50 protein-coding genes (1 of these 50 only partly in view) are annotated in these 57,671 nt (G+C 46.0%); 32 read left to right on the top strand and 18 right to left on the bottom strand.

Annotation, left to right across the window (positions count from 1 at the left end):
* Positions 1-965: 965 nt before the first annotated feature.
* From ACTJKC_RS02200 to ACTJKC_RS02210, 3 genes are read left to right on the top strand one after another with little or no spacing between them, the layout of a single operon-like run.
* Positions 966-2,348, top strand: coding sequence for a TlpA family protein disulfide reductase (locus ACTJKC_RS02200; protein ID WP_440789868.1), 1,383 nt, complete (start codon positions 966-968; stop codon positions 2,346-2,348).
* A gap of 29 nt (positions 2,349-2,377) precedes the next feature.
* Complete coding sequence (locus tag ACTJKC_RS02205; protein ID WP_440790292.1) at positions 2,378-5,566, top strand: SusC/RagA family TonB-linked outer membrane protein; 3,189 nt, start codon at positions 2,378-2,380, stop codon at positions 5,564-5,566.
* A gap of 2 nt (positions 5,567-5,568) precedes the next feature.
* On the top strand, positions 5,569-6,942 hold the full coding sequence (locus ACTJKC_RS02210) for a RagB/SusD family nutrient uptake outer membrane protein (RefSeq protein ID WP_440789870.1): 1,374 nt from the start codon (positions 5,569-5,571) through the stop codon (positions 6,940-6,942).
* Between the two features lie 55 nt (positions 6,943-6,997).
* Here ACTJKC_RS02210 and ACTJKC_RS02215 read toward each other — a convergent pair whose 3' ends face one another.
* From ACTJKC_RS02215 to ACTJKC_RS02225, 3 genes are all read right to left on the bottom strand, one after another.
* Positions 6,998-7,318 carry a hypothetical protein gene (locus ACTJKC_RS02215; protein ID WP_440789872.1) on the bottom strand — a complete coding sequence of 107 codons (321 nt, stop codon included), beginning with the start codon at positions 7,316-7,318 and terminating at the stop codon, positions 6,998-7,000.
* 121 nt (positions 7,319-7,439) lie between these two features.
* On the bottom strand, positions 7,440-7,883 hold the full coding sequence (locus ACTJKC_RS02220; RefSeq protein WP_440789874.1) for a MauE/DoxX family redox-associated membrane protein: 444 nt from the start codon (positions 7,881-7,883) through the stop codon (positions 7,440-7,442).
* A gap of 135 nt (positions 7,884-8,018) precedes the next feature.
* Complete coding sequence (locus tag ACTJKC_RS02225; RefSeq protein WP_440789876.1) at positions 8,019-8,594, bottom strand: Crp/Fnr family transcriptional regulator; 576 nt, start codon at positions 8,592-8,594, stop codon at positions 8,019-8,021.
* A 321-nt stretch (positions 8,595-8,915) separates the two neighbouring features.
* Between ACTJKC_RS02225 and ACTJKC_RS02230 the strand changes: the two genes are divergently transcribed.
* Positions 8,916-9,146, top strand: a complete 231-nt coding sequence (locus ACTJKC_RS02230; RefSeq protein ID WP_440789878.1) for a hypothetical protein — start codon at positions 8,916-8,918, stop codon at positions 9,144-9,146.
* Here ACTJKC_RS02230 and ACTJKC_RS02235 read toward each other — a convergent pair.
* A complete protein-coding gene (locus tag ACTJKC_RS02235; protein ID WP_440789880.1) occupies positions 9,143-10,177 on the bottom strand; it encodes a hypothetical protein in 1,035 nt (344 codons plus the stop codon). The genes ACTJKC_RS02230 and ACTJKC_RS02235 overlap by 4 nt on opposite strands.
* Positions 10,178-10,588: 411 nt before the next feature.
* Between ACTJKC_RS02235 and ACTJKC_RS02240 the strand changes: the two genes are divergently transcribed.
* The 7 genes from ACTJKC_RS02240 (at position 10,589) to ACTJKC_RS02270 (ending at position 19,466) form a co-directional block, all read left to right on the top strand.
* Complete coding sequence (locus tag ACTJKC_RS02240) at positions 10,589-10,867, top strand: helix-turn-helix transcriptional regulator (protein ID WP_440789882.1); 279 nt, start codon at positions 10,589-10,591, stop codon at positions 10,865-10,867.
* A 199-nt stretch (positions 10,868-11,066) separates the two neighbouring features.
* Positions 11,067-11,915 carry an RteC domain-containing protein gene (locus ACTJKC_RS02245; protein ID WP_440789884.1) on the top strand — a complete coding sequence of 283 codons (849 nt, stop codon included), beginning with the start codon at positions 11,067-11,069 and terminating at the stop codon, positions 11,913-11,915.
* Between the two features lie 92 nt (positions 11,916-12,007).
* The gene (locus ACTJKC_RS02250; protein WP_440789886.1) at positions 12,008-13,792 is read left to right on the top strand and encodes a DUF6119 family protein; all 1,785 of its coding nucleotides are present in this window, start codon (positions 12,008-12,010) and stop codon (positions 13,790-13,792) included.
* Between the two features lie 91 nt (positions 13,793-13,883).
* Positions 13,884-14,435: a TerD family protein gene (locus ACTJKC_RS02255; protein WP_440789888.1), complete on the top strand. Its 552-nt coding sequence runs from the start codon at positions 13,884-13,886 to the stop codon at positions 14,433-14,435.
* 179 nt (positions 14,436-14,614) lie between these two features.
* Positions 14,615-16,018: a tellurite resistance TerB C-terminal domain-containing protein gene (locus tag ACTJKC_RS02260; RefSeq protein WP_440789890.1), complete on the top strand. Its 1,404-nt coding sequence runs from the start codon at positions 14,615-14,617 to the stop codon at positions 16,016-16,018.
* Positions 16,015-17,328, top strand: coding sequence for an ATP-binding protein (locus tag ACTJKC_RS02265; RefSeq protein ID WP_440789892.1), 1,314 nt, complete (start codon positions 16,015-16,017; stop codon positions 17,326-17,328). Before ACTJKC_RS02260 ends, ACTJKC_RS02265 begins: the two co-directional genes overlap by 4 nt.
* Positions 17,325-19,466 carry a DEAD/DEAH box helicase gene (locus tag ACTJKC_RS02270; RefSeq protein WP_440789893.1) on the top strand — a complete coding sequence of 714 codons (2,142 nt, stop codon included), beginning with the start codon at positions 17,325-17,327 and terminating at the stop codon, positions 19,464-19,466. Before ACTJKC_RS02265 ends, ACTJKC_RS02270 begins: the two co-directional genes overlap by 4 nt.
* 109 nt (positions 19,467-19,575) lie before the next feature.
* On the opposite strand, the gene ACTJKC_RS02275 is transcribed toward ACTJKC_RS02270, so the two are convergent.
* From ACTJKC_RS02275 to ACTJKC_RS02290, 4 genes are all read right to left on the bottom strand, one after another.
* Positions 19,576-19,863: a DUF3892 domain-containing protein gene (locus tag ACTJKC_RS02275; RefSeq protein WP_440789895.1), complete on the bottom strand. Its 288-nt coding sequence runs from the start codon at positions 19,861-19,863 to the stop codon at positions 19,576-19,578.
* A 74-nt stretch (positions 19,864-19,937) separates the two neighbouring features.
* The gene (locus ACTJKC_RS02280) at positions 19,938-20,984 is read right to left on the bottom strand and encodes an IS110 family transposase (RefSeq protein WP_440789896.1); all 1,047 of its coding nucleotides are present in this window, start codon (positions 20,982-20,984) and stop codon (positions 19,938-19,940) included.
* 437 nt (positions 20,985-21,421) lie between these two features.
* On the bottom strand, positions 21,422-22,270 hold the full coding sequence (locus ACTJKC_RS02285; protein WP_440789898.1) for a hypothetical protein: 849 nt from the start codon (positions 22,268-22,270) through the stop codon (positions 21,422-21,424).
* A gap of 397 nt (positions 22,271-22,667) precedes the next feature.
* Positions 22,668-22,928 carry a hypothetical protein gene (locus ACTJKC_RS02290; protein ID WP_440789900.1) on the bottom strand — a complete coding sequence of 87 codons (261 nt, stop codon included), beginning with the start codon at positions 22,926-22,928 and terminating at the stop codon, positions 22,668-22,670.
* Positions 22,929-23,059: 131 nt separating this feature from the next.
* Here ACTJKC_RS02290 and ACTJKC_RS02295 point away from each other — a divergent pair, with 131 nt between their 5' ends.
* The 14 genes from ACTJKC_RS02295 (at position 23,060) to ACTJKC_RS02360 (ending at position 41,639) form a co-directional block, all read left to right on the top strand.
* Positions 23,060-24,652, top strand: coding sequence for a tetratricopeptide repeat-containing sensor histidine kinase (locus ACTJKC_RS02295; protein ID WP_440789902.1), 1,593 nt, complete (start codon positions 23,060-23,062; stop codon positions 24,650-24,652).
* 11 nt (positions 24,653-24,663) lie between these two features.
* A complete protein-coding gene (locus ACTJKC_RS02300) occupies positions 24,664-25,329 on the top strand; it encodes a response regulator (RefSeq protein ID WP_440789904.1) in 666 nt (221 codons plus the stop codon).
* A 482-nt stretch (positions 25,330-25,811) separates the two neighbouring features.
* Positions 25,812-27,239: a hypothetical protein gene (locus ACTJKC_RS02305; protein WP_440789906.1), complete on the top strand. Its 1,428-nt coding sequence runs from the start codon at positions 25,812-25,814 to the stop codon at positions 27,237-27,239.
* A 19-nt stretch (positions 27,240-27,258) separates the two neighbouring features.
* Positions 27,259-27,702 carry a hypothetical protein gene (locus tag ACTJKC_RS02310; RefSeq protein WP_440789907.1) on the top strand — a complete coding sequence of 148 codons (444 nt, stop codon included), beginning with the start codon at positions 27,259-27,261 and terminating at the stop codon, positions 27,700-27,702.
* A gap of 12 nt (positions 27,703-27,714) precedes the next feature.
* Positions 27,715-29,211, top strand: coding sequence for a hypothetical protein (locus ACTJKC_RS02315; RefSeq protein WP_440789909.1), 1,497 nt, complete (start codon positions 27,715-27,717; stop codon positions 29,209-29,211).
* Between the two features lie 3 nt (positions 29,212-29,214).
* On the top strand, positions 29,215-32,625 hold the full coding sequence (locus ACTJKC_RS02320; protein WP_440789911.1) for a hypothetical protein: 3,411 nt from the start codon (positions 29,215-29,217) through the stop codon (positions 32,623-32,625).
* Positions 32,622-33,833 carry a hypothetical protein gene (locus ACTJKC_RS02325; RefSeq protein ID WP_440789913.1) on the top strand — a complete coding sequence of 404 codons (1,212 nt, stop codon included), beginning with the start codon at positions 32,622-32,624 and terminating at the stop codon, positions 33,831-33,833. The genes ACTJKC_RS02320 and ACTJKC_RS02325 overlap by 4 nt, the downstream gene beginning before the upstream one ends.
* 2 nt (positions 33,834-33,835) lie before the next feature.
* Positions 33,836-35,476, top strand: a complete 1,641-nt coding sequence (locus tag ACTJKC_RS02330) for a hypothetical protein (protein ID WP_440789915.1) — start codon at positions 33,836-33,838, stop codon at positions 35,474-35,476.
* Positions 35,476-36,144 (top strand): hypothetical protein, encoded by a 669-nt coding sequence (locus tag ACTJKC_RS02335; protein ID WP_440789917.1) that lies wholly within the window; start codon positions 35,476-35,478, stop codon positions 36,142-36,144. The genes ACTJKC_RS02330 and ACTJKC_RS02335 overlap by 1 nt, the downstream gene beginning before the upstream one ends.
* A 1-nt stretch (position 36,145) precedes the next feature.
* The gene (locus tag ACTJKC_RS02340; RefSeq protein ID WP_440789919.1) at positions 36,146-36,844 is read left to right on the top strand and encodes a S1C family serine protease; all 699 of its coding nucleotides are present in this window, start codon (positions 36,146-36,148) and stop codon (positions 36,842-36,844) included.
* Between the two features lie 7 nt (positions 36,845-36,851).
* On the top strand, positions 36,852-37,670 hold the full coding sequence (locus ACTJKC_RS02345) for an endonuclease/exonuclease/phosphatase family protein (RefSeq protein ID WP_440789921.1): 819 nt from the start codon (positions 36,852-36,854) through the stop codon (positions 37,668-37,670).
* A 412-nt stretch (positions 37,671-38,082) separates the two neighbouring features.
* Positions 38,083-39,432, top strand: a complete 1,350-nt coding sequence (locus ACTJKC_RS02350) for a DUF4236 domain-containing protein (protein WP_440790293.1) — start codon at positions 38,083-38,085, stop codon at positions 39,430-39,432.
* A gap of 144 nt (positions 39,433-39,576) precedes the next feature.
* Positions 39,577-39,717, top strand: coding sequence for a hypothetical protein (locus tag ACTJKC_RS02355; RefSeq protein ID WP_440789923.1), 141 nt, complete (start codon positions 39,577-39,579; stop codon positions 39,715-39,717).
* Between the two features lie 257 nt (positions 39,718-39,974).
* Positions 39,975-41,639, top strand: coding sequence for an FAD-dependent oxidoreductase (locus ACTJKC_RS02360; protein ID WP_440789925.1), 1,665 nt, complete (start codon positions 39,975-39,977; stop codon positions 41,637-41,639).
* 114 nt (positions 41,640-41,753) lie between these two features.
* Here ACTJKC_RS02360 and ACTJKC_RS02365 read toward each other — a convergent pair whose 3' ends face one another.
* Entirely contained in the window at positions 41,754-41,987 is a 234-nt protein-coding gene (locus tag ACTJKC_RS02365) for a hypothetical protein (protein WP_440789927.1), read from the bottom strand.
* Positions 41,988-42,168: 181 nt separating this feature from the next.
* On the opposite strand from ACTJKC_RS02365, the gene ACTJKC_RS02370 reads away from it, so the two are divergent.
* The gene (locus tag ACTJKC_RS02370; RefSeq protein WP_440789929.1) at positions 42,169-42,486 is read left to right on the top strand and encodes a DUF6965 family protein; all 318 of its coding nucleotides are present in this window, start codon (positions 42,169-42,171) and stop codon (positions 42,484-42,486) included.
* Between the two features lie 204 nt (positions 42,487-42,690).
* Here the strand turns inward: ACTJKC_RS02370 and ACTJKC_RS02375 are convergent, their stop codons facing one another.
* The gene (locus ACTJKC_RS02375; protein ID WP_440789931.1) at positions 42,691-43,905 is read right to left on the bottom strand and encodes a GAF domain-containing sensor histidine kinase; all 1,215 of its coding nucleotides are present in this window, start codon (positions 43,903-43,905) and stop codon (positions 42,691-42,693) included.
* An 853-nt stretch (positions 43,906-44,758) separates the two neighbouring features.
* Here ACTJKC_RS02375 and ACTJKC_RS02380 point away from each other — a divergent pair.
* A complete protein-coding gene (locus ACTJKC_RS02380; RefSeq protein WP_440789933.1) occupies positions 44,759-46,423 on the top strand; it encodes an alpha-L-fucosidase in 1,665 nt (554 codons plus the stop codon).
* A gap of 81 nt (positions 46,424-46,504) precedes the next feature.
* On the opposite strand, the gene ACTJKC_RS02385 is transcribed toward ACTJKC_RS02380, so the two are convergent.
* From ACTJKC_RS02385 to nhaA, 4 genes are all read right to left on the bottom strand, one after another.
* The gene (locus ACTJKC_RS02385) at positions 46,505-46,660 is read right to left on the bottom strand and encodes a hypothetical protein (protein WP_440789934.1); all 156 of its coding nucleotides are present in this window, start codon (positions 46,658-46,660) and stop codon (positions 46,505-46,507) included.
* A gap of 33 nt (positions 46,661-46,693) precedes the next feature.
* A complete protein-coding gene (locus tag ACTJKC_RS02390) occupies positions 46,694-47,281 on the bottom strand; it encodes a helix-turn-helix transcriptional regulator (protein ID WP_440789936.1) in 588 nt (195 codons plus the stop codon).
* A 612-nt stretch (positions 47,282-47,893) separates the two neighbouring features.
* On the bottom strand, positions 47,894-48,475 hold the full coding sequence (locus ACTJKC_RS02395; protein WP_440789938.1) for a hypothetical protein: 582 nt from the start codon (positions 48,473-48,475) through the stop codon (positions 47,894-47,896).
* 481 nt (positions 48,476-48,956) lie between these two features.
* On the bottom strand, positions 48,957-50,291 hold the full coding sequence (gene nhaA / locus ACTJKC_RS02400) for a Na+/H+ antiporter NhaA (protein ID WP_440789940.1): 1,335 nt from the start codon (positions 50,289-50,291) through the stop codon (positions 48,957-48,959).
* Positions 50,292-50,405: 114 nt separating this feature from the next.
* Here nhaA and ACTJKC_RS02405 point away from each other — a divergent pair, with 114 nt between their 5' ends.
* On the top strand, positions 50,406-51,740 hold the full coding sequence (locus ACTJKC_RS02405) for a TIGR00341 family protein (protein WP_440789942.1): 1,335 nt from the start codon (positions 50,406-50,408) through the stop codon (positions 51,738-51,740).
* 47 nt (positions 51,741-51,787) lie between these two features.
* Here the strand turns inward: ACTJKC_RS02405 and ACTJKC_RS02410 are convergent, their stop codons facing one another.
* Both ACTJKC_RS02410 and ACTJKC_RS02415 read right to left on the bottom strand, forming a co-directional pair.
* Positions 51,788-52,492 carry an RNA polymerase sigma factor gene (locus ACTJKC_RS02410; protein WP_440789944.1) on the bottom strand — a complete coding sequence of 235 codons (705 nt, stop codon included), beginning with the start codon at positions 52,490-52,492 and terminating at the stop codon, positions 51,788-51,790.
* Positions 52,493-52,506: 14 nt separating this feature from the next.
* A complete protein-coding gene (locus ACTJKC_RS02415) occupies positions 52,507-53,073 on the bottom strand; it encodes a fasciclin domain-containing protein (protein ID WP_440790295.1) in 567 nt (188 codons plus the stop codon).
* Between the two features lie 233 nt (positions 53,074-53,306).
* Here ACTJKC_RS02415 and ACTJKC_RS02420 point away from each other — a divergent pair, with 233 nt between their 5' ends.
* Entirely contained in the window at positions 53,307-53,660 is a 354-nt protein-coding gene (locus ACTJKC_RS02420; protein WP_440790297.1) for an FAD-dependent oxidoreductase, read from the top strand.
* On the opposite strand, the gene ACTJKC_RS02425 is transcribed toward ACTJKC_RS02420, so the two are convergent.
* The gene (locus ACTJKC_RS02425; RefSeq protein WP_440789946.1) at positions 53,655-54,023 is read right to left on the bottom strand and encodes an immunity 22 family protein; all 369 of its coding nucleotides are present in this window, start codon (positions 54,021-54,023) and stop codon (positions 53,655-53,657) included. The two genes, ACTJKC_RS02420 and ACTJKC_RS02425, sit on opposite strands and share 6 nt — an antisense overlap.
* Before the next feature lie 250 nt (positions 54,024-54,273).
* Here ACTJKC_RS02425 and ACTJKC_RS02430 point away from each other — a divergent pair, with 250 nt between their 5' ends.
* Positions 54,274-55,056, top strand: a complete 783-nt coding sequence (locus ACTJKC_RS02430; protein ID WP_440789948.1) for a hypothetical protein — start codon at positions 54,274-54,276, stop codon at positions 55,054-55,056.
* 300 nt (positions 55,057-55,356) lie between these two features.
* Here ACTJKC_RS02430 and ACTJKC_RS02435 read toward each other — a convergent pair whose 3' ends face one another.
* Entirely contained in the window at positions 55,357-56,409 is a 1,053-nt protein-coding gene (locus ACTJKC_RS02435) for a DUF5694 domain-containing protein (RefSeq protein ID WP_440789950.1), read from the bottom strand.
* A gap of 422 nt (positions 56,410-56,831) precedes the next feature.
* Here ACTJKC_RS02435 and ACTJKC_RS02440 point away from each other — a divergent pair, with 422 nt between their 5' ends.
* Both ACTJKC_RS02440 and ACTJKC_RS02445 read left to right on the top strand, forming a co-directional pair.
* A complete protein-coding gene (locus ACTJKC_RS02440) occupies positions 56,832-57,080 on the top strand; it encodes a PaaI family thioesterase (protein WP_440790299.1) in 249 nt (82 codons plus the stop codon).
* 169 nt (positions 57,081-57,249) lie between these two features.
* Positions 57,250-57,671, top strand: partial view of a COG1470 family protein gene (locus tag ACTJKC_RS02445; protein ID WP_440789952.1) — the 5' end (the start) only. The gene runs 433 nt beyond the window's last position; only the first 422 of its 855 coding nucleotides appear in the window; it begins with the start codon at positions 57,250-57,252; its stop codon lies off the right edge, out of view.

Genomic DNA, 57,671 nt, shown 5'->3' on the forward strand with positions numbered 1-57,671 from the left:
ATCTTATTCAATAGGGCGAAGCTCATGTAAGTCTTTTGTGGAACACAAACCTTTGTTTGTGTGGCTCTTAGCGGTGCCTCATTCAAAAGCGTTGAGTTTCGCCCTATTGGTTTTTCCAATCTGGTTTCTTTTTGCTTTTGTTGAGTTTGCATCGTTTTACATAAAATCACCGTTTATGAAAACGAAAAAATTATGCGCCATCAATTTGTACCACTTCAGGGAAGGGGTACTTCGGTTTTCCCTTAAACTCTTGTTAAAGAACGTTATCTGTTCTCCATCGTAATGCGCGCTGGAATTTTCCGAGTATAAAATAGCCCAAAGAAAACAGGGGTTGGTGTGAGAGCGCGCACTGATTCCCGTGGGTTAATTTAGCTTGGTGCCAGCCCTTTATTGCTGTTAGGCAAGGGTGCATTACTATGGTTATTCGCATTCCCAAGGTAGGTATCTTTTTTCTAATAAGCAATACGGTTTACTGTATCCGCATATTTTTATGTGGAAGGGGCTGGTTTTTAACTGTTTTTTTCTAACACAAATATAAATCCGGAGCGTATGGGCCCAAATGAAAAGTATCGTTTTGACAGGCTTTATGCTTTAAAGCCAAAGAACCCTGTTTGATGGAGGCAGGGCAGGTAGGACCTAATGGTTAATGATTCTTACAGGTTCTTTGATAATGTAGCCTGCCCTGTTTATTTCTTCTTTTTTTCTTAGTTTTTCTTTTGGCTTTTGTGCTTTTGCGTTTGGGTTTTTGCCTTAGGCTATTAGATTTTTTTCCTGATTTCATCTTTAAAAAATAAACGGCTTTGCCGTAAGGGGAGTGTGATGTCCGGATTTTCCGGTCAGGGCTTCCTGCTGCCCGTGCCTTCCGCGAAGGGCAGGGCAGCAAATGGCGGGACCGCTGCGGAACGTTATTTTCGGGGCGGTCACTGCCTTATCAATCAATTTAACCAAACCAATATAACCATATTATGAAAGTCAATGATAGATATTTATCGCTCTTTTTTCTCTGTTGGGCGTTTCTTTACAGTCCTTTTGCCGTAATGCCTGTTTTTCCGCAGTCGAAAAAAGGGGAGGCTGTAGACCTTACGGCATCGGGGATCAGGGTGGGTCAGCAGGTGCCCGACCTAGAAGTGTTTAACCTGCATAATTATAAGGATGGGGATGGGAGGAAAGTTTCCTCGCTGCATCTTTCTTCACTCAAAGGCAAACTGGTGATCCTGGATTTCTGGGCAACATGGTGTGCGCCCTGCGTGGGCATGATGCCGGTAATGGACAGTTTGCAGCGGCGCTTTGCCGGAAAGGTGCAGTTTATCTCGGTGACCAGGGAGGGGGATAACGTGGTAGGGCCGTTTTTTGAGCGGTTGAAACGCAGGGGCAAGGGGCTGATCCCTTATGCCACTTCGGATGTGGTGCTTGCAAAAGCTTTTCCGCACCGGCTGCTGCCGCATTATGTGTGGATAGGGGCTGACGGGAAGGTGGCCGCGATCACCTCGCACGAAGAGGTGAATGCAGAAAGGATCGAGCAGATGGTCAGCGGGGTGATTGGGAGTGGGACAGTACAGAAGAATGATCTTGCCGTGCGTTATGACCGGAAGAAACCACTGTTTTTTGATGGGAACGGCGGTAATGCGCAGCGCCTTATATTCCACAGCATACTGAGTGGCTGGGGTGATGGTTTACCGATGAGCTACCAGATTGATCCCTTGCTGCGGAAAGCCTCGGTGATCAATTTAGGGGTGCAGGAAATGTATGCTGCGGTGTTCAGTGAGAAAATGCTGATTGCCAAACACCGGATGGTTTTTGATATGAAGGATCCGGGGAAGGTGAGGTTCAATAAGGGAAAGGATGCTGCAAAAGACTGGATGCGGGAGAACATGTACTGTTATGAACTCATCCTGCCCGAGGGAAGGGAGAGGGAACTGCGCAGTTATATGAGAAGAGACCTGGAAGAGCTGTTCCCTGATGTGGAGGCCGATACGGTGCGGATGGAAACGATGTGCACGGTACTGGTGAGTACGGGGGATAATTCGGTGCTGCGTTCAAAGGGAGGAATATCGGGGGTTGATATCAATGGACTGGGGGCTTCCTTTAAGAATATGTGGATCAGTTCATTTACGGGAAGGCTTGATGTGCTTTATATGCAGGGGAACCCTTATCCGGTGGTGGATGGTTCGGGGATTGGTTTTCCCATTGACCTGGAGCTGGAATGTAATATGGCAAGTGTAAAGGAGGTTAATGCCGCATTGGAAAAATATAACCTGAAACTGGTGGACAAACCTTTTAAAACGCTGATGCTGGTGTTCAGGGATGCAAAAAAAATAGCGGGTAGGTCTTCGGTTGGGGCTAGATAGGTGAAGTGATGAGGCGTTATGTTTTTTTTATGGTTGTTTTTTTTGTGCTGGGCACAGGAAAACTTTTTGCACAGTTCAGTGGTAAGGTGGTCTCTTCCGAGACAGGTCTTCCCATCAAGGATGCTACGGTTTCCATCGGGAATGTTAAGGTCAGGAGCGGGGAGGATGGTACATTTATGTTTACTGCAGGGGCCATTGGCTCTGGCGTAAGGGAGGTTTTGATTGAGGTCAGATTTTTGGGTTATGCCGTTTTTAGGGAAAGGGTCCGCCTTCCTTTTGGGAAGGGGATGTTCATCGTAAGACTGGTGCCAATGTCGAACAGGCTGGAGGAGGTGACGGTGAATACCGGATATGGAAAACTGCCAAGGGAGAGGGCTACAGGCTCTTTCGTGCAGGTAGATAACAGGTTACTGGAGCGTTCGGTGAGCACCAATATCACAGACAGGCTGCGGGATGTGGTTCCGGGTCTTGTGTTCAACCGGACAAGGGGAGTGGCAGCAGACCAGGTATCCATCGGTATCCGGGGACAGAGTACTCTGTATGCCAATACCCAGCCGCTGATCGTACTGGATAATTTTCCCTATGACGGGGATATTGCCAATATCAACCCCAGTGATATCGAGAGTGTGACGGTGCTGAAGGATGCCGCCGCCGCCTCGATCTGGGGCGCGAGTTCGGCAAACGGGGTAATCGTACTGACCTCGAAGCGGGCGAAAAAGGGGCAGCCCCTGCAGGTGGCAGGGACCGTGAATTTTATTTTTTCCGGCCAGCCCGACCTGATGAAAAACCGTTCGATGTCGCCGCAGGACTTTATTTCGGTGGAGAGGACACTTTTTGCCCGAGGGTTTTATTCGGGTACGGAAGCTTCGGTCGTGAAGGCGCCGCTAAGCCCGGTGGTGGAACTACTGATCTCGGCGCGTGATGGAAAGATCAGTTCCGGTGATGCTGATGCACGCATTACGGCCCTTGGGAATTATGATGTGAGAAAGGAGTATATGGAGCATATGGGTAACGGGGCTTTGTCGAGGCAGTATGCAGCGAACCTGTCCGGCTCTTCTGACCGGAGCAGTTATTATTTCTCGGCAGGTCTGGATGATAATAGGCTTTCCGATAAGCTTAACAGCTATCAGCGGATGACCCTAAATTTTTCGGACCGTTTCAGCTTTCTTTCCGACAGGCTAAGCCTGGCCGTTAACCTGATGCTGAGCCGATCGCTTTCCAAAAGGCCAAATGCGGGTTTCAATGCGCTACGGATGTCCGCAGGACAGCTTTTGTACCCTTACGCGCGTCTGGTGGATGATAACGGGAATCCCCTTGCCGTGGTCAAGGATTACAGGCAGGGTTATATCGATGGTCTGGCGGGGAGCGGTTACCTGGACTGGACCTATAAGCCGGTGGAAGATATCGGGCATCGGGACAATTCGCTTGAATCTTTGGATTACAGGTTGAATTCTACGCTGCGTTACAGGCTGGTAAAGGGATTGGAGGCGGAAGCAGGTTTTCAGTACGGCAAACTCGGCAGCCAGGGCACTGATCTTTATGACCAGGACAGTTATTTTGCAAGGAACCTGGTCAACCGCTTTTCGCAGGTCAGCGCGGGCAATGCTACCGTTTATCCTGTTCCATTGGGCGGGGTGATGGATAAATCATTAAGCAGTGTGCGTACCTTTAATTTTAGGGGTCAGCTCAATTATACGGCTTCATATGCTGATTTTGAGCTTAATGCGCTTGCAGGATATGAATGGCGTGACCTGGAGGGAAGCTCGTCGGCCAACCGTTTTTATGGATACAATCCGCTCAATGCGACAAGCGCCGTGGTGGATTATGCCGGATCCTACCCGCAGGCCTATTATCCGGCGGTGACGGCGGTAATCCCTTCATCCGATGCGCTGAGCGGTTCTGCCGACCGTTTTCTTTCCTATTATGGCAACGGATCGTTATCCTATAAGGGCAGGTATACCGTTTCGGGAAGTGTAAGGCTGGACAGGAGCAACCTGTTCGGGGTAAGTACCAATCTTAAAGGGGTGCCGCTATGGTCCGCGGGGCTGATGTGGAACCTGGCAAAGGAGGAATTTTACGGGCTTGATGTCCTGCCGGTAATGCGCCTGCGCCTGAGTTTCGGTTATAACGGGAACATTGACAAAAACCTTTCTGCACTCACCACCGCCCGTTATTTCAGCGGGCAGGGTACGCTGACCAGGCTGCCCTATGCCACCGTGCTGAACCCTCCGAACCCTGAGCTCCGCTGGGAGCGGGTAAAGATCATTAACCTGGGACTGGACTTTGGATCAAAGGGGAACAGGATTTCGGGAACATTCGAGCTTTACCAGAAAACGGGTCTTGACCTGATCACCGATATGCCCTTTGCCCCCTCGACAGGCATCATCACTTTCAGGGGCAATATGGCCAATACCAGGGTGAGGGGAATTGATTTTAACCTGAACAGTGTGAACCTGGAAGGCAGGCTGAAATGGAACAGCGCATTCTGGATCAGCTATACGCAAGAAAAGGTGACCAGATTCTTTCCGGGCAGCCAGTCGACGGCGGGCAATTATGCGCAGCTGGGTGATGCCGGTACGCTTCCAAGGGAAGGTTTCCCATTGTACGGTGTATATTCCTACCCTTACGCGGGGCTGGATGCAAATGGGGAACCGCAGGGTTACCTGAACGGGGTGCCCAGCAGGGATTACCCGGCCATATTTGCGGCGTCGAACCTGGGGAATATCATATACAGCGGTTCTGCAAAACCGGTTGTCTTCGGGTCACTGATGAATACCTTCAGGTTCGGGGACTTTGGCCTTTCGGCCAATATTTCCTATCGTTTGGGTTATTATTTCAAACGCAGTTCCATCAGTTATACCAGTGTGCTTTCGGGGCTGGGAGGGGACAGTGATTTTGCGCTGAGGTGGCAACGGCCCGGGGACGAAGCGTTTACGCAGGTGCCAAAGATGCCGGAGGCGGCAAATACCAACCGTGATAATATGTACCTGCTAAGTGATGCGCTGGTGGAAAGGGGTGATCATATCCGTTTGCAGGACATCAGGCTCTCCTATGACCTTAACGGAAAGCGGCTAAAGTTTATGCGTTCGGCGCAGGTTTACCTTTATGCTTCCAACCTTGGCATTATCTGGAGGGCAAATAAAATGGGGATCGATCCGGATTACCAGGGGATTCCCCAGCCGGTTTCGCTCGCTGCAGGTTTAAAAATCAATTTATAAGCATGTTAGTTATGAAAAAATATATTTTAAATATCCTTTGTTGTACCGCATTACTGGGCTGCATGGTTTCTGCCTGCAAAAAGGGGTACCTTGATGAAAAGCCCAGTAAATCGCTTACAGTCCCCACTACGGCTGCCGATATGCAGGCCCTGCTGGATAATTCGGATATCATGAACAGTTCTCCCGGTCTGCCCCAGCTGGCCAGTGATGATTTCCTGCTCAGTGATGCTGCGCTGGCCTCACTGGGTACGACCGATGAAAGAAATGCCTACCTGTGGAAAAAAGAGGTCTTTAGTTCACCTGCCAATGCAGAATGGAGGGGTGGATGGCAGCAGGTATTTTATGCCAATATCGTGCTTGATGCGATCCGTTCAAAACCGGATGACCAGGTGCAGGGATTGGGGAATATCAAGGGGGCTGCTCTTTTTTTTAGGGCAATTGCCTATTACTACCTCTGCCAGATGTTTACCCGTCCTTATGTTCCCGCTACTGCGGACAGTGACATGGGATTGCCGGTGAGGGAACAGGCCGATGTCAACCAGAATCCGGTGAGGGGCAGCCTTGCGGAGACCTACCGTTTTATGCTCTCTGACCTGGGGCAGGCGGTCACGCTGCTGCCCGAAAAAGCGGATTATAAAAGCAGGCCAAACAAAGCTGCTGCGCTGGCCCTTATGGCCAGGATCAGTCTGGTCATGCAGGATTACGGTGCGGCATTTGAATATGCAGACCGCTCGCTAAAACTTTATGGTAACCTGATCAATTACAACAGCCTGAACAGTGCGGCGGCAAGGCCCTTTCCGGCGGTGCTGCCAAGGGGGAATGAAGAGGTACTCTTCCATACTGCGCAGATATCCTATTCCTTCATGGGCTTTATGGCATCCTCGGTGAATGTGGAGCCTTTGCTGTATGCGCTTTATTCGGGCAATGACCTGCGCAAGGTGGTGTTCTTTAATGCCACGGGTAAAAACTTCAAGGGAAACTATAATAATGTGAGCAGGCTTTCTGGCTGTATTGCCAATGATGAAGTCTATCTCATCCGCTCAGAGGCGCAGATCAGGTTGGGAAGGATGGATGAAGGGCTTGCCGATCTGAATACACTGCTGGTAAACCGTTACCGGACCGGGAGCTTTGTGCCGTACACAATGGCAGGGACAGGCGATCCGTTAAAACTGGTACTGGAGGAGCGCAGAAAGGAACTGCCTTTCCGCGGGCAGCGGATGGCCGACCTACGCAGGCTGAACCAGGACGGGCGGTTCAGGGTTACCTTGAGCAGGAGCTCGGGCGGTACGGTTTATGAGTTGCCACCGGGTGATGAAAGGTACGTTTACCCGATTCCCCAGGAAGAGATCCTGCGTTCGGGGATGACGCAGAATTAGGATGTTTTGCAGGGATAAAATAAGGGACACAGCTTTTGCTGCGCCCCTTATCATTTTACTGGATAGGTGTGATGGTCAGTTCACCATACACGATCGGCTCTGTGCTCAACGGGGTGTCGCTGGGCGATGGGTTCGGGTTAGTTGCGGTATCGAAATAGGCCGTACAGTAAGGAGGATCCACCACCTGGTTGCATTCGATTTCATACTGTTCGGGATCGTAATCCGATAATTTCACCCAGGAATTTCCCAGTCTGCCGAACTGCTCATGCAGGCGGCCGGATTGTGCAGGTTTGAACGCGCTCTGCGTCATGACCAAAGTTGCTCCGATCAGCACTGCTACAGCGCCGAAATGGATACGGTTGAAGATTTTTTTCATGTTTTTTAAAGTTTAAGTAATTAAAGCCTTTTTTGGCTGTGTGCTCCGGTGCTTTCCTTTGGCCTGCATAAGGAGCATGGTTCATATTGCGGTGGGGCGGCCATTTTCCCCGGTCTGTTGTTTACTGTGCCTGTTCCCCCATTCCCTTGTTTCTGGTGATGTATATACCCCACAGGGATAGCAGAAGGAAAAATAGGTTGAATACCAGATGGGCATTCCATCCCAGGTTTTTAAGAACACCGCCGCATGAGCAGGGGATGCGGTCAAAAACATCCAGGACAACCAGTGCCACATAGGTGGTGAAAGCGGCCATCAGTGCGGCCGAGAGGATAAGTCCCGGTTTCTGTAGTTCCTTCAGAAGGAGCATACCCGCGGCAAGCAGTTCAATGCCCGGTAAAAACCAGATCAGGTATGGCGCCAGTTTTTTTCCGCTGATCTGGTTATTGAGCTGTGCACGGAATTCATGCAGCTCGGATAACTTGGAAAGCGAGGTATATACCCATAACAGTATGAGCAGGGCGCATATGGTCTTCAGCAATAACTGTTTAGCGGCGGGTAAGTTCATCGGTATCCGTTTTTTGGGTAAATCTCGGTAGCTGGCCCGGCGTGCGGGTAATATGGAGCTTAGAAAATCCTGCTGGTTGTTTTTTTGGAATCTAAGCGAAAAGGGGAATCGGATGGGTACGGGCAGAGTGCATGTTTATGTTTTTCCCCTGAAAGAACTCAGGGTATTGGGGTGCATGCCCAGATAGGAGGCCAGGTCTTTTACCGGAGCTAAGTTGAACAGTCCGGGGCGGTCGCGGGCAAGCCGCTCAAACCTCTGGCGCGAGGTTGTCTCCTGTATGGAGATGCCGCGCCTGATCTGGGCGAGCAGGTGGGTAATTGTGATCTTTTGGTAGAGCAGGGTACAGGAACTGAAAAGCCTGGGAAGGTAGGTGAAATGTTTTTCGGTAATACCCAGGATGAGGCTGTCCTCGAGGAATTCGATGAAGAGCTGCTCTTCAGCATGGAGCGGGGTTCCGGTCGGCAGGGGAAGAAAGTCGCCCGGCAGGAAAAATTCCAGGGTATGCTGGTTTTGGGTCTCCCTGTCGAGTGCATAAAGCCTGGCGCATCCGCTTTGCATATTGGCCAGGAAAAGTGCTTCCGGGGAGGAAGCGCTGATGGCCTGCCTTCTTTTAAAATGGTATTCCCTTAGGCTCCGCGAGAGGTAGGCTCCAAGGCCGGCCGGCAGTTTTTGGATACCTTCCAGTGCGGCCAGATAAGATTTAGTGTCCATGGTTTTGGTTTTTCCACAAAGAAACCGTGTTTTGGGCCCCTGTCAAGTTGCGCAAGCGGCAACCCGTGGCAACCTTATTATTTTTTTGATGGCGGAGGGATAAAAGCATGGAATCTGTTATCTTTGGGGCATGAAATAAAAGTAATTTAATATATGATATTGTAGCAATAGCTATTTTACTGTTTTAGAAAACCGCGAACTTTCGAAAGACACAGGAAAAAATAGATGGTTGCCTACGCTATGCGTGGGTGCCTGTTTATCTTGTGTCTGGGCTCTTCGCGGTGCCCCTAAAGCGGATATCGGGTCAGCCCGCGCTTTTTTATGGACCGTTCACCGCAATCAAACCTCTTCCTGCTCAACCTGCCCATAGCAGAACTTCCCCTCTCGGAGCAATTTAAGCTCAGGAGCAAGCTGATGGGGTTTTTTACCCTGCAGGACATACTGGCTGCAGACCAAAGGGGCCTTCATGAACTCGAAGATTATTCTGAACACTGGTATTATGAATTTGTGGGGTTTCTCGGGCGCAAGGGCTTGCTGCACCTGCTGGGTTAATATTTCTCCTGCGCGATGGCCAGCATGGCAGCGATCCTGTCGATGACCTTTTCCACGTCATTGCCCATTGCGGAATAATAGGCATTTTTGAAGCTTTTCTCGGATATGTTCTCTTTTTCCACCGTACTGTAATGTCTGGTGACATAGCGGTGCAATGCCTTGGGGCTCTGGGCGATGATAATCTCCGATTCCACCTGCAGGCGGACAAACAGCGCGAGCTGCCTCACGGTAAAGCCGACCCTGAAACTTCCTTGCTGAAAGCCTTCGCCCTGGAGGTCGGTGGCGGTTGATTCCAGTGTTTTAAGGTAACCGAGTTCAGCCTGTATATACCTGGAAAGTGATTCCCTGATCGGGGGAAGTTTTTGGTTAAAGCTTTTTTCTGACCGTTCCGGCAGCTGCAGGAGTGTTTTGTCCATGAAATTCAGCATGCTGTAACGGTCCGCTATATTTTCGCATTTTTCGAGTTCACCGTTAAAATAACCACAGCAGAAATGGTAAAAATAAGGGTGGTTGAATCCAAGGGATACCATGGTAAAGAGTATGTCCGAAGTTCCCGTGTGCTGCGTATCACCGTTGATGATGCCTTCGAGTGCGGTGAAAAAATCCGTGAGATATTTTGCCTGCCCATAGCTCACCCTGGGGCGCCCATCCAAAAGCTGGGTGGAAAGTGAGCTGAGCATTTCCGTTATTTCCGGTTCTGTACCGTTGGCGGTAAGCAGGTCTGTTGCTGCCGCGATCAATTGGCTTAAGACCGGGCGGTAAAATTCAAATGCCGGGCGGGTAATGCTGGCGCTGTAGTCGAACAGGGAAGGGAAATAAAGCTTTAGGTCATCGATCAGCCTGTTCAATGTATGCTGGATGCCGTCTGCTATTGCCCCCTTTTCAGCTTTGTCCAGCTGATCTGACATCAGGCCGAGGAAGTGCTGGTGCTGCCGGATACACATCCGGCCCTGCTTGACCGGTATTAAAGGGACCTGCTCAAGCAGGGCTGCAAGGATCTCCCCGCATTGCTGCTGCACTTCTGCTTCCATATCCGCTCTACCGTTTGCGGAGTGGGTACCGGATAAGAAGCTTTCGATCGTCTGCCTGAGCAAAGGTAGTTTGTGGGACATGATGTTTCCTTGTGGATCAGTGTAAAATAGGTAATTATGCGATATTTTGGACGGTTACCGTGGTAAGACAATGGATAGATATGGTGAAACTGCTTTCCACTGATGTGAAAACTGGTTGCCTGTCTGCCTGTTATGATCTCGGGGCGGCAAAAAGGGCCATGGTTGCCGCCCTGCGCCACCGGACAGCCACTTGACAGCGGGAAGGAATAATGTTTTCTTTGGCCTGATAATGGTCCGGTTTGTAAGGTATTGCAGGGGTTCTATGCTGATGGATGTTCTGCAGACGGTGACTTCCAGGACCGGAGTGTTCACATTCAAAACCTATGATACATGAACAAGATCGATGCACTTTTGGACGTTCTGTCCAAAATATATCAGCTATTGGTGCTGGTACACCATAACAGTCCCCATGGGAGTCCGCTTTATGATGAAGATCCGCCGATGAGCCGGCAGCAGGTCAAGGACTATCTTGGGATCAGTGAAAGCACTTACAAAAGGAAGGTCAGGGAAGGGGTGCTCAGGCCGAGGAAACTGCCCGGAGGCGACAGGTTCTTTAAAAGCCAGCTGTTGGGGGAATACCGGGAGAGCAGAAGAAGGGGAAGGCTTTGAAGCACTGTTATTATCCAAAGCTGAAAAAGGGTTTTAGCCTGCCCGGAAGCGGCAATATCAGAATCTTCCTGCGCTGATAAGGGTTCTTTTAAGCCCAATCTGGTCCGGTATGGTCCAATATGGGCCAAATTTTTTTCGGGTGATGTTTCGGGTATAGGTTTGCGGAAGTAAAAAAACGATCACCTAAATACTATCAGCCATGATAAGAGAATTTTCAAAACGCAGTTTGGCCACTCTGCTGGATGAGCTGCAGGGACTGGACCATTCAACCAATAACCCGCTTCAGAAGATGGGCAGTTCGTTAAAGGCGGTGAAGACAGCCATTAACAGGCTCCGGCAGATCGTGCTGGAGCAGGGCTTTCCATCAGTTGAAGAGGAGATCAATTTTTTTAAACACATCAAAACGGACTTTTTCAGCCAGCAGATCTTTGCGGTGGAGCGGTATACGCTGGAAAGGAATATGCCGGTGCGGGATGCGGAAGCGCAGCGGTTGTTTCTGCTGGGTGAGATCGCGTATGTGGAGCGCTTCTTTTTATCGCATCCCTTTGTATTTGAGTATTTCAGGATCGGGGCGACCGAGCTTGATGAACGTTATTTTTTGAGGGAAAGTGAAGGGGCGGGATTGCTTTTCCCTGAGGGGCTGGAAAGGGACCGGTCTTTTTCGACACCTGCCGATTACCTGTTTTCCAAGTTCAAGGCTTATGGGATGGTGAAGGACTGGTTGATGGAAAGACTGGATTACCTGGAGCGGAACCCGGCGGTGGCATATCTTCCGGGGGCGGAGTCGGTGGAGCTGAAGTGGACAGGGGATAGTGTGAACCTGGCCGAGCTGGGTTATGCGCTGGCGCTGAGCGGGCAGCTGAATAACGGGCAGGCCGCTATAGCGCAGGTGTTCAGGTGGATGGAGGAGAAGTTTGCGGTAAGTATAGGGGTGCCCGCGAGACGGATGGCCTCGATCCGCTCGAGGAAACGGCTGAGCCGGACGAAGTTCCTGGATGAGCTGAAGGAGGTGCTGGAGCGGAAAATGGATGAGGATGAAGGGCGGTAAGGAACCATCCTGGAGTGGCTAGGGGAAACCGTAATAAATTTTGAAACCCACGGGATAGATTTGCACCTAGCATTCATTTATATTTTACGGCTATGTCAGACAAAATACAGAACAGCTTTTATCTCCTAAAGGATTCCATCAGTGTTTATAATAAAAAGCTTCTAAAGAATACCTCCCAGGTTGTGGATAAGACTTTTATTTCAAAAGAGCTGAAGAATAAAAAATATAAAGAGCAAAGGGTAACAGCCAATCTCAGTGCTGATTATGATATCAGTCTTTATTTTAGGGAGAAATCGTCTGAAATTAAATGGAAGGGTTTTATCAGGTCTGTGGCACTCCCCGGCGAGTCGATACTTAAGCGGGATACTGTGATGACGGAAAGCTATGTAATACTCTTGTATAGCAAAAAAGGAAATTGCTATTATGCAAGTACGGGAGGGTATGGTCATATGGTCATCCAGGATATTGCCACAGGAGATCTGGGAATTGAAATTTTGTCCAGGATACTAAAACCCGAGGACAAAGCATTGAGGGCAACAAAGGAACGTACACTTACAGGAGGAGTGCTTGGTTCTGTTAAAATCTTCAGGAACGATTATAATCTGTATGAAAATGAAAGTTTTGGGAGCATTTATAATGAGCTGAACGCCGCAGTGAATAGAGATAAACTAATCAACTTATTTGGTTTTCCACCAGCAGAGATTAGATCTGATAGCCTGTGCATTGCCAAGAATTCATTTTCGATAAAGAAATCTATTAGTTTTAAAGAACTTCTAAGGATAATCGGGTGTTGTGAAAAGTTGCTCTCAAAAAAGCCGCTTGTAGAAATCAACACTGTGGAGAAATTGGGACGCAACCGTGCAGCGCTCGTCAGGGATCTTTATAAGGTCGTTGACGGAAAGATCTATGCGAACTTTCTAGATGATAAGAAGTTTTTTAGCGTGGAGATCAGCCACAGAGATTTTGAACACTACTATCTCTCGACCTATTCAAGATTCACATTTCATTACAAAACAGATTATGATTTTAAACTTGATGAACCGGTGCGCGAAGTTCAGACCTTAGTAGAGCTGATCAGATCTGTCGATCCTGCATTGTCCCAACAGGATTTCGATAAAATCGCGGTCTCGGCCCAACTCACAACTTATGACGAAGGTGGAGAATTCCTGACTAATGATACATTCAGAAATCATTATTGCACAGAAGTTACCCATCAGGGCAAAAGCTATTTCCTGATCGAGAAGGACTGGTATGAGATCGGTAAGACGATGATCGATAAGATTAATACAACCTGTAGGGAATTTATCAGGTCAAGAAAATATCTTGGCCCGAAGATGCATGCCTGGAGTGCTGCCTATCCAAAAGAAAATGATTTTAATTCATCATTTATTGGTAAGGCCGATTCATTGGTTTTTGATAAGGTCACACCCTCGAACATTGAAGTTTGTGATATCCTGAGATGGGATAAAGAAACAATATATCTTTACCATGTTAAGAGCGGGTTTAATAATTCAATGAGGGATCTCTGTAGCCAGATTCTCATTTCGGCACGTAGGATATTGGAAGACACTAAGGACGGTCATCGATTCGTAGGTGAATTATATGACAAACTGCTGGCTAATAAAGGTGAAACCCTCTATTTTAAAAATGCAAAGTCACAATTGACTGGGCTAACAAGGACTGCCTTTATATCACTTTTTAAGGTGCGTAAACCTGTCTTTGTGCTGGCAGTACTGGACAATGTGAAGGCTAGAAGATCGCTCGCAGACGATATTGACAAATTTGACTCGAATATAGCTAAATTTTCCCTGAATGAGCTAAGCAAGAATATGCGAAATCTGGAAGTCGGATTTCAGATCCTGCAGATTGATAAATGATGGTTTCATATCGATACCATAATGAATAAAAACAGCTTCAATTCAGTTACTATTTTCGATTAATAAATTAAAATACGGATATTTAAATAATATGGCAATTAATCTACAGAAAGGACAGCGGGAAGTTTTAACTGCACCTAAGTTTACCATCGGATTGGGATGGGATACGAATACCTCGGCAAGCGGAAATGATTTTGACCTGGATGCTTCGGTATTTATGCTGGGCGAAAACAAAAAGCTGCCCAGCGATGAATATTTTATCTTTTACAACAACCTAACCTCGCCCGATGGTGCAGTGGTGCATACCGGGGATAACCTAACAGGCGAAGGGGATGGTGATGATGAGGCGATCAATGTGGACCTGTCCACGATAAGTCAGGCGGTAAGCGAGTTGTGCATCGTGGTGACCATACACGAGGCTGAGGCGAGAAGGCAGAACTTTGGACAGGTGAGGAATTCCTTTGTGCGTATCGTGGATGAGGACGGTGTGGAACTTTTAAAGTATGAACTGGAGGAAGATTTTTCGATCGAAACCGCGGTTGAGTTCGGCAGGATCTACCGCCGTAACGGGGAGTGGAAGTTTGAAGCAGTCGGTGTTGGAATGAAAGGCGGCCTGCAGGATTATATTAACAGGTATCAATAGCTGGTCTGTTAGCTGCTTGGGCTGCTGTTTTAAAACTGCATATTAGGCATGGATAATTGATTATCTGATTTGGAAAAACAGATCGAAGTTGGGTATATTAGCAGTTATGGTAATGCGGGATGTTTTTATACGCCAATAGCTGCCAGACGCTAAATTAAGGACTCTTTATCAATAAATACATGGAACAATCCATAATCGATGTTACCGGTGCCGGTGAACGCATCCCGTTTTCCGAACCTGGGTACAACGGTACCTTTGCGGTAGACAGGCTGGGTGATGAATACCAAAAACAGTTAAAACTTAATGACCAGCAGGTCCATATCCTCAACCAGTTATGGTATCCCAGTAATAATTTCAGCAGCATTCCTTTCTGCAGGAAAGAAATCGTTAAACTGTTCGTGCTCATTTTGGAAGACCTGTCCTATAAGTACAGGAAGCAGGGGACGGCGATTGAAGTAGAGTTCAATACCGTAGCGGACCTGATGACGAGAAGCCGTTATAAAACCGGGCTTAATGATTACAGCTATAAGCTCACCATGTTATCCTCGCTGAACGATATCCATTATAACATTTTCAAACATGCCGAGAATGCACTGCGTGTCCATTACGGACATACCCGAAAGATCAATACAGATCTGGATATCAGGGATGAAGAGGTGCTTACTGAATACAGTTCCCGGATAAGTGATAAGCTTTCTCAGGTCCTGCAGATATGGATTCCGCGGGTAGATATGCCTGATCGAAAAACTGAGCGTTTGTTGTATGCCCAGAACCCCGGAAGATGGAAACAGGCTTTTGAGCAGATCAGCAAGGATTTTAAGAAAGATTCACCGCGTTATATTGATTTGGTACTCGACCTGGCAGAACTGAACAGTTCCAATCCTTCCAAAGAGATGATCTATTATGAGGCGTCCAAGGACATCGCCCCGGTGGATCCGCAGGCGGCTTTAACCTTATATGTGCATTATATCCATTGCGATCTGTTATCGGAAACTTTCGATAACAGGCCGTTAAACAAGACCAATATCAAAAAGCTGTTCAAAACCGATGAACAGTTGCATGATTTTCAGGCTATAATCGAAAACCTGATTGCAAGCAGGGATCTGGTACAGGCCCTTTCGGCGGTATCAACAGTACTGGCTCCCAAACGCAAAAAAATCTCGCTCAATGCTGATGCGATTGAGGCAATCAAGGAAAAGCATTCGGGGACGGTAAAACTTTTGGAGAAATACCTGCAGGATGAAGAAGAAACGGTGATAGTACCGGTTTTAATTGTGGAGGATATACCGATCCAGGTGCAGCAGCTAGTTTCTGCGGTTGAGGTAAAAACCAAGGTTTTTGCAGATGAGCTTAAGCTTTCCGAGATCCAGACTGAAGTCTTGATCCATTTTGAGAGGAATAATTTTGCGGTACCACAGGATGAGATCGGGGAGCTGGCCAGGGAAAAGGGTGTTTTCAAAAACCAGCTTATAGACAGTATCAATGAAAGCTGTTATGATTTTATTGATGATGTGCTGATCGAGGAGGAAGAGGAAAATTACGTGATTTACGAAAATTATTATCAAAATATTTTAGCAAAATGATAGAAAATTTAAAGCCGAAAGAGGCTACAGCGATCATTAATTCATTAATCGGTGGGGTAGTTCCAAAGATCGGGATACAGCATATCACCGTGGGAAGGTCTGAGGAGATCGATGCGGTTGTTACTGCCCTTGAAGACGTGAAAAACGGGCACAGCATGGTCAAGTTCTGGATCGGGGATTTCGGCTCGGGGAAATCCTTTATCCTGCACCTGCTCAATACGGTGGCCTTAAAGCAGAAATTTGTGGTGGCAAAAGCAGATTTTACGCCGGATAACAGGCTTTACGCCAATGACGGAAAAGGTCTTGCGCTTTATGCTGCCATTATGGACAATATCGCGATCCAGACCAAACCCGAGGGTGGGGCATTGCCAACTTTGCTCGAGAAATGGATCGAGCAGGTGGTGGGCAAAACTGCTGAAGAAAACCAGCTCCCGATCCATTCGATGCGGGAGGAGGCCAATCTGCCACTGGTGCAACATGCGATCATGAAAACGATCAATGAGCTTTCGGATAGCGGCGGCTTTGATTTCGGAACAGTGGTGCTGAAATATTATCAGGCCTATATTTCGGGTGATGATATGCTCAGGAGAAATGCACTGAAATGGTTAAAGGGGGAATATAGCACCAGGACCGAGGCCAGACAGGACCTGGGGGTGCGTGAGATCATCAATGACCTGAACTATTACGATATGCTCAAAAACTTTACCAGGCTTTTTGTAAGTATGGGTTATAGTGGTTTTATGATCAATCTGGATGAGGCGATCAACCTTTACAAGATTTCCACTGCCGCTATGCGGGAGAAAAACTATGAAAAGATCTTAAGCATTTACAACGACTGTTTCCAGGGAAAGGTTTCCAACCTGTTTTTCAACTTTGCCGGTACTTTTGAGTTCCTGCAGAACGAGCGCCGGGGACTGTTCAGTTATAATGCGCTGAAAACAAGGCTGGAAACCAATAAGTTCGAGACGGCCGGGATCAGGGATTTTGCCCAGCCGGTGATCAGGTTATTGCCGCTTGATAATAACGAGATATTTGTGCTGCTGAAGAAACTTAAGCTGATCTTTTATTTCAACTATAAATCGGAAATTCCCATAACTGATGAAGATATCCTGAGTTTTATGGAGGAAATGTTCAATAAACCTGGAGCAGACGAGTTTTTGACCCCAAGGGAGGTGATCCGTGATTTCCTGAATATTTTGAACATCCTGCGCCAGAACCCGGGACTGGATAAAAGCCGTTTGTTCTCCCAGGTGCAGATTTCCGATGAACGGCCTGATGATCTGATTTTGGACGGGATTGAAGAGCTGTGACAGCATTCGAACTATTGTCCCCTGCGGTAAGGAAATTCGTCAGGGATAAACGCTGGGAAGGTTTCCGTGATATCCAGTCGGCAGCGATCAAAAGGATCATGGGCAGTGATGGGCATTTTATTTTAGCTTCAAGGACTGCCTCAGGCAAGACTGAAGCGGCTTTCTTGCCGATACTCTCAAAAGTGGATTTTAATCAACAGGGTGTTGCCGTGTTATATATATCGCCGCTCATTGCGCTCATCAACGACCAGTTTATGAGGGTGGAAGACCTGTGCAGTGATATGGAAATTCTGGTAACTAAATGGCATGGGGAGGCAAATAAATCGCTGAAGAACAAACTACTGAAAGATCCGCAGGGCGTGGTACTGATTACGCCCGAATCGCTGGAGGCGATGTTTATAAATAAACCCTACGATGTCAAAAACCTTTTTTCGCAGTTGAAATATGTGGTAATTGATGAAATCCATTCATTCATTGGTTCGGATAGGGGCGTCCATTTGAAATCGCTCTTATCAAGGCTACAGGATATTAATACAGATAAATTTTCGGTAGTTGGTTTGTCCGCTACGCTAGGCGATTTCAACGAGGCTAAAAAGTTCACCGGCGAGCCGGAAAAAACTGTTGTGTTGAAAGATCCTACCGCAAAGGATCTGGATACCGTTTTTAAATATTTTGAACAGAGTGGAGCCAATTTGCCGCTGGAGCTGTTAAAAGATCTTTATAGGGAAAGCAGGGATTCAAAGGTGCTGGTTTTTCCAAATAGCAGGGGAAGGGCTGAAGAGGTTGCGGTCAGCCTGATGAAAATATCAGAGCGGGTCGGTGGTCATGCGAATTATTTTTCGCACCATTCATCGGTAGATAAACAGGTAAGGGAATATGTGGAGGAGTTTGCCAAAAGCAAGGTGAGGAGGAATTTTACGATTGCCTGCACTTCAACCCTTGAGCTGGGGATAGATATCGGATCGGTTGATCAGGTGGTACAGTTGGATGCAGCGCACAGTATTGCATCGCTTATCCAGCGTGTTGGGAGAAGCGGGCGCAGGGAAGGTGCTAAAAGCAGGCTTTTGTTATATGCAACTAACCCCTGGAGCCTGCTGCAATCGCTCGCTGGTTGGCTTTTATACCTGGAAGGTTTTATCGAACCGCCCGAGATTATTGATTACCCTTATGATATCCTTTTGCACCAGGCACTATCGGTTACAAAGGAGCATTCGGGGCTGGGGAAAAAAGAGCTGACCAGCAAGCTGGCGGACAATTATGCCTTTAAACTGATCGCTGTAGAAGAGATCGGGGAGATCATAGATCACCTGATCGCGATAGACTTTCTGGAGGAGCTTGGAAGGGAGCTGATTATCGGGGTGGAGGGAGAAAAGATTGTTAACGGACGTGACTTTTATACCGTATTCAATGCGCAAAGTTATTATAAGGTTGTTCATTCGGGTACTGGTATAGGGCAGATCCCCGTAACACCCCAGGTGAGGGAGAATGAGAATATTTTACTGGCAGCAAAGATCTGGAAGATTAAGTTTGTGGACCATGATGGAAAAAAAATAGAGGTAGTACCGGCAAACGACGGCAGGAAACCGCTGTTTTTAGGAGAAGGAGGCGATGTGCATCCCAGGATCCGTGAAAAGATGATGGAGATCCTTTTTAGTAAAGAGTCTTATGCAGTGCTGGATGAAAACAGTGCGATGGAGATCGAAAAACTAAGGAAGGAATTTGCTGTTTTTCCAATTACTGATATTGATCTGCAGCGGCCTATACTCACTGAAGCAAAAGAGCTGAGCCTCTATTCATTTACAGGATCGCGGATCAATAGAACACTTTTATTCCTTTGGGATTTAAGTGGTGTTGAGCTAAGTTTGAAGGATGACCATAGCCGGTTTAAGGTTGATAATAATGTATTGGATACGGTGGAATTTGATAAGCTGCTTGGTGAATTTTCGGATGATCTTGATTTCCACCTTGAGAATTTTATTTATGCATACCCTGGCGCATTGTCCGCTTCCAAATGGGCGGCCTATCTTCCGGTGAAGTACCGGTTGTTACTGTTAAAACAACGGTATTTCGATTTTGAGGGGACGAAAAGGTTTAAGGACCTGATTTGGGTAAGCAATACTGTTAATGGAATTGGGTAATAAGATTTTCCTTTTTCGATCTACTGGCAGACTGCCTTCAAGTGATATAAAGGATATAATAATAAAAGGGCTCCTGACCTTTCAGGTAGCCCTTTCTTGTTTTAAAAGCTTATTTGCATTGCGGTAGGTTTAAAAGGTTGTCCTTTTTTGTCTCATCCGGCTCGGTCCGGATATATGCCCTTCTACCAGAGGGGCGTTCCACTTTAACATAAGCGGTTCCCTGCGAAGTACTTACATAAAATTCAAATGCATTTGCATCAACGCGTTTAATCGCTTCTTCGACGCTGATGGTAACTTTCGGTCTTAATGCCGATTCCCTGTACCCGATTTCGGTGATGTGTTCATGGGTGCTGTTTACATCCGGTTTGGTAATACAGATAACTTGATAACTGGCCATAGTCTTTTATTTTAATGGTTAAAAATTAGGTGGCAAATTATCCAATAAATATTATAGCCAATTACGGTTAACCCTTAACTGATCAAAACCTTATCCCGCCTTTTGGTTAAGTAGTTGCTTTGGTACATTCTGTTCCCTTTCACGCAGGCAAATACCCTGAGCACCAGTTTGAATCTGATGGCATTGACCACCAGCATGCCGTTTTTGCCTTCTTCCCTGGTTTTGCGTTTAAAATAGGTACTGAATTCGGGATTGTTCCTGATCGCGGATATCGAGCATAGGTGTAATAATGATTTTAGCCGGTTATCTGCCATATAGGAAACGCGGCTGCGTCCGTTGAGGCTTTTTCCGGACTGATAGGGAAAGGGGGCAATGCCGGCCAGGCAGGCAAATTTTCTGGGATCGGTGATATCTTTAAATTCGTTTGTCCTGATCAATATCTGCAGGGCTGTTTTCTCACCTATATTCGGTACAGACATCATGATTTCCATCAGTTCCTTTAAACTTTTATCCGAAGTCCATAACAATTTTATCCTTGTCTCTATATCATTTATATCCTGTTTTATGGATGATAAAGTGAGGGCGGTAGATGCTGACCACAGGTCTGCAACGGCCTGATCGGCGAACTCAGCGTATTCGTTCAGGGTGTGCCTGACGGACATATGGTTCACATTCAGTTTTTCCCGCAGCGAGGAAAGTACGCCCAGATGGATGATGACATCACGTTTGGGTTTCCACAGCACCAGATCCTCCCTGTTTTTATACAGGTAGCTTGCGATTCTTTCTGAGTCCAGCTGGTCGGTCTTTCCCCTTACTAGACCAAGTGAATTACGGATCGCCAGGGCATTTTCATGGACGATGTTTGCTTTGCTCTTTTTTAGGAGCCTTAAAAGGTGGTTGCAATAGACACCTGTATGTTCCATGCCGAAAACACATACAGGGTGGTTATAGGTTTCCACCGCAGCCAGGGCCTGGATAAACCTATCGATTCCATTGGCATTATTTTCTTCACGGCCCTGATCGATTGTAAGCCTCCCTTTTTTCAGGGTATAGTCGAAAAAATCCCTCGAAACATCTATGCCCACAAAAAAGCGGAAACGTTTCCGCGTCGTTTTTCTCATATTATGCCATTATTACGAAAGCCTTTTCCGCGTAGCCAGGATTTTATTTTCCGTAGTAGGTCTTTAGCCTGTAAACCGTATTAAACCGTCCTGGATACCTGTAAAAAAGGGGATTTGGAAAATCATCGGGTTTTGGACCCGAATGTAATCCGGATTTTTAAATCCAGTCCCTTTTACAGTGGAAAAGTGTTTCTGCCGGCAATGCCGGTATTGTGAGGACAAATGTCGGGGGCTAATGTGATCGAAGAAAGCAATATTCTTAATTCGGTAATTCGGGCCGGGATAGATGGCGGGGATAGAATTTAATTTTGTGTTTGATGGTTTGCCGGGTCATCACAATGGATGGCGTTACGGCTATGCAACCCATTTTTGGGGTACTGATCCTTTTCAGATGGAAAGTTCATCCAGATAAAAAACTGTTCTATCTGGGACGAAGTTTATCTCTGTGGGATACTGTCCTGTTGGGCCTTACCAAAGTATTTTCTCAGTATGGTCACAGTCAATGGCCTTAAATCTTTTCCGGGGTGCAGGGGATGGGTGCCGTCTGCAGTGAAACATTCTGGAATTGGTCCGTCGATCCTGCTATACCAGACCTTTCCTATGGAATAAAGTGTCAGGGTATCGGGTCTGGTGATCTTTTTAAAATGGTAAAGTTTCATTGTATCAAGTGCAATACTCACTGAGCCGAATATCTGTTTATTACAGTCGACTGCTTCATAATGGTCCCCGGCCCAGTACATACATTGTTTACGCGGAATTATCTTCATAAGCAGTACGGTAGTCAGGCCAAGCACAGCCAGGCCCAGTGCGCTTTCCTTCTGGTACTTTTTGAGCCATTGTTTCCAACTACTTTTTTCGAGGACCCTTTTGATATCAGGAGGTTGGACAGGTCTGGGTGGCTTGGGAGGAGGTGGGGTTTCCCCTTTTGTTTTAAAAGTATCGAATTTAAAAGGTCGCGGCTGGTAGCCGGTAAGCCACGCTAATAGTTCAATATTGCGGCGATGCGAGTCTTTATTGGGATTTTCAATAAACTGTTGCACGGGCCTGAAGTTTGGCGTTTTAAAAGCGTTTATCGCATCATCGAAATGACCATCTTCATCAGGATCTCCAAAAAAATCAATTAAAATTCTTTTGTCTGTCTCGGCGCGATACCCGGATCCATAAACCTTCAGGCATTCTCGTTTAAGGTTTGCCGGTGTTGGATCTTTCAGATAAACCGAGGTATCTGGTAATCCCACCAATTCACGATAATGGTTTACAACAAGTTCTTTGTATTCCTCGAACATTTTTTTGATGCGTTAAGACACGCAATGTAGCAGAATTTTAGGAATTGCAAAAGCATTTTAAACATTCGATCGGTATTATCGACACGATCGGAATTCTGTGCCTGGGAGGGATTAGGGCGATATACATTTGCATCATCATCCAGTTCAGGAACCGGTCAGCTGCCGGAAGCAACACCAGGGACTGATTGATAAAAACATGGGACCGGGGTATGGTAACCTGGGGTAAAACGGAAAGCTGCTTCTCGCTACCGTGCACCGGATCTCAAGCTTTCCAGATTCAGAAGGCCTTCTGAAAAAACAGTAACAGTCTCCGCGGCGGTCGCGGGGACTGGATTTTTCGAAACTTTAAAATCAGGAAACTATGTTATTCCCTTATTTCATCGCACTTATCCTGGGCCTAGTGAACCCAGCAGATTCTTCGACCTCTAAATGCCACGGCAAAAGCCAGGTCAATACGGCACAGAGCAGCACCAATAATGGTGATGGCAACAATGGCGGTGACACCGGTGGTGAAACCGGTCAGACCCCACCGCCGAAGATCGGTGACTAGAAGTTTGGCGGGGCGTTTTGTGACGTCCTGCCTTTTTCTTCCCTTGGCCATCTCAGAGAGCCTATCAGGTTCTTTAGGATGGCCTTTTTTGTGTTGTGGATCCTGCATTAACACCGGGCATTTGGAACAAATGATATATATTCTTTATTTTCGGGAAAATCCCAGATAACTTGAAACGCTCCACCATATTCCTTATACCCTTTGTTGCGCTTACCCTATGCTGCAGGCAAAAGACGGAATTGAAAAAGACCACAGCCAATCCTGCCTATGACCGTGCCTTTGAGTACAGGGAGAAGGGATCTGCCGACAGCGCCTTTTTATATTTCAATAAGGCTAAAGAGGTATTTCTCCAGGAGGGGGACAGTCTGGGTACGGGGAAATGCCTGCTTAACATGGCAATTATTTCCACCGATAAAGGTGATTACTTTGGAGGACAGGAGCTTTCCCTTGCAGCGATAGCTTACTTCAGTCCATGGGACAGTACCCAGCACGTTTTCATACGGTCAAATTATAATAACCTGGGTATTGCCACCTATAAGTTAAAGGATTATCCCAATGCGCTCCGTTTTTACGATGATGCGATAAAGTTTTCAAACGACTCCCTGGATACCCGGGTGTATTTGAACAACAAGGCGAAGACCTATCAGGATATGAAGGATTATGGACGGGCGCTTGAAGTTTACCGGGAGGTGTTATCAGGAACGAGCAGGAACCAGCGCGAGTATGCCAGGACACTTTCCAATATTGCAAGGGCAACCTGGCAGAGGGATCCTGCTGCACCGGTTCTAGGAAACTTCCTTCGTGCACTGGAAATACGGCGCAGGGAAAAGGATCTTTGGGGACTGAACGCTAGTTATTCGCATCTATCGGATTATTATGCGGAAAACTCACCAAGAATTGCCCTGTCCTATGCCGATAGCATGTACCGCGTGGCCAGGCAGCTGGGCAGTGGGGATGATAAATTACAGGCACTTAGGAAACTGATCAGGCTTTCTTCCCCGGGTAGCTCCCAGCCATACTTTCACGCATATGAGCGTTTGGATGACAGTCTGCAGTCTGCGCGGAGCCAGGCAAAGAACCAGTTTGCCCTGATCCGTTACGAGAGTGAGAAGAACAAGGCCGACAAGCTGCTTTTGCAGAAAGAAAATACGGCGAAAAACTACCAGATGGGTGCAATCGCATTTGTTGCATTGGTAATATTGTCGCTCGGCCTGGCAGAATACAAAAGGCGCAGGCGCAAGCTCGCACAGGCAACCGAAAAGAGAATAAGGGACAGTGAACTGAAAACATCCAAGCATGTGCATGATGTCGTAGCAAACGGGCTCTACCGTATGATGAAAGAAATACAGAACCGGATACATACCAGTGCGGAGAGTCTCTTGGATAAAATTGAGCAGCTTTACGAAAAGTCAAGGGATATATCCTACAACCGGCCGGTCATTCCTGAGCAAGCTTTTGATGTGCATATCCGGGAGCTATTGGGCTCCTTTCCCGGGGAGCAGACCAGGCTAATCATCGTAGGAAATGGACCGGATATCTGGTCTGGGGCCACTGCCGATGTCCTTTATGAGATCGAACAGGTTCTACAGGAACTGATGATCAATATGACCAGGCATAGTGGAGCAGATCATGTGGTATTTCGCTTTGAACGCTCGGATAGGATGGTCAATATTACCTACCGTGACAACGGGAAAGGAATTGAGGAAGGAACTGCCCATGGCAATGGATTAAGGAGTACGGGAAACCGTATAAAATCAATTTCGGGTTCGATTATCTTTGGAACCGTTCCGGGAGAACAGGGCCTGAAAATCCAGATTAGTTTTCCTGTTTAAAATCATCTACTATGTTCAAAAAAGTATTAATAGCCGAAGACCAACAGATGGCCAGTATTTCAATCGTCAAGACAATGGAATTATTGGGGATTGTACAGAGACAGTATACCTATTACTGTGACGATGCACTGATGCATATCCGTAAGGCATTGCAATCAGGTGAGCCTTTCGATTTGCTGATCACAGACCTTTCATTTGCCGAGGATCACAGGGAACAGCAATTAAAAGGGGGGGAAGATCTTATTACGGCAGCTAAAAGTTTACAGGATGATATCAGGATCGTGGTGTTTTCCGCAGAAGGCCGGCCGTCGGTAATCCGGTCGCTATACCAGGATCTGGGTATAAATGCATTTGTCCAAAAGGGACGAAGAGATGCCGAAGAACTTTCATCAGCGGTCGAGACCATTGGAAAGGGACGGACCTACATGCCACTTGAAATCAAGCGCACGGCAAGTTACCATAATACTTTTGAATTCGATAAGCTTGACATTGCCATTGTTTCCCAGCTTTCCAAAGGTGCTAAGCAGAAAAACCTCCCTGTGCTTTTACAGGAACAGGGATTTACCCGTGCCAGCCTGAGTACAGTGGAGAAAAGACTCAAAGACATGCGCGAGGGCCTTGGCTTTTCCAATAACGAACAGCTGATCGTGTACTGCAGGGATTATGGCATTATCTGATCTTTTTGTGTTTAGAATCCCTTGCCTTTAAGATGGCTAACCTCTGGCGGTTTTAATAGCTGATATTCATATAGAATGCCCCGGATCTTCAATGGTCCGGGGCTTTTTTTTGTCTTATACTCTGAACCGTTTATTATCGCTGGGGATGAACAAAATATTTTCCGCATTACGGGATCCCGTAAGGAAAGCCCTGCATGTCTGGTTAATTTTGGTAAACAAACACCAGACAACAAATTATTTCATTCCTAAAAATAAAGACATGATCTATAATTACCTAACGGCGACTTCCGAAGTTGATACCAGCTTATTAAAAACACCGTACGGACATTTTACCATAAGGCGGGAGCAGACCTAATATCACATATAAGAAAACAGTAAATAAGCGCTCGGTAGTAATGTTGGTATGTTCAGGCTCCGTTTAGGCGGGGCCGCACATGCTATCACAAGTAAAGACCCTCCGGGTTAGCCCAAACAATGTAATTATGAAGACAAATAAAATGTATAACAAACAATCGTCGATCAGACAGCTGATATGGATCTTGGTACTATTGACCATATCTGCATGTGGATCTTTTTCACTTCAGGATGAGTTAAAGTTAATTGCCGAGGACGGGGTTGTTACCAAGGAGGAATACGAAAAGCTTAAAGCCTCTCTTGCTATGGAAGATAAATTCGCCGCCTTTAGAAAGGATTCTGCCCTGACCGCTTACATGAGGAAATATTATGCATTAAAGAACCTTAATGTTGCACTTCCATCTGGCCCTGCCCAGCGGATTGCACCTTTTGATGTGAGTGTATACTTTGAAAACTCGGCAAGTATGGATGGATACATTGGTCAGGCAGATCTGAAAAGTTCCGTGTATGACCTGTTGGTGAACACAAAACAGTTTAGTAGGACCCTGAAATTAAACTACATCAACAGCAAAGTGATGGCCATAGCTTCTGCGGATATCGGTGCTTTCAGCCAGACCCTAACGCAGAAAAGCTTTAAGGCAATGGGAGGAAAAAGGGGGACCTCAGATATAGCGGCAGTGATAAGAGAAGTACTCAATCGTACGGATGCCAGCAATGCATCGATCCTGATTTCGGATTTTGTTTTTTCGCCAGCTGCAAAAACAAATGCTGTCAGTTATCTGGAAATGCAGGAGGTTGCCATAAAAGATGCCATAATGGAACAGCTGCACAAGCAGAACCTCGCTATCGCGATATTCCAGCTTGAAGCTGACTTTAGCGGTATTTATTATGATTATAAATCTAAAGAGATTATACTTCATCAGGTTCCAAGGCCGTATTATATCTGGTTTATAGGAACTGTGGCACAGGTTTCCAAAGCGCTGGAAAAACATATTGTGAGCAAAACGGACAATGGACTTATCCGTAAGGCCGTGTTTTTTAAATCGGATGTACCAGTTATGCCCAGGTATAAAATTGTAAATATAGGCCGGGTAGGAAGCTTTAAATTCGAAAAATCAGACCATATTTCCGATGTTAAAGCCTTAAACGGGGACTTTGCCTTCAATATCGCCGTTGATTTCGGCGCAAGCCTTAAAGGCCAGGATTATTTCTCTGATCCGGATATATACAGGTTAAACAATAGCAGTTACTCACTTTCAGTGAGGAAACTAAGCCCTCCTGAACTCAATTCTGCTGCTTTGGCAGGATATAGCCATCTGATTACGCTCCGTACCAAAAGACCCCAGTCTGACCAGCTTTTAATATCGGTGATAGACAAAGTTCCGCAATGGGTAAAGGATTGCAGTTCGCTTGATGACTCGGCCATCCGCACTGATGCCGCAGAGAAGTCGCGTACTTTCGGTCTTTCCCATCTGCTCAATGGCGTATACCAGGCTTTTGGACAGTCAGGCAATGAACGCAAGCTCAACGAAATCAAAATTCAAATAGACAAATAAATTTAAATAGATAAACAATATGACAGACTTTATAGCAATGATTTATGAATGGTTCGGTTATCAGACCGATCTTGGAACCCACTTAAGAGGATGGGATATTACCTGTGACTCGTTTAGCGGAAGTAACTTATACCTCGAGATCTTTTTGGTAATGATCGCAATCAGTTTTGGGCTCTTCGCACTGATGTATCTTATTATTGACCGTTTTACCGCAAGGTTCAGCTCCAAACTTTCATGGTGGATAACAGCGTTGGTTGGTGCGATTATGAATTTCGGTATTGCCTTTTCGCTTCCAACAACAATTGACCGGTGCGACCAGCTCAATTTTGGCCGGACGGATCTTATGCTTTTTGGAACTGCCAATGCCTTTTGGGGCCTGGTATGTTTCGCATTATTAACCTCATTTTCCTTTCCCAGGAGTTTTTCCACCAATGCACGGCTTACCACTTTCTGGAAACCTTAATTCAATCAAGATATGGCTAAACTTTTTATTTTCGGCATAGGCGGTACAGGGTCACGGGTGATCAAATCACTCACCATGTTACTTGCATCAGGATTAAAACCGGTTAACGACTTTGAGATCGTACCGGTGATCATCGATCCGCACAAGGACAATGAGGACCTGAAACGGACCGTTTCGGCGCTGAACAATTACCAGCGCATTACAGAAAAGGTAGGTACAGGTAATGGTTTTTTCGCCACCAGGCTCTCGACATTACAGTCTTTGGATACCAAGGGCTCTCTAGGAGGAACCTATACTTTCACCCTGAAGGATGTGGAGTCTACCAAATTCAAAGACTATTTTTCCTACAATTCACTCGGTGAGGAGAACAGGGCACTTGCTGACCTGATATTCTCCGGAAAGACCATCAATAGCGCTAAAGAAGAAATTGACCTTTTGGAGATTCCCATGGATATCGGGTTTGTCGGAAATCCGAACGTGGGCAGTGTTGTGCTCAATCAGTTCAAACACTCAGAAGAATTCAAGGTTTTTGCCAATAACTTTGGGAAAGATGATCGGATCTTTATCATCAGCTCCATTTTCGGTGGTACCGGTGCAGCGGGTTTTCCTACCATATTAAAAAGTATCCGTGATGCTGCCGGTCAGTCCGATATCAGCAATGCGGGCTTTTTAAGGGATTCGGCAATAGGGGCATTAACGGTGCTGCCTTACTTTAATATAGAAGTTGATGAAAAGAGCCCGATCAATAAGTCTGATTTTATAGAAAAAACGAAGGCTGCACTGGATTACTACCGGGGAAACGTGAATGATTCACTTAATATGATGTATTATCTGGGGGATGGATATGTAGGTAAAGCTTATGAAAACGATCCGGGAAACAATGGACAGAAAAACAAGGCGCATTTTGTCGAAGTTGCCGGGGCACTTGCAATAATCGATTTCATGAATGTTGGTAGTAGCGAACTCTGTACCGTAAATGGACGTCCCACAAATAGTGTCTTTAAGGAATATGCCATCAGGAACGATAGCCAGGATCTTTCTTTCGCTGAATTATGTGATGGCAGTAAAAAATTACTCGGACGCAGCCTTACCCAGTTTACCCTGTTCAGAAAGTATCTCGCCGAAAATCTTGAGGAATCTATAGAAAGGCAGGCCTGGTCAACATCCCAACCTGCTTTCGACAGAAAGCAGAAGAATGCACAGTTTTTTGGTTCGAACCTGCAGGGCTTTTTAAGGCAATATGATGAGTGGCTCGATGAACTCGGCGCAAATACACGGTCTTTCCGGCCTTTTAACCGCCAGACAGATTTAATGAACCTGGTTAAGGATAGACCGTTGCAAGCAAATTGGCTGGGTTTGGGGAAGTTCAGATATGACTCGTTTGATGCTAAACTAAACCAGCTTGGAAACAAACAGACCTACGGCTCAGCGGAAGAAAAGCTGATCAGCCTATTTTACAGGACAACAGGAGAAATAACAGGTGAAAAGTACGGATATCAGGAAATTTAAAATATGTCAGCAATTATAGGATTTACAGGTAATGGGGGCGAAGATTGGTTCGTTTCCGCCCAATATGGTACAAAAGAGATACAGGCAATTCCCGATCCGGAAGGAGGTCATGCCCTTAATGCACCTACATCTATACCCAGCCCATTTGCAAGGATGGACCTGGTCAGGAAATCATTCGAGAATATCGCTCAGAGCCCTAAGCTAGGCTTCTATCAAATGGGAGAGACCGTAGTGGCTAGCAGGGAAGACGAGCGCGCGGTTTCGCAGTGTTTGGACCTGGCAGAGTTGCTGTTTTTTTATGAAAATTTTAAAGACAGGGTAGAGATTATCCGTTGGAATAAACAACAACAGGTGGATGCACTGAAAGAAAGTTCCAATGCCGGTCATCGGAAGTTAGGTGATGTGCTGGACATGTATCTCAGGCAGGATGCCGGTTCGTTTAACTTCAATGAGCTTAATAACATTTACATCATCAAACATAACCATCGGGTAATTGGGGGAACTTCGCCGCTTACGCTTTTTTTTAACGCTGCAAACCGCTCAGATTCACTCAACTTGATTAGTACCAAGGGTAAGGCCTTTTTTTCGGATGTGGTGCCACTTTACGAACGTGATGCCGAATTCCAGAAATATATCTATCTGTTGTTCAAGAGCAGTCCGGAATTGGGAGAAAAGATGAAGGCTTTCCGGGAATATCTCAGTAAAAACCTAACTATTCTCTCATCATTGGAGCCATCACTGTATAATACCCTTAATACCCTGAAAATGTCTGATCTGGCAAGCAATTACCAAAGCCTTTATACCAAGGATGCCGGGGAGGTTGTAGAAGTATTCGGTGTTGCCTTCAAAATTCTAGATCCGGGCAAGATACCAGTGGATCAGAGCGATTTTGTTATACATAGTACAAAATATAACGGTGTCAAGCCACTTGTTCTGCAAAACAGCTTTAACAAAGCTTTTAAGTATGTCAATGGAAATTGGGACCAGCGTACCGTGGTGAAATATATGGATGCCGATTCCTTAAGCCAGCGCATCCTGCCTGGTTTGAACATCAAGTATCCATACCTAACGGTCAGTGACTTTCTAGAGGATACGCTCATCAGGATGGTATATCCCATTGATGCTACCCATTATTTTGATGGAAACTTAAGGCTTTCAGATGCCGATAATACCAAAAGTTATTTGCTTCCTCTAAAACCGCTGTTCTTTGAATTTTTCAGGGTCTCAGATCTAACGGAAGGTAAGTCAGGTGGTCCGCAGATTACCATAGAGGAGGGGATAAAGGACAGCGTACGCGTGCTGTTAAAAATCCCGGTTAAAGGTGGTGGAGATTTTATCATTTTTGAAAGGGTCTTTTATAATGACAGTACTGCTGATATCCATTCCAACAAAGGAACAATCGTAGAACAGCAGTTCAGTATCACCCTTTTCCCCTTTGTAAAACATCCTCCATTGGTTGATGTGAGATACAGCCTCCAGCTGATCGACAGGAACATGGGCACTAGGTCTTTCGATATTGATTACGCACTCCACTTTTTTTCGGATAACGAAAAAGGGGAACTAACTGATATTGAGGGTGGTATGAGGAGTCAAAAGGTAAGGGGGGACTTTACCAAAACAACCACCAAGTATTTTCTTATAAAAAAAGCATTTGATTTCATACAGGTAGACAGTGGCCAGGGCCGGGGGATTATCGTTCCTAAGTGGAGAAATGCAAACAATGCTGGCGACAGTTACACTTTTGCCGTGGATTTTGGAACTACCAATTCCCATATCGAATATTCTGTGAACGGTGGACAGCCAAGGGCTTTTGATATAACCGAAAACGATATTCAGGCAGTTTCATTGATATCAGAAGAAACCGAGCATAATTTTTCAGGACTTGGGGCGGTAGATCTAAGGACTACGGTGAGTAAGGAGTTTATACCACGGATTATCAGAAAAGACAGCACCTTTTCATTTCCGATCAGGACTGCGCTATCACAGAGCAGGTCGCTTGCACCCAGGGCTGGCGGAACGGCGCTACTGGAATTTAATATCCCATTTGTTTTCGAAAAGGATATCGACAAGAACAGCAGGTATTTTACCAATTTGAAATGGGATAGCAGAGAAAGTAATAATGAGATGAGGATCAGGGCTTTTATTGAACAATTGATGGTTATGATCAGGGCAAAGGTAATCCTTAACGGTGGAAACCTGGAGGCAACCAAAGTGATCTGGACTTATCCAGTCAGTATGAGCGCGGTGAGAAAAGATAGGCTGGGTGCGTTATGGAATTCACTTTACCGGCAATATATCAATGGCCGTGGGGATACCTTTAGCCTCTCTGAATCGTTGGCGCCATATTATTATTTCAAAACCAATCAAAATTTGCAGGCTTCGGGTTTTGGGACAAGTGTATTGATGGATATAGGTGGTGGAACTTCCGATGTTGTGGTGTACCGTGACAACATACCAGTGCTGGTGTCATCTTATCGATTTGCCGGCAACACCATCTTCGGGGACGGATTCAATGAGTTTGGTAATATCCCTACCAATATGCTGGTCAGGAAATATTACCGGGAATTTGATGAGCTGCTTAACGAGCATTCCATTCTCAAAAGTATAGCGGACGAATTGTTTGCAAATAATAAAGCGGCTGATTTTAACGCTTTCCTTTTTTCGCTTTCAAATAATGCGGCAATAAAAAACAAAGCCTTACTGGATTACAACAGTAAACTTGCGGATGATGCCGATATCAAAATTGTGTTCCTATATTTTTATGCAGCCAAAATATATCATGTGGCGCAGGTGATGAGGAAAAAAGACATTGCGCTGCCAAGTAATGTTATTTTCAGTGGTAATGGCTCTAAAGTACTTAATATTATTTCCAGCAACCCGGTCCGTCTGGCAGAACTGGCCAGTGAAATCTTTGGTGCAGTTTATCAGGTAACAGCACCAAAAGGGTTAAAAGTATCGGTGGAGAAAGACATCCCAAAAGCGATTACCTCCAAAGGCAGCATTATCCAGCATAACCGGTTGGAAAATGAAATTCCCCTTAAGGATATCAAATACACCCTGAGCTGTGTCGAGGGCTTAGAGGCAATCACTTACGGTGAACTTTTGGACGAGACGGTACAGGACCGGATAATCTCTCAGGTAAGGGAATTCAACCGATATTTTGCAGAACTGTTGGTGAAGTTTGATTGTGAGGATAAATTCGGGATTTCTTATCGGTCGATCGAGGTTTTCAGGGAGGTGGGCAACAAGCATCTTAAAGAGTACCTCAAAGCGGCAATTGAATTCAATGAGAAAATGGAGGGAGCGGTTGTGAATACCAATGCGCTTATGGCGGAAACACCATTTTTTCTGCCACTGAGCGAAACGATCCAACAGCTCATCAATGCATTATCGGTAGAGGAGGTTGAACAATGATTTTAAATAAAAGCATCTTTTTATCCACCTTGTTACTTTTTTCCGGTTTTGGAATGAACGCTCAACAGCTATACTCCACCGACAGAGTGGACTCCATACGGCTTGATTTTATCCGTTACGCGCTATTGGCCAATCATCAGAAAAATGCGTTGAAAGCATTTAACGGTCTGGTCAGGAACGCAAGGGATACTGCTGGAATGAGAGCGTTTTTTAAATCCCGATCGGATGGTGAGGTGACCGGGATTGGGGAATACCGTAAGCTGATCCTCAAGATCGATGAACTCAGCGGCAATACCAATCTGACGCTGGATTCAATCTATAGTTTTTATGGACAACAGGAGCGCTTTGCCGAAAATTTAAGGAAGGATGAGATTGGTTTCCAGAATTTCAAAGATTCGGTAAACCATAAATATTTTAGGCCGCAGGTCCAGGCAGGGTCACAGATCACGATCGATACGGCCAGATACAAGGATACAGCCACGCCGTCTGGTTCGCAGAATGCAAATCCATTTTCAGGTGCGGTCTGGGAATATCTATTATGTATTGCTGGTGGGGCATTGCTTGTCGCATTATTATTTCAGATCAGAAAAAAGCCGGACAGAAAAAACAAAAGATCAAATACCATTATAAAAAGTGAAATGCAAGACGATAGCAGATTTAACTTAAGCCAGGACGATTTTAGGGAAGTAATAGGACTTAAAGAGGAAAATAAAAAGCTCCGTAAGGAGATTGAGCAATTGAAGGAGGAAATTAATGAAAAAAACAAAGCCCTTAAAACGGCGGAGCTAACTATTGCCAGGTTGGAAAATGGTGGGGCGGATGAAAAGGATGTGGCAGTGGATACAATTGAGGTTCCGGTAGAAAAATCTGAACAGAAAGGCGGAAAACAACAATATTTTCCAAGTCCACTTTCTGACGGTTCTTTTCGTCGGGTGGACGGAAGAGAATCTTTTCTGGAAGGGGCAAGTATTTATCGCTTCAATATTGTAGGAGAAGCAGAAGCCACATTCGATTTTTGTGAAGATTTTTCGTCGGTATCGATGGCACTCAATAACAGAAATGAACTGATTTTAAGCGTGGCAGAAGAAGTAGAAGGGAATTATACCACGGCAAAAAAAATCCTGACTTATAAAGGTGAATCAGGTAAGGCTGTTTTGGAAGATAATAAGTGGAATGTGGTGAGAAAAATCAAAATCAAATACTTATAGATATGGAAGCGAGTTTAGAAACCATTGAATATCTGCTTTTTGGGATCATTGTCCTGATACAGATTATCTTTTTTTTACGGACCCGGAATAAGATCAGAGAATTTGATCTTTCCATAGCCGATATATCAACAATCAGTATCAGTGAGCAGGAACTCAGCGAGGAACAGATCGATGGTTTTTCCTCTACTGCAGATATCTTCGCTGAACTGGGAAAAGAGACCGCAGGAGATGGTGGGGAATCTGGCAATGTGGATAATGATACCGGGGGGGCGGTTGAAGGGATAAATCTGACTAAGGGCGCTAAAGATGAAACGAAAGCTTTATCCGGTCCCATAAGGATAAGACTGGTCGAAAGTACAGCCAACAACAGTGAAGTATTTGGAAATATCCTCAATTCACTGAACAAATACCTGCTGAGGAACAGACATTCTGTTGCAGATTTCAGCCTCATCAAAGACATTGTAGAGCGCAATACAGATACTATTGAAGAAGAAGTAAACCTCACGCTTTCCACCCCCTTATATCTTGGGCTGATGGGAACCATGCTGGGAATTGTGATCGGTATCTTCAGTATGTCCTCACTGATAGGGGCAGATATAAGGGAGAGTTCGGTTTCAGTGGGGATCGCAACATTACTGGGCAGCGTAAAGATCGCGATGATCGCAAGTTTTGTGGGGTTGATGCTAACGATATTTAATTCAGCAATAACCTTCAAGGGGTCAAAATTCAGGTTGGAGAACAAAAAGAATGATTTCTATACCAAAATACAGGTTGAACTTTTACCTACACTTAATCAGGGTATGAATGCCACCTTTGAATCGCTCCAGCGCAATCTTTTCCGTTTCAATGAGAAATTTGATGCCAATCTTGATAGGCTTGGCAATGTGTTCGATAAAAACTATGATTCGGTATTGATGCAGAAACAGCTTGTGGAACAGATGGATAAGTCGAAGGTGGCAGAGATAAGCGGATTCAATATCAAGGTTCTGGGTGCAATGGGCAATGCTCTTGCGCAATTTGATAAATTCGATACGCTTTTCTCAAACATTAATACATATTTGGCCAATTCTTTTGAGCTCACGCAGACCAGCAGGGACCTACTTTCAAGGACTTCAAATTTTGAAACCATCGCCACCTCTGTAAAACAATACCTGCAGGATGGAAACCGGCTTACAGAATTTTTGGCCACCCATTTTAGTGACCTTGAGGCGCATAAGGCAAAAGTTGATGAGGCTATTGTCAGCGCCGGATTCCATATCAATGATAGCTTTGGCCAATTAAAGCAATCCCTTCAGCGCTCAAGTGAGCTTCTCGGTGAAGAGGCCGTTCAGCGTAATCTGGATGCCAGGAAGTTGTTGGGCGATTTTTCTGAAGATCTGAGAAGTTTTTTTGCCCAGCAGTCCGAGCGTGTTGCCGAGGTTATTGACCAAAAGAAATCAAGTCTGGACGAACTCAGACATCTCCAGTCATTGCTTGCAGAGGTTAAGGCACTGAAAGGTGGTACACAGATATCGGAGCAGTTGAGCGGTAGGATAGAACAGTTGAGCGCCGGTATCTTGACAACCAATGGAACCCTGGAACGTATTGAGCGGGAGACCAAAAAGTCATTGTTTTCCAAAATTTTTACCAGCGGGAATTCGTGATGAAAAGCAAAAATGATTTTTTCTGGCCAAGTTTCGCCGATCTGGTGACCAGCCTGTTCTTTATTATGCTCGTCCTTTATGTTTTTACCTATATTCAGCTCAAGCATAAAAATATTGTGCTCGAAGAAAAAGTGAAGATCATCGAGACCGTTGAAGCAAATCTGGTGCCCTTAAAGCAGGATACGGCACTTTTTGAATTTGAAGAACGATACAACCGTTTCAAGTTGGCTTTCGATGTGAAGTTTAACGCTGACCGTGCGGTAATTCTTTCTGATAATGATCTAATCAATCCAGAATACACAAGGAAAAAGATACAGGAGGCCGGATTGAAGCTCAGGTCTGTAATAGATGATCTTAAAAGAAAGAAGGAATTGGATCCCAAGATGAAGAACCTTTCCTATATTTTAGTGATAGCCGGTTATGCTTCAAAAGATTACAATCCAAAGCGCCTCGCACACAATTATGAGCTGAGCTATAAACGGGCATTGAGTCTATGGGCTTATTGGAAATATGCAATGGGAATCGATTTTGAGTCGCCGGGGTACAAAAATCTCATAGATCTTCAGATTTCCGGCAATGGATGGGGCGGTGTGGGACGGTTGGACAATGAGGACGATAACCAGCGTTTTCTCATCCAGATTTTTCCGAAGATCGCACATTTCGATTGAGATGATGAGAAAAACGACTTTAGTATTTATTTTACCACTGATTTTTGTGCTTTCCTGTTCGCAATCTGGAAAACCTGGACAAGCCCACCGCAGTTCTGGGGAAAAAGAACGGAATAATCACAGTTATGACCCCGGTGACGATGCAGAAAAGATCGCCATTCAGGAATTAAATGAGAAGTGTAAAGATGTTGTTTTTTCGATCTATGCTTCCGATAACAGTTCTTATCCCATTGGTTCGGGTTTCATTGTTTCAGATAGCGGTATTGCTGTGAGTAATTATCATCCCTTTTCCAGTAAGGGAGAGATTGGCGCAAAAATTAAGCTAAAAAGTGGCCGGGAATATGATGTTGCCAAAGTACTGTTCTTTGATAAGAAACTTGATTATATGGTTTTTAGATTAGAGGCGGGTAGGGAGGAACTATTTCCGGTACTATCAATCGCTTCGGAAGCTCCCAGGATTGGCCAAACTATAGCTGCAATTGATGGGAAGGACGAAGGTGATGGAGTGGTATCAACCGGAATCGTTACTTCGCTCAAAAAAGAGGAGCACCTTATTCAGACTACTGCCGTGATCACACGAAGGAATAGTGGCGGACCCCTTTTAAATATTGAAGGGAAGGTTGTCGGGATTACAATACCGGGCATAGGTAAAGAAAATCTCAATTTTGCGATAGATATCAGGGTATTGGATCTAAAATAAATCTTGAATGAAACTTAAATATTTGATCTTAACCTTATATATCCTTTTTGGGATATCCATTTGCGATGCCCAGACCGCTATTAGCGTATTATCCTGGAACCTAAAAGATCTTGGGGTTTCAAAGAGCGCAGCGGATATTGAAATGATCGCGAGGGTAATTGCCCGATACGATGTGGTTGCGATACAGGAGGTCGTGGCCGGCAGCGGTGGACCAAAGGCTTTAAGCAGACTGGTGAACGAATTAAATAAGGACAGCAGGAAGTGGAAATATGAAATCAGTGAGGTTACCTCGGGAACCTCTGCACACAAGGCCGAACGTTATGCTTTTCTTTGGCAGGACGCCAGGGTGCTAAAATCAGGCAAGGGGTGGCTTGAGCCACATTTTGAATCGCAAATAGAGCGCGAACCGTTCTTTGCCCGTTTTACTGTTAATGGGAAAACTTTGACGCTGGTTAATTTTCATGCGATTACCAAATTCGCCCATCCTGAGACAGAGGTTAAATATTTCAGGTATCTGCCGGAGTTGTATCCCACCGACAAACTGATTTTCTGCGGTGATTTTAACCTGCCAGAATCCCATACCGTATTCAATCCACTGAAATCGATGGGATATCGTTCCGCGCTTGTAAAACAAAAAACAACACTGCGACAGGCCTGTCTGGGTACCGGATGCCTGGCTTCGGAACTGGATAACTTTTATTATGATGCCTTGAAGGTTAGGCTTAAGGCAGCCGGGGTGATCCATTTTTATCGGTTGTTTCGAGATATAAAGGTTGCCAGGAAGATTTCGGATCACATTCCTGTATTTGCAGTTTATCAGCTATAGGTACGGTCAAAACAGTAGAAAAAAATAAAACGACCTGTTATTTTGAATATAACAGTTTATAAAATAAAATATCCCAAATCATCATGAAATTAATGCTCAATTTGATTCTGTTACTGGGCCTATGTTCTTACAAGGGACCTGATAGCAAAGAGGTATATATATGCCTTAGCCCAACTGCACAAGCCTATCACAAATCCAAGGATGGCTGTAAAGGGATACAGGCCTGTACACATCAGGTAATAAAGGTCAGTAAAGAAGATGCCATCAAAAAATATAAATATAGGGCCTGTAAGCTCTGTTTCTAATGAGGTGTTTTTATGACAGACTAGGGGAAACCGTATTTTTTCGAAGAGGTAAATGTTGATTTTAGCATAATAAAGAATTGATTATGGGATTATAGTTCCGTAGGTCCATAAAACTGGGACCGCTGCGTATGAATTTTTCGAATAGTGGGATAAGTTATTCGACAGGGGTTAGGGGCGCAAGGATCAGTACTGGTCCAAGAGGGACCTATGTAACCATTGGAGCCAATGGGATTTATTATAGACAAAAAATAGGAGGAGTTAACGCTCATCGGCCTGGCCCCGTTACTGTGCAAGATCAGGGATTGCATACGATCACCTCGGCAGATATCGGTCAGCTGACTGATGTCGATTCCAGGGCTTTTATTGAGGAATTGAGTGAGAAAGCAGGTAAGATCTCCTTTGTGAAATGGCTGGGCGTGTGGCCAATGATCATTTTCCTTGTTCTGCTCTCCTACTATTCAGTTGGAATCAGGGAAGTGGTACTGGAGCCAGCCGGAAAAAGAAATGTTGTACGGATTGATTCCTATGTGGGCTGCAACATCCGAGTACTATCGGCTGCGGATGCAAAAATATTAGGGACTGCAAAGGATGCCGAAGAATTTCCTTTACTCGACTCGACCATAAGGGGATGGCTAAAAATAAGTTTTCAGGATTCTATAGGTTATGTTTCAAAGAAGCTTGCCAGGACCTCCATCATTGATGATCCTGGAAAAACGACTTCCGAATTTTATCTGATCAATCCATATTATTTTTGGATCCTTGGCGTTGGTATTGTGCTTTTCAGCCTTTTCATCAGGTTTTTGTCCAAAGTTGACAGAAAAAGGTTTGAAATGGAACTGACCTATGAAATGGATGAGCAGATGGGGGTGGTTTACAGCTCCTTCGCCGCCCATTTCAACAGCTTTAATTCGTGCATACGGAAATGGCAGTACCTTAACACCCAGCAGAACCATGACTGGAAAAGGAATGCAGGGGCTGGGAGGCTGATCAACAGGGTTCCCATCTACGGAATCTCGTCCAATGCCCTGCCGATCAGATATTTTAAAACGAATGTGGCGATACCGCATATCAAGTTAAGGAATACCCAGCTTTTCTTTCTGCCTGAGCGGTTGCTGATCAGGAGGGGCGACAGATTTGCTGCCGTATTTTACCGGAATCTCCATATCGATCAGGGAACGACACGTTTCATTGAAGATGAGATAGTGCCGAGCGATGCCAGGGTGGTGGATCATACCTGGAAATGTGTCAACCGTAACGGTGGGCCGGACAGGAGGTTCAACAATAACAGGGAGATTCCGATCTGCCTATATTCGCAGTATACATTAAGGTCTGCAACAGGCGTTTATGAAACGATCTGTACATCCAGGATCGGTGCATTTGATGGTTTTGGCAATTACCTTTTGAAGATCGGTGCCCTCCAGTCCAGGATGGGGGCTGGTACAACGACTGCCCAATAGCCCGCAGATCGTTTATAGCCTGACTATTTTAACGCTGCAAGCGTTGCACCGTGCTTTTACGGGAAACCCTGCTAAATACCTTTTACTGTATCGTATTTTAGATTTGTTGCGTGGTGCAACAGACTAAAAAATAAAGATGTGAGCATGAAAACAGTTGAAGCGATCAAGCCGGGTCCCAAGCCTAAAAAAGAGGACGGTGATCTGGACAGGAGGAGAAGGGTCACCCCTGAAAAAAAAGAACAATATCCGCCTTTAAAACCGCACAAACACAAACCCAAGGATTAGTCCTTTGATGTGGGCGTCCCATGATGGCATGGGACGCTTTTTTTCCTTTTTAATCTGTGAGGTCATTAAGTTAGATGAAATCCGTTTGGTCTGCTACTTAAATGGAATTTGTTTTTAACAACCGGGCAGTCAGATCCCGATTGAAAATGTAATCTTTCCTGATAATCTGATCTTTTTCAGCTAGATTTAATAATAGAATAACTGTTGGAAACGCTGAGAGAAGTATCCTGAATATTTTAAAAAAAAATTATCCTGAAATGAAATACCGATATTTGAAAACCTTACTGCTGGCCGTTTTATTACTGGCAAAAGTATATCATTCTGCACATGGGGAAACCGGACAGACCTATCAGGCGGATATCATTGTTTATGGGGGAACCTCTGCGGGGATCATCGCCGCGGTGCAGGCTTCGCGCTCGGGAAAATCGGTGATTGTGGTCTCCCCGGACAAACACCTGGGCGGACTATCCTCCTCCGGACTGGGTTTTACCGATACCGGGAACAAATCGGTGATCGGTGGCATAGCCAGGGAATTTTATCATAGGGTTTACCTGCATTACCAGAACAGCCAGGCATGGAAATGGCAGCAGAAAGAAGAATACGGTAACAAGGGACAGGGTACACCTGCCATCGATGGAGCTGACAGGACCATGTGGATCTTTGAACCACATGTTGCCGAATCCATCATGGAGGATTTCGTGAAAGAAAATAATCTCCAGGTATTCCGGGGGGAATGGTTGGATAGAAAAAATGGGGTTGGGAAGGAGCAGAACATTATTTCAGCCATCCGGACATTGTCCGGCAAACATTTCAAAGGTAAAATGTTCATTGATGCAACCTATGAGGGCGACCTGATGGCCGCTGCCGGGGTAAGCTATCACATCGGAAGGGAAGCAAATTCAGTATATCAGGAAACCTGGAATGGTGTCCAGCCGTTGGTTTTTCAGCACAACCATCATTTTGCAGCAAAAATCAGCCCGTACCGTATCCCGGGTGATAAAAGCAGCGGGCTGCTGGCCGGTGTGTCCGGTGAGCCCGTTGGCGTGAAAGGTAGCGGTGACGGTAAACTGCAGGCTTACTGTTACAGGATGTGCCTTACCGATAAAGCTGAAAACCGGAAAGCCTTTGCCAGGCCTGATCACTATGATCCGGCCGACTATGAAATACTGGTGCGTCTTTTTCAGAGCGGCTGGAATGAGCTTTTTGATAAATATGATCCAATACCGAACAGAAAAACGGATACCAATAACCATGGCCCTTTCAGCACAGATTTTCTTGGTATGAATTATGGATATCCCGAAGCTTCATATGAAGAAAGAAAAAAGATCATAAAGGCGCATGAAGATTACCAGAAAGGACTGATGTATTTTATGGCCAATGATAGCAGGGTTCCGGAAGCTTACAGGACGACAATGCAGAAGTGGGGGCTTGCAAAAGATGAGTTTGCCGATAACGGAAATTGGCCATACCAGATTTATGTACGGGAGGCCCGGCGGATGGTGGGCGGTTATGTGCTGACCGAACACGAGGTTTTGGGGAAAAAAGATGTTCCCAGGCCGATCGGTATGGGTTCCTATGCATTGGACTCCCATAATGTGCAGCGTTACGTTACAGCAGAGGGATATGTACAGAATGAAGGGGATATCGGTGTGAAGGCACCCAGACCCTACAGCATTTCATATGATGCGATCGTGCCCAGGTCAAATGAGTGTAAAAACCTCCTGGTGCCCGTGTGCCTGTCTTCCTCACACATTGCATACGGTTCAATCCGTATGGAACCGGTATTTATGATTCTGGCCGAATCAGCGGCTACTGCCGCGTCCCTGGCGATTGATCAGAATATAGGCATACAGCAGGTCAGCTATAGTGAGCTGAGGGCTTTATTGCTCGGACAGAAACAGCGCTTGGAAGTTAAGGACTAGTCTATAGTGAACCTGTTTGGTTGGCTGTGCCCGAAGCCGAACAGCTGTGCAATCTGTTTTCAAAGTAGTCCACATCAGTTATAAGGAACTGTCGAATACGCCTATATCCCGCTGTCAGTTATAATTTTTTGAACCGGCATCAGAAACCTTTACGGTAGAATCGGTGAGATAAAAAGCTGCGTTTACGGATTCCATACCATAACGCTCACAGGATGCGGAGGCATAGATTATACTTCTAACATCAATCGGGATCTGGATTCCAAAAATTTCCACAACAGGTACCTGACTTTTAAAAAGCGATAATATTGCGATAAAGCCCGCCCCGGCGATGGAATCTGTGATAATCAAAGTTTCCGGTCGGCACGCAGATGGCCGATGACCATGACCTGTCCGGCATATACTTTATTTAATGATTGAAACAGATCCTGGCCCTGTACATATTCTATGCCCCACCGGGAGATCAGCCGGATAAGTCCTTGGAAAATCCCTTTAGCAAAACCACGCTATCAATTAACTTTGCGGCATGACAATGCAGGAAATAAATGAGCTGGAAGAGTGGTTTAAAAACGTCGAATTGCCCAGACCACCGGTACTGCTGTTTCCCGGAACCGAAATCGCAGATGTAGATAAGTTTCCTGATGTCCAGTTTACCTCACTGCGGGTCGACCCGACCAGCAAAACGAATGTACCTCTGCTGTACCGTTTGAAAGCCTTTAAATTGCTGATCGAATCTAATCTGTTATATGGCCGGTGGCATGGATGGGAATTGCGGTTACTGCCCGGTTTTGTGGTTAACTGTTTAACTGACAGAATGTATATAGCCAAAAGTATGTGCATGATGATTTAAATGCATTTATTGTTTGTCTATCGATTGATTGGGCGAAAGCGAACTAAATTCCGGATGGCAACCCAAAGCTTTCCAAATGTCTAATCCTTGTCCTGTCTTTGCTTTTTGTAGCTAATGCAGTTTTAACCTCCAGCTACATCAGGACCGGACAAGCCTGCCGGCGGGGCATCCAATAAATTTGTGTTTGCTGTTGTTGCGTTGAGGTTATCCCGGAGTGTTGATAATGTTGAATGAAAAGCAGCTGCCTTTAGCAATTTGGGAGGTTACCGATATGCTGCCACCAAGTTTTTCGATCAGGAATCTGACCGTATGGAGCCCGTTCCCGGTACTGGTCTGGTTAAAGCAATCGGCCGCATTGACAGTCACGTTTTTGGTGAAAATCCTCTCCAGAGCATCCTGGGGTATCCCTATCCCGTTATCGGATACCGTAAAGCTGATCTGCTCTTTGCTAACCGAGCAGCTAATAGCGATTTCGCAGGTGCCCTTATCATTATAACGGACGGCATTTGTCAGCAGATTGATGAAAATCTGTTGGAGCGCTATTTCAGAAGTCCTGAACACCAGATTTTCATGCGGCATTTGAATCCGGACATTTTCAGGCATGCTGATCATGGATACGGTTTTGGACAGAAAATCTTCCAGGAATATATCTGAATGGTTCTGTATGAGTATCTCGGGCCGTAAGGAATAATCCAGCATATCGTTGACCAACTGGGTAAGCTTGTTTGAAGAATTCAGATTTGTGGATGCAAGTCTGGTACCCTTTTCATCATTTTTTTCCTGCAGGTGGCGGATAAGCATCTCGGCGCTCATGGAAATGCTGCTCAACGGGTTTTTAAGGTCATGTGCCACAGTTGTTGCAAAACGCTGCATAAATTCATTTGTTTCCCGGAGTTGCAGGTTAGCCTCGTTTAGCCTGCGGATTTTTTTTCTCAGTTCTATCTGCGCAATGACCTGTTTGGCCAGGGTATGCATGGCGGAGAGCTGTTCCGGTGAGAGTTTTCTCACCACCCTATCAATGACACATAATGTGCCGAGCGGCATTCCCTCCTCGCCAATCAATGATACACCTGCATAAAATACAATCCCGGGATCGCCCTGTACCAGGGGATTTCCCGAAAACTTATTGTCTGTCCTTGCATCTTCAATTTCCATTACGCCCGACTGCTCAACGATGGTATGTGCACAGAAAGCATGTTCCCTGGGGGTACCTTCGACGTTTAAACCAACCGAACTTTTGAACCATTGACGTGTTTCATCCAGTAGGGTAATCAGTGCGATGGGTGTCCCGCAGATCTCGGAAGCCAGCCTTGTAATCCCATCAAAATCATCCTCTTTGGGGGTATCCATAATCTGGTAATCATTGAGGATTTCCAGCCTTCTGGATTCGTTTGGGGGGTAGGGGAATTTCTCGTTCAAATTAATATAAATAAATGTTAGTTATTCCGGTTTTCAGACCTGGTGGAATAGGGTAAAAGTACCGAAATATCTTCATTTATACTGAACGATATTCGGCATAACCCGCCCTGCTAACAACATATATTATAAAAATATGTTTGAGTCGCTTTTTATCAGGCTGGGATATCGAAGATTTTCTATCCCAGCAATCTCTGATGCATCCATCTGATGGGATTTAAATGCTTCCAGACGTTTTTTAATGGATTTGAGGTTTTATGGAAAGAAGCTGACCGATGATCGGTCTGCGCAAAAAAATAAGATTCGGATTCTGCTCCTGTGAAAACGGAGCGCCCCGGGGAAGAAGAAAATATGTAGCCAGAAGGCTGGGCGTTCCGGGGGAAAGGAATGATTTAGCAAAAAAAAACGGCAGCCAGATTCGCGTACAGTTTGGAGCGGAACGGATTTTACAGTTTTAGTAAAATCAGCTCTTTGGGACTGGTCATCTCACAGGATGGGGGGTATCAGGGTATTTTCAAAGATTGGGGACAAGCTTATCATGTGGGGAAATATCAAGATACAGCAATATAGGACAGGGAGGTCGATAAGAAGAGAAAGCTTAGTCCCATTTTTGGCATAAAGGTTTTTCCGCAATTTTCTCCCGCTGCAGATGGTATGGTTACTGAATCCTTTGCAAATCACAGAAAAAACAGGGATAAACCTTATCTGCAGAAATTGGAAGGGAATGATTGCCAAATCCCCTACCGGTTCGGGGTTTAGGGAAATGTCGGATTTGTTCAAAAAAAAGTCCGGAAACTACAAAGATTCCTGCTCCTGCTGTCATAGCTTTGTTCAGCAAATCATACTGAGCAGATTTATGAACCGCAGACAACTGATCCAAAAACTTGCCATCGGCATCCCAGCAGTTTTACTTGCCGATAAACTTTCCGGATTCCAGCCAGCTAGGGGAGAGAGGCAAGAGTTTATAGAGAAAATTATTGCCGGACCATTTTCTCCCACCTGGGATTCACTTACCGATTATCAGGCACCAGATTGGTTCAGGGATGCCAAATTTGGCATCTGGGCCCATTGGGGGCCCCAATGTCAGCCGGAAGCCGGGGACTGGTATGCCAGGGAAATGTATATGGAAGGGAGCTGGAAATATAAGTACCATGTTGAAAAATACGGACATCCTTCCAGATTCGGATTTAAGGATGTGATCAATACCTGGAAGGCGGAAAACTGGGATCCCGGGTCGCTTGTTTCGCTATATAAAAGTGCCGGGGCGAGATATTTTATGGCACTCGCCAACCACCATGATAATCTTGATCTATATAATAGTAAATACCAGAAGAACTGGAATTCGACCAAAGTAGGGCCGAAAAAAGACATCATTGGTGGATGGGCTGCTGCCGCTAAAAAACATGGACTGCCATTCGGGGTCAGTGTGCATGCTGCACACGCCTGGAGCTGGTTTGAAACCAGCCAGCGTGCGGATAAAAACGGTTCAATGGCCGGCGTTCCGTATGATGGCAGACTGACCAAAGCTGATGGTGGGGGTAATTGGTGGGAGGGTCTTGATCCGCAGGAGCTTTACGCGCAAAACCATCCGTTGAGCCGGAACAGCCTTGATAACAATGCGGTCCATCGGCAGTGGGATTGGGGCAATGGTGTTACCCCGCCAAGCAGCACATACATTAACAGGTTTTATAACCGCACAATCGATCTGATCGATAGATACCATCCGGATATGGTTTATTTTGATGATTCGCAACTGCCCCTGTGGCCGGTCAGTGATGCCGGGCTAAAAATTGCTGCGCATCTTTATAACAAGAGCATCAGGGATAAAGGCAGGCTTGATGCGGTGATTACTGGAAAAATACTAAACCAGATGCAGCGCAAAGCTATGGTGTGGGACATAGAGCGGGGCCAGAGCAACAACATTGAGCCACCGCCATGGCAGACCGATACCTGTATCGGCGATTGGCATTATGACCGTGGAATTTATGATAGAAAAGGTTATAAAACTGCAAAAACAATCATTCATACCCTGATCGATGTAGTAAGCAAAAATGGCAATCTCATGCTTAATATCCCGGTCCGCGGTGATGGTACGATTGATGAGCTTGAGAGAGGGACCGTTGAAGAGATCGGGGTATGGATGAAAGCGAACGGCGAAAGCATTTATGGCACCCGACCGTGGAAGATTTTTGGCGAAGGTCCCGCTCAGCAGGTATCCCCTGTATTAAATGCCCAGGGATTCAATGAAGGTAAGGGTAAAGCCTTTAATAGTCAGGATATCCGCTTTGCCATTAAAGAAAAGGAACTTTTTGCTACAGTTATGGGCTGGCCTGAAGAGGGTTGGGTGGTGATCTCCAGCCTGGCCGAGGGTGCTCCGGAATATCCGGGGAAAATAAATAATATCCGGTTACTTGCCAGCGGGGAAAATCTGCGGTTTGAAAGGACCCCGCGGGGCCTAAAAGTCTTCTTTCCTGCCAGTCTGCCACAGGCTTTCTATGCCAATGCGCTCCGGATTAACTAAGCTTGAAGTAACGGGGGCTTTTCCGGTCAGGTTGGTGCCTATGCGAATGGATCGGTACATGCCGCTTTAATCCCAAGGGCGCTATGGTGTACATGGTCCTTCCGGTTCTGGTGCGGCACCGGACAGTTGCGGCACAGGAGGGGATAACCTGATCTGGCTATGTTCAGGCAGGGCAAATGTATCCGATTGAATATAATCCGGAATTGAACGCGGGAAAAAGCCGCCTTTATTTTCCATGGCCATCTGCCGGGTTACCGGTCCAGCCAATGTCTACAGTGGGAAGCCTAACCTATAAATTTGCTTTTTATAGGTTCCCGGCGACATTCCGGTGTATTTTTTAAAGGATCTGGAAAAATAGGAGATATGGTCAAAACCTGTCTGTGCCGCAATTTCCGAACAGCTCAGCTGACCGGAGGCAAGCAGGTACTGGGCGCGTTCAATCCTTTTCCCGAGTATATAGCTTGCCGGGCGTTCGCCTGTGAAACTTTTGAACAGCCTGGAAAAATAATCAGGGTGATGGTTGATACGTGATGCCAGCGTATTCACCGATAGTCTGTTGTGCAGGTTCAACAAAATATAATTTATGCTTTCGGCAATCCTGTTGGAAGTATGATACAGGACATCTTCCCGCGGTAACTCGGGCCCCAATAACCTGCCCATGAGCTGAAGTATTATACCCTGTGTTTCAAGATAAGCTGCCTGGTGCTGCCGGTTGTTCAGCTCCTGGTATTCCCTGTAAAAGATGTTTTTTTCATATATTTTTGGGTCATCAGAGCGGTTGATCCCGCGGCCGGGATTGATTTCCAGCAGGCGCGAGATTAGTGCAATGTCCAGGGGTGCCGCTTTGAGTTTGCACACAGCCCTCTTTCTTGCAAAAAGGGAGGCGCCATCGACCGATTCCTCAAAAAACTGCACAAAATATTGGCTCAGGTAATCATCACAGCGAAGGGTACAAAGGGTAAAGCTGAATAATGTACAGATAACCTGCTTCGAGCTTCAAGCATTGTGCCTGATCGGACAGCTCGCCTGTGCCGCCATCGATATAATAGATGCGGTAATAGGGACTGATAACATTTCTGTAGTTCCATTTCCTTGTGAGCTTGACATAATCAACATGGAGAAGCGAAAAATGGTTTTGCAGTACGCGTTTGATCATGGCTTAAATATCGGCTTTTACAGGAAAATAGTCCTTTTTTTAAGATATATCGCATGTGGCAGAAGGGAGCTAGGAAAACAGGGGACTATAATATCCCCATTTTTTTTTTCCGGGATATGGCTGCGGATGCAGGATTATGGTGTTCACAATACCCGTCAGGACCAACTGTTTATCTCCCGGCGAAAATATCCTGTGCAAACGGCGGCCTGGGCACGCTGATTAACAGTCTTAAAATCTGCTCGCAGGGTGGTGCGGGCGGACGTTTGTATCGCCGGAGGATATGCCTCCCAAAATGTTGGTGCAGATGATCAGGATCAATGTTTTCCGCTTTCCATTCTGGCTGCATCAAGATCATCGATGCTGATTCCCAGGTAACTGGCAATCTCGTTATCCGGAACACGGTCGGCAAGGCCCGGAAACCTTTGGTGGAAATATTTAAGCTTTTGAGATGGCATGGATTTTCTGACCATCACTGCATCAGCACTTGCAGCCAGCAGGAATTTGCGGAAAATGATATCACCGATGCATTTCCCCGTCCGCCCGGCCGATAAATGCGTAAAGAGGGACAGTTTCACCAAAAGGCCCTCGGTATCCTCAATTGCAAAGGCCTGCACATCCATTTTATCACCATGGCTTTTAGCAATGCCCGGTAGGCTCAGTTCACGCGCTGTGGCGAGCCAGCAGGTAATTTTGGGTGATTCGGAGATAAGATGGCCTGCCATCAGACCTTTAAAGATGTAAAGTATCTCTTTAGTCTGGTTTATCTCCAATGGCGACCCCGCGGGACAATGGAAGGTTTTGACATAGCGGCTTACCGTCTTCCCGATCTGCTTCAGGCCCGGATCCATTTCCGTGAGATACCTGATAAAGCTTTGGATATATAATGATTCAGACATTGATTTTGTTTTGTGGTAATTTACAAATACGAAACGGCTCTATCAAAGGTCGAATTGAATGTTTTGGCATACTGGACTTGCTGAAATTTTCTTTCAACGGCCCATACGACGATCCAGTCCGGCTAAGTGCTTACATATGAGGTAACCAGGACTGTAGTTTAGCAAAAGCAACAGGAATGGTCTGGAATTCAGCTTCTAAAGCTTTTGGGAATGTAACATTTGTTTTACGGAAAAATGATTATTTTTCTGATGTATGCGTATAGACAGCCCTGGGAAGCGGCAAGAAAAGTGGTTAAGTTTTTGGCATTTGGTAAAAAGCAATAAGTTCTCTGCGTGGTAAAGGATCCATATACCCGTTTATTTTCGGCTTGATGTCCAGATTAGGGACACTAAATCAGTTGGCTGCTCAGATTTTTGATCAGCCAATACCCTGACGGTATAAAAATCATTCACCGGTATATTGCAAACAGTACCCCGCTCTTTATCCTTCCATGGCTGATCGATCTTTTTTCAATAGCCTCAGGGAAAGAAAACCCAAACTGCCCGAAACGAGCGATGCCAGTAGGATGCCGTATTTGGCCTGGATTACCAGTAAGGCATCTTCAAATGCTAGTCCGCTGATAAACAGCGAAATGGTAAAACCCACACCGGCAAGCAATGCAATCCCCGCCATGTGCTTCCAGCCCGCGCCCTGGGGCAGTGCGCCCAAGGCTGTTCTGACCATCAGAAAAGAGAAAAGCAGCACCCCGGTAAACTTCCCCACCACCAGGCCAAGCGTCACCCCGATCGATACAGGGTTCAGGATAGCCGTGAAGATATCGGCACCGATGACGATCCCTGAATTGGCCAGTGCGAAAAGCGGCATAATCAGGAAAGCCACATAAGGATGGAGGCTATGCTCGATCTTTTGCAGCGGGGTTTCGGCCGCCAGGCTCAGCTGCTTCACCTTTCGGATGATATGGTGCTGGGCAGGAGTGGTCAGCGTACTGTTGTTGGGAATTTCCTCTTCGAAATCAAAGGAAAGTTTTCTTAGCTTCTCGGCATAGACCTTTTCTTCCACCCGGGTTACCGCGGGAATGGTAAAGGCAACCAGAACCCCTGCAATGGTGGCATGTACGCCCGAAAGCAAAAAGCCGATCCAGACACAGATCCCAAAAACCAGGTAAAAAGCACTGCTGCGCACGCCCAGCCTATTCCCGATAAGCAGCACTAATAGAAAAAGTCCGGCAATACCGAGCGCCATAAAGTTGACCTGCGCCGTATAAAAAAAAGCAATCACCAGTACCGCGCCAAGGTCATCCGCTACGGCAAGTGCGGAAAGAAAGACTTTTACCGCCGGAGGGATTTGTTTCCCGGACATGGATAACAGCGCCAGTGCAAAGGCAATATCGGTAGCCATGGGGATTCCCCAGCCATGGGCACCACCGCTGTTGATGTTGATCAGATAATAGATACAGGCAGGGACCAGCATCCCGCCCAAAGCCGCCGCCATGGGCATCGCCGCTTTTTTGACCGTCGAGAGCTCCCCATCGATAAACTCCCTTTTCAGCTCCAGTCCGATCACAAAGAAAAACAATGCCATAAGTCCGTCGTTGATCCAGATGTGCAGGGGTTTGTTCAAGGTATGGGTGTCAAAGGCGATGGAAAGGTGTTTTTCCCACAAATGGTGGTAGCTTTCGCTAAAAGATGAATTGGCCCAGATAATCGCGATCACCACCGCCAGCAGCAGCACAATCCCACTGGTATACTCCAGATGGATGAAACGGTTTACCGGTGCAATGATTTTCTCTATCGGGGTCTGTGTTTTTTCTTTCATGGGATCTGGTTACAAAACAGCCGGAGGTGTTACGGGCTGCCGCTAATTTACATTGGATAAAACAGAAAGCGCATAGATATGTTTATCCTGCATAAAGATAAACCCTAAACCGTTTTGAGTACACCAGAAAACAAAGAAGAACTTCCAAGGGCATTCCGTTCCTTTTTTTCCAAAAGGTTCAACCTGCAGATGGACAAAGCCGATGAGGCTGAGATCGTAAGCTCCATTTCCAAAAACTCCATATTCGTGGGCAGCAACCTCTGGACACTGATATTTGCCATCATTATCGCCTCCATCGGACTCAACGTCAATTCCACAGCCGTGATCATCGGGGCCATGCTGATCTCGCCGCTCATGGGGCCAATTATGGGTATCGGGCTGGGCATTGGAACCAACGACTTCGGCCTGGTCAAAACAGGAGGGAGGAACCTGCTCATTGCCACCATATTCAGTATTGTAACCTCTACGCTCTATTTTTACGTTACTCCGCTGCACGATGCGCAGAGTGAACTGCTTGCCCGTACCACCCCTTCGATCTGGGATGTTTTTATCGCTTTCGCGGGAGGGCTGGCTGGAATTATTGCGGTGACCAGGACCGAAAAAAGTAACGTCATCCCGGGCGTGGCCATCGCCACCGCGCTCATGCCGCCCCTCTGCACCGCAGGTTATGGTATTGCCAACGGCAACTGGCTGTATTTTCTTGGCGCGATTTACCTGTTTTTCATCAATTGCCTTTTCATCTGCATATCCACCTACCTGATCATCCGCTTCCTGCGCTTTGATAAAAAACATTTCGAGGACAGGAATACCGAAAAAAAAGTATCCAGGTATATCCTGGTCTCCGTGCTCATCACGATACTGCCCAGCATCTATCTGGCCTACGGTATCGTACAGAAAAGCATCTTTGAGAACAATGCGCAGGCCTTTATCAACGGGGAATTCAATTTCAAAAATACACAGGTGGTCAGCAAGTCATTCCGCTACAGCACAAAAAGTAAAGAAATCGATCTGCTGCTGATCGGGCAGGAACTCTCCGGGGAGGACATCAAAAAAATAGAAAACCATTTAAAGGATTACCGCCTGCAGGGCAGCCGGCTGCGCATCCGACAGGGCCTCAGCGCAAGGCAGCAGGTGGATTTTTCGCAGATCCGTGCCAGTATATTGGAAGACGTGTTCAAGGGACAGAGGAAAGAAAAGGCCGTAACTGTAAAAACAGCCGGGCAGACCTTTCCCGATGTATCTGCCGAGCTCAAGGTATTATTCCCAAAAGTAAAATCCTATAGCCTGTCCAATGTGGTCTACTTAAGGGTAGATTCATCCAAAAAGGATACCATCACGCTTTTTTCGGCATCACTATCGTCTAAAATGGATATTGCAGAAAGGGGCCGGATGGAAAAGTGGATACGTTCCCGGATAAAGACCGATTCGCTGAAGGTACTCGCTGAATAAAGCAGCCCGTAACTGGCCTATTGGAAATTACCAGGTCAATTGAAAGGTTAGCTGACATCAAAAACCGCCCTCAGGTTCAGTATGGCCAGGCGGATGGCGGTCTTTACGCTACCGATCGGCATGGACAGCAGTTCTGCAATTTCACTATGGGTATAGCCTTTATAATAAAACAGATCGATCATCTGCCTGTGTTTGGGCAAAAGCCCCTCCAAAAGTTTTTTTACCCCCACCGTATCGGTATTGAAAGAATGGCTGTAGTGTTCAAGCTCCCTTTCCACATCTTCAAAGACCATGGTGGAGCGCAGCTGCCTGGAGGATTTCAGCCTGAGGTGGTCAATCGCGGTATTCCGCGAGATATTCATCATCCAGGTAAACAGACGCGACTTTTCGCCATCATAACTGCCGATATGGCGCCTGATCTTTAAAAAAGCTTCCTGCAAAAGGTCCTCGGCGGTTTCCTGCTGGTTGACAATCTTCATGATCACTCCGAACAGGGTGGCCGCATACATCCTGTAAAGCTGGTTGAAAGCCGCAACATCATGGTTTTTTAGGCCTTCTATCAGCTGTTTTTCCGGATGGACGCTAACAGGTTCCTGTATTCCGGATTGGGGCTGGGTGAGTATAAATGCAATCATAAGCGGTAAATCCTTAGTCTCAACACGCTCAAAGCCAATAAGTTTCGGATATTCCGGTAAGCTCTGGCAATTGCGCTGGAAAAAAGAAAAAATGCCGCCGGGTATTCCGGCGGCCATCAAATATCTAATGGTTATTTTGGCATCAGCACGGTATCCACCACGTGGATCACGCCATTTTTCTGGTGGACATCAGCGATGGTCACGGTGGCCATACCGCCTTTTTCATCTTTCAGCATCAGCTTTTTGCCTTCCATCCATGCCCAGAGTTTACCGCCCTCAACGGTTGTGAATTCTGCTTTCCCTTTCCCTTTTTTGATTGCAGCTGCAATAGCTTTACTGTCCATATTGCCCGCAACAACATGATAGGTCAGCACCTTGGTCAGTGTAGGCTTGTTTTCTGGTTTAAGCAAAGTTTCTACCGTACCTTTTGGCAGTTTGTCAAAAGCACTGTTGGTCGGCGCGAAAACGGTGAAAGGTCCCTTGCCCTTCAAGGTTTCCACAAGGCCGGCAGCTTTCACCGCGGCAACCAATGTGGTATGGTCCTTGGAGTTCACCGCATTATCGATAATATCCTTTGATGGGTACATCTTTGCTCCGCCAACCATTTTGGTTTTTTCCATGGATTGTGCCTGAAGGGAAGTATTTGTTGCAAAAGCAATTGCTACTATAGCCACTGCTGATAAAAGAATTTTTTTCATGTCCTGAGTTTCTGTTTCCTGCATTTACGAAAGCAGGATAGGCCACGGATTTTAAAAGGACAAAAAAAAAGCGTTAAATAGCTGATCGCGTATAAAGTAATTTATCCGATGCGGCATATTCCTGGATGGGTACGCGCAAAAGCATAAAATATTCCGCGCCGGGGGGCGTAAGTTAACGCGTGATTTTTCCATTCACATCAATAACCATACTGCAGAATCAAGGGGATATCGGTGTGCCCCCAGGTCCTACAGCATATCCTATGATTGCGATCATGCCCGGGGCAAACGAGTGTAAAAACCTCCTGGTCCCGGCGTGCCTGTCTTCCTCGCATATTGCATATGGTTCAATCCGTATCGAACCGGTATTTATGATTCTGGCCGGATCTGTGGCTACTGCCGCGTCCCTGGCGATTGATCAGAATATAGCTGAACACCAGGTCAGCTATAGTGAGCTAGGGACTTTGTTGCTCGAACAGAAACAGTGCCTGGAAGTTAAGGCCCCGTTTATAGGGCACCGGTTTGGCTGGCTGTGCCCGGAGCTGGACAACTGTGCAATCTATTTTTACAGCCATCCACATCAGCTATAGGGCACTGTCGAAGACGCCTACGTACCGCAAGCCGTTATAACTTTTTGGACCGGCATCAGGAACATTTACGGTAGAATCGGTGAGATAAAAAGCTGCGTTCACGGATTCGATACCATAACGTTCGCAGGATGCGGCGGCATAGATTATACTTCTAACGGCAATCGGGATCTGGTTTACCAGCACTTCGACAACAGGTACCTGGCTTTTAAAAAGCGGTAATATTCCGATAAAGTCCTCATCATACTCTTCACCGGTTCCCAGGTCCTTCGAAAATTGGCTGATATCTTCGTCCTGGTTGAAATAGGCATAGAAATTTTCTTCGTCAGCCATGGTGGTCCCGATCCACACATGGACTTTTTTCATTCTTTCGCTTGGGGGTATATACATCATCAGTTATTGGATACTTTCAAGTTTAATGAAATCCGGTGTAAAAAACAACCCGGCCTGATCTGGATTATCTTTGACCCCGCTCTGAGCGGGGGGAGCTGCGTTAATGACCGCTGCTCCGCCAGCTTGCAGATGGCAGGTTACCTTGCCTTTTCAGCATATGCGCTATTATTGAGCAGATCGGTTATCTTTACGGTATAGTTTTGCTCCAAGATCCCTTATACATTTGAAAAAAGTTCTCCGTCCACTTGAAAAACCGTTTCTCATCGCATATATTTCCATATGGGCGGCCGTATATGTGCTGTCAAGATTTTTTCTGGAGATTTATACCGATAATGCCCCAGGGTCGGTATGGATAATTTCACTTTTCCTGGTAATACCCTTAAGCTCCTATGCGGCGGCAAGGACGGTGGCGGTCAAAAAGGAAAAATGGTACGGTATAATCGGTTATTTTGTTGTCTATACCGCAATGTGGCTGCTGTCCAGCAATTATATTATTGTCAATGGTGATCTTTTGATCAGCTGTGGCATCAAGCGCAGCATACATACCGATGCGGTGGTGACCGATGTGCGTAAAGTATTTTATAAAAGCGGCTTTGACCATACTGCGGTAACGCTGAAAATAGCGGACAGATCAATTGTCCTGCAGGGCAGGCCCTACGTTTACTTTTATCTTGCAGGTAAGAAGCAGATTTCCACCGGTTACGCGCGGTCTTTTCTGGGCAATATCTTTATCTCTACCGATGCAATCCCAACCAGGGAAAAGTCCAGGGCCAGGTGGATGCATTTCAAAGACCAGGTTTACCGCCTACGGGTTTTTGCAGCTGTGATACTCTCGATCATACTCATTGGATTTTTATGGCCGGGCAGAAAGCTGGCAACCACTCAGCGCGTTTCTGCAAAAATGGGCTTCTGGAAGATGATGGGGATTGTGATGGGCATTCTGCTCATCCTTGCAATGCTGTTTTACATCGGGATTTTTGTATATGTTAGGTTTTTTGCCAGCTGATAGGCCGTGTTTGGTTGTCTGAGAGCTGAGGGGTAATTTTCCAGCCTGCAATCATGGAACCGGGCGGATAAACGCTATGGAAAGGCACGCTCGGGATTAACGCTGCGTCCTGACAACCCGGTAAGTAAACCGGGTGGAAGAGTGGTTGATAAGACACGATTGCCATCGCCACCGGTTCGGCTGTTTTCCGGAAACGCGGATGTGGACAAGTTCCTTAAGGTTCAGTTTAGCCGGCACATGCTTTTGCGTAATTGCCTGTAGCCAAGCTACAGCACCATGCCCTCCCTTGATTTGCTTTAGCTATTCTGCCTGGTTAATATTTCTGACCTTTACCCCGGTCATCTTTTCGAAAATGTCCTGCATATATCTGCGGTGGTTTGCACCGGCCGTTACTACCACCCTGGTTAGCCCTTTCTTTTTTGAAAGCTTTACCACATTGTTGCACATCTCCTGATTTCTCATCATCCACCAATGTATCTTGGATAGCATTTCCTCCTTTGGAAAGTTCTTCATATCATACAGCTCCGGCAGATAGAAGTCCCCGGATGAAGAAATTGCGGCAGCCTCAGCTGTGTTCAGCCACTCGGTTACCCGCGAAGAAGATTTCTCAATTTTATCATACAGCTCAAAACCTGCATTTATTCTGGACAGCTTTTCATTTAGCTCCCGCCTGAAGATTGCGGAGGTATCCTCTTTGAAGGTATTGAATTTTTCATCGCTCACAGACCAAGCAGCATTCAAGTTGAGGTCGTAGTCCTGGCAATCCATGGGCAATAGTTCCATGATTCCCATTTTCTGCATCATCGGGAAAGCAATTAGTGCGTATTCTGAATTTTTTAATCTTCTCATGCTCCGCCCCGTGGTATCCGATTCCGGACTGAGCAATCCATCGACATAGGCCAGCAACCCATTGTCCGGAGATTGTTTCAGCCGGCTGAAAACCTGCCAATACTGGTAGTGGCCATTGGCAACATCCTGATCCAGGTAGTAGGCATGGGCAAGGTCTGTCTTCAACCTGAAGTTTTCAGGGGCCTGCAGACAGCGCGCCTTTAAACTGTCAATGGTTTTCGCCAGCCGGTCTGTTGGAATATTCCTGTTTTTTCTAAGGGTCTTCAGTCTTTTCAGGTTGTCCTTCTTGCACCAGTAATCCATCAGATTCTTTTCATCTTCCTTACTTAGAAATTCCCCGAAAAATGCTGTTGGCTTAAACCTTTGTATTTTGCGGTAAATATCAGAGAAATCCTGCTTTTGGTAATTGCCGTAATCATGGGAAACACCGATCAGCAGTATTTCCAGTTTTTGGGCAGATGCGTTGAAAGAAATAAAAAGGAGTAGGATAAAGATGAATTTCATAACGTTTGTTCCGCTGTATATTAAGTTTAATAGGTTTTTGTGCCTCGATTTCCAATTGAAAATAAGATTATAATCGGATATTTCAATGTTTTATGTACAAAATCATTGGAGGCCATTGTGGTCCACCCTGCAGGCCGGGTGGGCAAAAAAATGGATGTTGTGCGCGCTGGGAAAATTCAATCAACATTAAAAGCAGCCTGAAACCAGCCGGGTGCTGTTTTAGGGCGCAAAAAGTGATCGCTTTAAGCCGGAAAAAGCACACCCGTTAATGAAAAACAGACGGCCACTTATTGGCTGATCTCCAGGGCCGATCAGTACAGTACCATACCGCTCATTTTTCATCTTTGAAAACCGCAACAGACAACGCAGCACCCCAGGGCAGCCGCCAGTCCAAATAGCTTAAAGCTTTCATTCAGTCCGACATTTACAATCAGGCTGAATATGAGGCTACGCTTTTATCCCAGGGTGAATCTTTCACAAGCATAGAGCTTAAAATCAATTTTTACCGGCCTGTATTCGGTGATGTACTGACCGCAAAAGCCCGGGCCCTGCAAAACGGGAAGAATATCAGCCATTATATATGTGAGATTACCCGGAATGACGGGAAAATGGCTGCGATTGCCACCGGCACAATGATGACCTTAAGGGGCCAAAAGGCGAAAGGACAGTAATGTTCATACCTCCGGGACGTATCCCGATACCATCTTTACCAAGTTGACTTGTTAAAAAATGTTAAATTATTTTGAAAAAAATCCAACTTTTTTTTGTTTTGGGGCCTAATCAGATAAGTTGATCAGAAAACATTTTTTAGAGCAATCATTAACATTTTTGGTTTAGATCATGTCAGCACAATTACTACCCGAACCTTTGCGGAAGGGACTATTCCGCACACTTTTATTATCAACTTTTTTCATTGCGGCCAAACCGCTCCATGGGCAGCAACAAAAGGCCACTGAAGGCACGCCAGGACTATCTGCCAAGCTGATCAATATCGAATCGGCGACCAACGAACCTTTCCGCTTTTCAGCCTCGCTGTATAACCGTACGGCTGGCCAGCAGCTTTATGAACTCAGGGCTGATCTGCCCATAGGATGGCAGATCAGCTATCGGGTAGATGGAAGCCAGGTGACCTCAGTGAATCTCGCTGCCGGTCAGACCCGGGAAATTGCCATCGAAATCACCGCATCGGGTAATGCTGCGGCGGGGAAATACATTATTCCCTTCAAAGCGGTATCATCCGTTCAAACCCTACAGCTCCAACT

Source organism: Pedobacter sp. 22226, assembly GCF_052045455.1.
GTDB lineage: Bacteria > Bacteroidota > Bacteroidia > Sphingobacteriales > Sphingobacteriaceae > Pedobacter > Pedobacter jeongneungensis.

Coding starts and splice junctions, on each gene's coding strand:
- ACTJKC_RS02265 (WP_440789892.1), top strand. CDS start 16,015: ATGATAGAAAATTTAAAGCCGAAAGAGGCTACAGCGATCATTAATTCA.
- ACTJKC_RS02300 (WP_440789904.1), top strand. CDS start 24,664: ATGTTCAAAAAAGTATTAATAGCCGAAGACCAACAGATGGCCAGTATT.
- ACTJKC_RS02205 (WP_440790292.1), top strand. CDS start 2,378: ATGGTTGTTTTTTTTGTGCTGGGCACAGGAAAACTTTTTGCACAGTTC.
- ACTJKC_RS02200 (WP_440789868.1), top strand. CDS start 966: ATGAAAGTCAATGATAGATATTTATCGCTCTTTTTTCTCTGTTGGGCG.
- ACTJKC_RS02275 (WP_440789895.1), bottom strand. CDS start 19,863: ATGGCCAGTTATCAAGTTATCTGTATTACCAAACCGGATGTAAACAGC.
- ACTJKC_RS02255 (WP_440789888.1), top strand. CDS start 13,884: ATGGCAATTAATCTACAGAAAGGACAGCGGGAAGTTTTAACTGCACCT.
- ACTJKC_RS02335 (WP_440789917.1), top strand. CDS start 35,476: ATGAAAAGCAAAAATGATTTTTTCTGGCCAAGTTTCGCCGATCTGGTG.
- ACTJKC_RS02410 (WP_440789944.1), bottom strand. CDS start 52,492: ATGGCCGCCGGAATACCCGGCGGCATTTTTTCTTTTTTCCAGCGCAAT.
- ACTJKC_RS02220 (WP_440789874.1), bottom strand. CDS start 7,883: ATGAACTTACCCGCCGCTAAACAGTTATTGCTGAAGACCATATGCGCC.
- ACTJKC_RS02215 (WP_440789872.1), bottom strand. CDS start 7,318: ATGAAAAAAATCTTCAACCGTATCCATTTCGGCGCTGTAGCAGTGCTG.
- ACTJKC_RS02370 (WP_440789929.1), top strand. CDS start 42,169: ATGCAGGAAATAAATGAGCTGGAAGAGTGGTTTAAAAACGTCGAATTG.
- ACTJKC_RS02290 (WP_440789900.1), bottom strand. CDS start 22,928: ATGCAGGATCCACAACACAAAAAAGGCCATCCTAAAGAACCTGATAGG.
- ACTJKC_RS02210 (WP_440789870.1), top strand. CDS start 5,569: ATGTTAGTTATGAAAAAATATATTTTAAATATCCTTTGTTGTACCGCA.
- ACTJKC_RS02435 (WP_440789950.1), bottom strand. CDS start 56,409: ATGAAATTCATCTTTATCCTACTCCTTTTTATTTCTTTCAACGCATCT.
- ACTJKC_RS02345 (WP_440789921.1), top strand. CDS start 36,852: ATGAAACTTAAATATTTGATCTTAACCTTATATATCCTTTTTGGGATA.
- ACTJKC_RS02310 (WP_440789907.1), top strand. CDS start 27,259: ATGACAGACTTTATAGCAATGATTTATGAATGGTTCGGTTATCAGACC.
- ACTJKC_RS02325 (WP_440789913.1), top strand. CDS start 32,622: ATGATTTTAAATAAAAGCATCTTTTTATCCACCTTGTTACTTTTTTCC.
- ACTJKC_RS02360 (WP_440789925.1), top strand. CDS start 39,975: ATGAAATACCGATATTTGAAAACCTTACTGCTGGCCGTTTTATTACTG.
- ACTJKC_RS02380 (WP_440789933.1), top strand. CDS start 44,759: ATGAACCGCAGACAACTGATCCAAAAACTTGCCATCGGCATCCCAGCA.
- ACTJKC_RS02260 (WP_440789890.1), top strand. CDS start 14,615: ATGGAACAATCCATAATCGATGTTACCGGTGCCGGTGAACGCATCCCG.
- ACTJKC_RS02340 (WP_440789919.1), top strand. CDS start 36,146: ATGATGAGAAAAACGACTTTAGTATTTATTTTACCACTGATTTTTGTG.
- ACTJKC_RS02395 (WP_440789938.1), bottom strand. CDS start 48,475: ATGTCTGAATCATTATATATCCAAAGCTTTATCAGGTATCTCACGGAA.
- ACTJKC_RS02330 (WP_440789915.1), top strand. CDS start 33,836: ATGGAAGCGAGTTTAGAAACCATTGAATATCTGCTTTTTGGGATCATT.
- nhaA (WP_440789940.1), bottom strand. CDS start 50,291: ATGAAAGAAAAAACACAGACCCCGATAGAGAAAATCATTGCACCGGTA.
- ACTJKC_RS02245 (WP_440789884.1), top strand. CDS start 11,067: ATGATAAGAGAATTTTCAAAACGCAGTTTGGCCACTCTGCTGGATGAG.
- ACTJKC_RS02285 (WP_440789898.1), bottom strand. CDS start 22,270: ATGTTCGAGGAATACAAAGAACTTGTTGTAAACCATTATCGTGAATTG.
- ACTJKC_RS02315 (WP_440789909.1), top strand. CDS start 27,715: ATGGCTAAACTTTTTATTTTCGGCATAGGCGGTACAGGGTCACGGGTG.
- ACTJKC_RS02415 (WP_440790295.1), bottom strand. CDS start 53,073: ATGAAAAAAATTCTTTTATCAGCAGTGGCTATAGTAGCAATTGCTTTT.
- ACTJKC_RS02225 (WP_440789876.1), bottom strand. CDS start 8,594: ATGGACACTAAATCTTATCTGGCCGCACTGGAAGGTATCCAAAAACTG.
- ACTJKC_RS02305 (WP_440789906.1), top strand. CDS start 25,812: ATGAAGACAAATAAAATGTATAACAAACAATCGTCGATCAGACAGCTG.
- ACTJKC_RS02385 (WP_440789934.1), bottom strand. CDS start 46,660: ATGGAAAATAAAGGCGGCTTTTTCCCGCGTTCAATTCCGGATTATATT.
- ACTJKC_RS02235 (WP_440789880.1), bottom strand. CDS start 10,177: ATGGAAGCAGAAGTGCAGCAGCAATGCGGGGAGATCCTTGCAGCCCTG.
- ACTJKC_RS02355 (WP_440789923.1), top strand. CDS start 39,577: ATGAAAACAGTTGAAGCGATCAAGCCGGGTCCCAAGCCTAAAAAAGAG.
- ACTJKC_RS02250 (WP_440789886.1), top strand. CDS start 12,008: ATGTCAGACAAAATACAGAACAGCTTTTATCTCCTAAAGGATTCCATC.
- ACTJKC_RS02425 (WP_440789946.1), bottom strand. CDS start 54,023: ATGAAAAAAGTCCATGTGTGGATCGGGACCACCATGGCTGACGAAGAA.
- ACTJKC_RS02320 (WP_440789911.1), top strand. CDS start 29,215: ATGTCAGCAATTATAGGATTTACAGGTAATGGGGGCGAAGATTGGTTC.
- ACTJKC_RS02240 (WP_440789882.1), top strand. CDS start 10,589: ATGAACAAGATCGATGCACTTTTGGACGTTCTGTCCAAAATATATCAG.
- ACTJKC_RS02230 (WP_440789878.1), top strand. CDS start 8,916: ATGGACCGTTCACCGCAATCAAACCTCTTCCTGCTCAACCTGCCCATA.
- ACTJKC_RS02280 (WP_440789896.1), bottom strand. CDS start 20,984: ATGAGAAAAACGACGCGGAAACGTTTCCGCTTTTTTGTGGGCATAGAT.